The following is a 56,076-nucleotide window of genomic DNA, read 5'->3' as shown; positions in this document are numbered from 1 at the left end:
CGCCATCAAGGGCCTGGTCACCGGCCGCTACGGCTGGATCGTGTTCACCTCGGTCAACGCGGTGCGGGCCGTCCGGGAGAAGTTCGTCGAGCTGGGCCTCGACGCCCGCGCGTTCGCGGGCGTGAAGGTGGCCTGCGTCGGCGAGCAGACCGCCGAGGCCGTGCGGGACTTCGGCATCCAGCCGGAGCTGGTGCCCAGCGGCGAGCAGTCCAGCCAGGGCCTGCTGGCCGACTTCCCCGAGTACGACGATGTGCTCGACCCGATCGAGCGGGTCCTGCTGCCGCGCGCCGACATCGCCACCGAGACCCTCGCGGCCGGGCTGGTCGAGCGCGGCTGGGAGATCGACGACGTCACCGCCTACCGGACCGTGCGTGCTGCCCCGCCGCCGGCGGCGGTGCGCGAGGCGATCAAGGGCGGCGGCTTCGACGCCGTCTGCTTCACCTCGTCCAGCACGGTGCGCAACCTGGTCGGCATCGCCGGCAAGCCGCACGCCAAGACCGTCGTCGCGGTGATCGGCCCGGCGACGGCGGCCAGCGCCCAGGAGTTCGGCCTGCGGGTCGACGTGCAGCCGGAGACCGCCGCCGTGGCGCCGCTCGTCGACGCGCTGGCCGAGTACGCCCTGTCGCTGCGCGAGGCGGAGGACGGCGAGGGCAGGTGAACGGGGCCAACCCGGGCTTCGCGCGCGGGCGCCGGCTGCGGTCGACGCCCGCGCTGCGGCGGCTGACCGCGCAGACCAGGGTGGCCCCGGCCGACCTGGTGCTGCCGGTCTTCGTCAAGGAGGGCATCGACTCGCCGGTGCCCATCGGCTCGATGCCCGGCGTGGTCCAGCACACGCAGGACTCGCTGCGGAAGGCCGCCGCCGAGGCCGCCGACGCGGGCATCGGCGGGCTCATGCTCTTCGGCATCCCGTCGGAGAAGGACCCGGTCGGGTCCGGGGCCGACGCCGCCGACGGCGTGGTCAACGTGGCGCTGCAGCACCTGCGCGCCGACCTCGGTGACGAGCTGGTCCTCATGGCCGACCTCTGCCTGTGCGAGTACACCGACCACGGGCACTGCGGCGTCGTCACCCCCGCCGGGGTCGTCGACAACGACCCGACCCTGGACCGGTACGCCGCGGTGGCGATCGCGCAGGCGCAGGCCGGCGCCCACCTGGTGGCCCCCAGCGGGATGATGGACGGGCAGGTCGCCGCGATCCGCGCCGGGCTGGACAGCGCCGCGTTCTCCGAGGTGCCGATCCTCGCCTACGCCGCCAAGTACGCGTCGGGCTTCTACGGGCCGTTCCGCGAGGCCGCCGAGGGTGCCCCGCAGTTCGGGGACCGGTCGACCTACCAGATGGACCCGCCGAACGCCGACGAGGCGCTGCGCGAGGTCGCGCAGGACCTCGCCGAGGGTGCCGACGCGGTCATGGTGAAGCCGGCGCTGCCCTACCTGGACATCGTCGCCAAGGTCGCCGACGCCGTGCAGGTGCCGGTGAGCGCCTACCAGGTCAGCGGCGAGTACGCGATGGTCGAGGCGGCCGCCGCCAACGGCTGGGTGGAGCGCGAGCGCGCGATCCTCGAGACGCTGGTCGCGATCCGCCGCGCGGGCGCCGGGCAGGTGCTCACCTACTGGGCCGTCGAGGCGGCGCGGTTGCTGACCCGCTGACCCCGGTGGACCCCTACGTCGAGCCCGGGGGCTCCTGGTGGCCGTTCTGGCTGGTCGCCGGGGCCCTCGGGTTCTTCCTGCTCTGGGACCTGCTGCTGCCCGGCCCCGACGTCCCGCCGCTGGTCTGGGCGCTCACCCTGGTCGCGGTGCCCGGTGTGGTCGCGATCGGCTGCCTCTCCGCCCGCCGGGTGTGGACGGTCCGGGTGGACGCCGACGGCCTGGCGGTGGGCCGTGAGCAGGTACCCCTGCGCGACGTCGACGCCGCCGCGCTGCGGGAGGCCGGCGCCGGGGTGGATGCCGGTGCCCCCGTGCTCGGCGGGGGCTGGTCGCTGCCGCGGGGCCGCACGGGGCTGCCGCTGCGGCTCGCCGACGGCCGGACGGTGCTGGTCCCGACCCGCGACCCCGCGGCGCTGCGGGCCGCCCTGCTCGGGAGTGTGCGCGATGCCTCCGACCGGTCGCCGGGTGCAGAGGGGACACTGGGGACGTGACCTCGCTGGACAGCCCGCCCTACACCTACGAGGCCCCGGTCTCGGCCGGCCTCTTCGCCCGCGGTCAGGAGATCACTCCGGGCGGGGTGAACAGCCCGGTGCGCGCCTTCCGCGCCGTCGGCGGCACGCCGCGCTTCATGGCCGAGGGCTCCGGTCCCTGGATCACCGACGCGGACGGGCGGCGCTACGTCGACCTGGTCAGCTCGTGGGGGCCGATGATCCTGGGGCACGCGCACCCCGCCGTCGTCGAGGCGGTGACCGCGGCCGCCCGCCGCGGGCTGTCCTTCGGCGCCCCCACCGAGGGCGAGCTGGAGCTGGCCGAGGAGATCCGCAGCCGGGTCGCGCCGGTCGAGCGGGTGCGGCTGGTGAACTCCGGCACCGAGGCGGTGCTCTCGGCCGTGCGGCTGGCGCGCGGGGCGACGGGCCGCCCGCTCCTGGTGAAGTTCGCCGGCTGCTACCACGGCCACGTCGACGCGCTGCTGGCCTCGGCCGGCTCCGGGGTGGCCACGCTGGGGCTACCCGACACCCCCGGGGTGACCACCGGTGCCGCCGCGGACACCATCGTGCTGCCGTACAACGACGTCGCCGCCGTCGAAGCGGTCTTCGCCGAGCGCGGCCCGCAGATCGCGGCCGTGGTCAGCGAGGCCGCGCCCGGGAACATGGGCGTGGTGCCGCCGCTGGACGGCTTCAACGCCGAGCTGCGGCGGATCACGGCGGCCCACGGTGCGCTGCTCGTCCTCGACGAGGTCATGACCGGCTTCCGGGTGTCGGCGTCGGGCTGGTACGGCCTCGACCCGGTCGACGCCGACCTGTTCACCTTCGGCAAGGTCATGGGCGGTGGGCTCCCGGCGGCGGCGTTCGGCGGCCGCGCCGATCTCATGGAGCACCTCGCGCCCAGCGGGCCCGTCTACCAGGCCGGCACCCTCTCGGGGAACCCGGTGGCGGTCGCGGCGGGCCTGGCCACCCTGCGGAACTGCACCGACGAGGTCTACGCGCGCTGCGACGAGGTCTCCGCCGTGCTGCGCGGCGCAGCGAGCGCGGCGCTGTTCGCCGCCGGGGTGCCGCACCGGGTGCAGCAGGCGGGCAACATGTTCTCGATCTTCTTCGTGCCCGACGAACGGCCGGTGCGCGACTACGACGACGCCCGCACCCAGGACGTCTCCCGCTACACCGCCTTCTTCCACGCCCTGCTGGCCCGCGGGGTGTACCTCCCGCCGTCGGCGTTCGAGGCGTGGTTCGTCAACGCGCAGCTCGACGGCGAGGCCCTCGACCGCGTGCTCGAGGCGCTGCCCGCAGCGGCCCGCGCCGCCGCCGAGGCCGACGCCCACCGCACCGGCGCGATCGACAGCGAGCGCTCCTCGTGACCACCACCGTCGTCCACCTCCTGCGGCACGGCGAGGTGCACAACCCCGCCGGCGTCCTCTACGGCCGGCTGCCCGGCTACCGGCTGTCGGCCGCCGGCGAGGCCATGGCGGTCGCCGCCGCGGAGTGGTTCCGCGGCCACGACGTCGTCCACCTGGTGTCCAGCCCGCTGGAGCGGGCCCGCCAGACGATCCGCCCCCTGGCCGAGGCCACCGGGCTGGAGGTCGCCGTCGACGAGCGGATCATCGAGGCGGGCAACGCCTTCGAGGGCACGGTCGTCGGCCGCGGGGGCGGTGTCTTCCGGGCACCGCGCAACTGGTGGAAGCTGCGCAACCCCATGCAGCCCTCCTGGGGCGAGCCGTACGTCGAGATCGCCGCGCGCATGATCGCCGCGGTCGAGGCCGCCCGGGACGCCGCCCGCGGCCACGAGGCCGTGCTGGTCAGCCACCAACTGCCCATCTGGACCACCCGCCTGCACGTCGAGGGACGCCGGTTCGCCCACGACCCCCGCCGCCGCGAGTGCTCGCTGGCCAGCGTCACCTCGCTCACCTACGAGGACGACCGGTTCGTGGCCCTCTCCTACGCCGAGCCGGCCGGCGCCACCGATCCCGATGCGGTGCCGGGCGCATGAGGCGACTGCTGCCGGCCCTGCTGGCGGGCGCGCTCCTCACCGGGTGCAGCACCGGCTCCGACGCGGTCGACATCAACAACGGCGGCGAGTTCCGGTTCGTCGAGGGCACCCCGGCCGGCGAGCTGATCCCGGCCGACGAGCGGGCGACCGCGCCGGAGTTCGCCGGCACCCTGCTGGGGGGCGGGGAGTTCTCGTCGGCGGCGCTGGCCGGGGACGTGGCCGTGCTGAACTTCTGGGGGTCCTGGTGCGGCCCGTGCCGGATCGAGACGCCGGAGTTCCAGGAGGTCTACGCCGAGGTGCGGGACGAGGGCGTGCAGTTCGTCGGGCTGAACGTGAAGGAGACCGACGAGCAGTTCGCGCTGGCCTTCGTCGAGCGCTTCGGCATCGAGTTCCCCTCGGTCTACGACCCGCGTGGCGAGGTGGCGCTGGCCTTCCGCGACTACCCGGCCAACGCCGTCCCCTCCACCATCGTGCTGGACCGCCGGGGCCGGGTGGCCGCCGTGTACACCGGGGCGGTGGCGCAGGACGACCTGCGCGCGGTGCTGGACCTGGTGCAGGCGGAGGAGGTCTGACGTGGGGGAGACCTTCGCCGGCCTGGTCACCGACGGGCCGCTGCTGGTGGCGGCGGCCGTCGCGGCGCTCGTCGGCCTGATCAGCTTCGCGTCGCCGTGCGTCCTGCCGCTGGTGCCCGGCTACCTCTCCTACGTCACCGGGCTGGTGGGCAGCGCCACGGCCACGGATACGGCCACGGCCACGGCTTCGCCCGCCGGGGGCAGCACGGCGGCCACCGTCACGGCGGTGCTCCCGGTGGCCGACCAGCGCCCGCCGCGGGGGCGCACGGTGCTCGGTGCCCTGCTGTTCGTGCTCGGCTTCACCGCGGTGTTCGTGACGATCAGCACGGCATTCGGCGGGCTGGGCCGGCTGCTCCTGGTGCACAACGAGCTCATCACCCGGGTGATGGGCGGCATCACGGTCCTCATCGGGCTGGCGTTCCTCGGCCGGGTGCCGTTCCTCCAGCGCACCGCACGCCTGTCGAGCCGGCCGGCGGCCGGGCTGGCCGGGGCCCCGCTGCTCGGGGTCGTCTTCGGGCTCGGGTGGACCCCCTGCATGGGGCCCACGCTGGCCGCCGTCCAGAACCTGGCCTTCGCCGAGGCCACCGCGGGCCGCGGGGCGCTGCTGGGGCTGGCCTACTGCCTGGGGCTGGGGGTGCCGTTCGTGCTCGTCGCCCTGGGCGCCCGCTGGGCCGTGGGGGCGACGACGTTCCTGCGGCGGCACGCGCAGGCGGTGACCCGCTTCGGTGGGGCCGTGCTCGTGGTCGTCGGGCTGCTCCTGGTCACCGGTGCGTGGACCGAGATGATGGGCTGGCTGCGTTCCTGGCTGGCCGCCACCGGGTTCGGGGAGTCGGCGCTGTGAGCGTCGAGGCGCCCCCGCGCCCGGCCACCCCGACCCCGCCCGCCGGGCCCTCGGCCGGCCGGCGGCTGGGCGGTCTGCTGCTGCGCTGGTGGCGCCGGCTCACCGCGATGCGCACGGCGATCGTGCTGCTGTTCCTCCTGGCGCTGGCGGCCGTGCCGGGCTCGCTGCTGCCGCAGCGGTCGCTGTCGCAGAACAACGTCCGGCAGTACTTCGCCGACCACCCCGACCTGGCCCCGGTGCTGGACCGGCTGTACCTGTTCGACGTCTTCAGCTCGCCGTGGTTCGCCGCGGTCTACCTGCTGCTGTTCCTCTCGCTCATCGGCTGCGTCCTGCCGCGGGCCCGGGAGCACGCCCGCGCGCTGCGCACCCCGCCTCCGGCGGCCCCGCGGAACCTGCTCCGGCTCCCCGACTCCGACCGGTGGACCGCGGCGCAGGCCCCCAGCGCCGCGCTCGACGGCGTCGAGGAGGAGCTGCGGGTGCGGCGCTACCGGGTCGTGCGCCGCGAGACCGCGCGCGGGCCGGAGCTCTCGGCCGAGAAGGGCCACCTCAAGGAGACCGGGAACCTCGTCTTCCACCTCTCGCTGCTGGCCCTGCTGCTGGGCCTGGCGGGAGGGAAGCTGTGGGGCTACGAGGGCAGCATCCTGGTGACCGAGGGCCAGGGGTTCTGCAACTCCTTCCAGCAGTACGACACCTACTCCGCGGGCCCGCTGGTCGACAGCGGCGATCTCAGCGCGCTCTGCGTCGACCTCGAGCAGTTCCGGGCCGAGTACGAGGAGAACCTCACCGCCGCCTCGTTCACCGCCGACATCCGCTACGGGGAGCCCTCCGCCGAGGGGCGGCCGACCACCATCGGGGTCAACGACCCCCTCCGGGTCGACGGCGACCGGGTCTACGTGACCGGTCACGGCTTCAGCCCGACCTTCACGGTGACCGTGCCGGACGGGACGACCTTCACCGACCTGACCGTGCCCTTCCTGCCCAGCGACCAGCAGACGATGGCCAGCGAGGGTGCGCTGAAGCTGCCCGACATCCCCGGCCGGGAGGAGCAGCTGGCCCTCGAGGGGTTCTTCGCGCCGACGGGCCTGCTGCAGGGTGGAGTGCTGACCTCGGTGGACCCGCGTCCGCTGGCTCCGCAGGTGGCCCTGATCGCCTACTCCGGCTACCTGGGCCTGGACTCGGGGCTGCCGCAGTCGGTGTACTCCATCGACCGGAGCCAGATCGAGCGCGGCCGGCTCACCGAGGTGGCTTCGGCGAACCTCTCGGTGGGCGAGTCCATGGACCTGCCCGACGGGACCCGCGTCACCTTCAGCGGGGTCAAGGAGTTCGCCGCCCTGCAGTTCTCCCACGACCCGGGCCAGCTGTGGGTGCTCGGCTCGGCGATCACCCTGCTGGCCGGCCTGCTGGGCATGCTGCTGCTGCGCCGGGAGCGCGTCTTCGCCCGGGTGGAGCCCGCCCGGGACGGCGGCGGTACCGTGCTGACGCTCGCCTCGCTGACGCGGGGCGGCGGCGAGAGCGGCTCCCGGTTCGCCACCCTGTCCGACGGCCTGCGGGACGCGCTGGGCGCCCCGGCCGCCGCCCGCACTGCACCTGATCCGGAGGTCCCCCCGCGTGACTGACTCCTCGCTGGCCGAGCTGTCCGACAGCCTCTTCTCCGTGAGCGTCGCGCTCTACTCGGTCGCGCTGCTGGCCTTCTGCGCGCAGCTGGCCTTCGGCCGGCGGGCCGTCCGCAACCGCGAGCTCGTCGGTGCCGGTGGCGGTCCGATCGTCGCGGAGGCGCCCGTCGCCCCGGCCGGGCAGCAGGCGCCGGAGACGGCCCAGGGCACGCGCTGGGGGCTCCTCGGCATGGCGCTGACCGCGCTGGGCGCGCTGGCCCACGCCGGCGTCCTCGTCGCCCGCGGCATGGCCACCGACCGGCTGCCCTTCGGGAACATGTACGAGTTCGCCACGGCCGTCGTGCTCGTCGCCGTGGTCGCCTACTTCGTGCTGGCGCTGCGCCAGCCCACGCTGCGGCACATCGGCGTCTTCGTCCTCGGCCCGGTGATCCTCGCGATGGTGGGCATCGGCCTGTTCCTCTACGCCGAGGCGGGGCCGCTGGTCGCCGCCCTGCGGTCGAGCTGGCTGGGGATCCACGTGACGAGCGCGATCCTGGGCTCCGGCATCTTCCTGGTGAGCGGCATCGCCAGCGCCCTCTACCTCGTCCGCACCCGCCGCAGCGCCGCGGCGCCCGGCACGGGCGGGGGTCTGATCGACCGGCTGCCGTCCGCCGCGGGGCTGGACCGGGTGGCGCACCGCACGGCCGTCTTCGGCTTCCCGATCTACACCTTCGCGATGATCGCCGGCGCGATCTGGGCGGAGAGCGCCTGGGGCCGGTTCTGGGGCTGGGACCCCAAGGAGACCTGGATGTTCATCTCCTGGGTCGTCTACGCCGGCTACCTCCACGCCCGCACGACCTCCGGCTGGCGCGGCCGTCCCGCCGCCTGGACCAACGTGCTGGGCTTCGCCGTGGTGCTGTTCAACCTGCTGTACGTGAACATGGTGTCGACCGGCCTGCACAGCTACGGCGGGGTCTGAGCGCTCCCCCGTCCGGGGAGCGGCGCGGCGCGGGGTGCTGACCGATGTCGGACCTGCGTGCTTCCATGCCCTCATGGAGCTGATCAGCAGCGCACCGGCCCGCCGGGAGGTGCGGCGTGGCTAGGCACGCGGCGGCCGACGGCGAGGCGTCGCACCCGCTCGTCGCGGCCGCGCTCGCCGGCCGGGACGCCGAGGGCCCGGGGGCGCACCGCCGGAGCCCGCGGGGCGCGGCGGAGGAGGGCGACCTGGGCTGGCCGGGCGGCCCCACCCGCCAGGGCGGCGGAGGTCTCGGCTGGCCGGGGGACGTCGACGGCTCGGCCGCGCCGGCCGCGGGCACGCCCGAGGCGGGCCCGCGGCGCGGCTGGCGCCGCTTGTTCGGAGCGGCGCCCGCCGCCTGACGCGAGCCCCTCCCACGCTCGGGTCCGGCCCCGTGAGGGGCCCGGAGGCCGTTACGTGGGAGAGCCGTCGTCCCGGCGCGCCCGGCGCTCGAGCTCCCGGAGGAACTCCGGGTCGTCGTCGGGTGCCACGAACCGGACCGGCCCCCGGGGCCGCTGCGGGCGGCGCTCCGGTCGCGCGCTCCCCTCGGGGCCTGCGTTCGCCGCGGCGCGCACCACCAGTGCGACGACCACGACCGCCATCACGAGAACCACCAGGAACACCACGGGCCCACCCCCTCGTCGACCGCCAGCGTACGTCGGCGGCGATACTCGGTGCCGCGCAACGTAGATCCCATACCCGGGTAGGACGGAGAACCACCATCGACGCCGTGGACCAGCAGCTGATCGAGCTGCTGCGCGCCAACGGCCGGGCCAGCTACGCCGAGCTCGCGCGGCAGGTGGGGCTCTCCTCGCCCGCCGTGCACGAGCGGGTGGGCAAGCTGGAGGCGGCCGGGGTGATCACCGGGTACCGCGCCGTCGTCGACCCGGCGGCGGTGGGCATGCACGTCACCGCGCTGGTCAGCGTCATCGAGAGCGACGCGGTCGACGACACCGGCGTCGAGGCGGGGCTGCGGGAGATCCCCGCGGTGGAGGACTGCTGGCGGGTCGCCGGCAGCGAGGGTTACGTGCTGAAGGTGCGCGTGACCGACATCCCGGCACTCGAGGCGGCCATCGACGCGTTGAACCGGATCAGAGGGGTCGCACGCACGAGGACGACGGTCGTTCTCTCGACCAAGTGGGAGGGCCGTCATGGCTGAGAACAACCCGACCGCCGCGGGCGCACCGGTGAGCCCGGCCGGTGGCGCCGCCACACCGCCGAAGGTCCTGCCGTGGCTGCTGATCTACACGATCGGCCGCTTCGCGATCGCCGCGGCGCTCGTCCTGGTCCTCTGGTGGGCCGGGCTGGGCAGCTTCCCCGGCCTGCTGTTCGGGCTGCTGCTGTCGATGCCGGTCTCCTACGTGCTGCTGCGGCCCTCGCGGGACCGGCTCACCGAGGCGCTCGCGGCGCGCAGCGTCGCGCGGCGCACGGCCAAGGAGGACCTGCGCGCCCGGCTCAGCGGGGACGGGTCGCAGTAGCCGCGCTCAGGAGAGGGCGAGGCCCGCGCCGAGCAGCACGCCGGTGACCAGGGTCAGCAGCCCGGTGGAGGCGAGCGCCCCGATGAGGGCCGGCCCGCGGCCGCCCGCGAGCACGGTGCGCACCGGGCCGAGCGCGAGCGGCGCGGCGGCCAGGGCCAGCAGCGCCCACGGCCGCGCGACCCCCACCGCGGCGACGACGACGAACGGCACGACCAGCAGCGCGGCGTAGAGCACCCGGGTGCCCCGGTCGCCGAGCAGCACGGCGAGCGTGCGCTTGCCCACCCGGGCGTCGCCCTCGATGTCACGCAGGTTGTTCACCACGAGGATCGCCACGATCAGCAGGCCGACCGGCACGGAGACGGCGAACGCCAGGCCGGGCAGCGTGCGGGTCTGCACGTACGTGGTGCCGACGACCGCGACCGGGCCGAAGAAGACGAAGACGAACACCTCGCCCAGCGCGCGGTAGCCGTAGGGCAGCGGGCCGCCGGTGTAGGTCCAGGCGGCGGCGATGCAGACCGCCCCCACCGCCACCAGCCACCAGCTCGACAGCGCCGCCAGGGCCAGGCCGGCGACCCCGGCGACGGCGAAGGAGGCCAGCGCCGCGCCGAGGACCTGCCGGGGCGGAGCGGCGCCGGAACCGACCAGCCGCATCGGGCCGACCCGGTCGGCGTCGGTGCCGCGCCGGCCGTCGGAGTAGTCGTTGGCGTAGTTCACCCCGACCTGCAGTGCGAGCGCCACGACCAGCGCGAGCAGCGCGGGGCCTGGCCGGAAGCCGTCGAGCGCGACCGCGGCGCCGGTGCCGACCAGTACCGGCGAGACCGCCGCCGGCAGGGTGCGGGGGCGGGCGCCGGCCAGCCACTGGGCAGGGGTGGCCATCAGACCTCCGGAATGCGGGCCGCGACGGCGCGGCGATCGGGCTTGCCCGTGTGCAGGGTGGGGATCGAGTCGATGAGCCGCAGCTCCCGGGGCGCGGCGGGGGCGCCCAGCCGCTCGGCCACCCACGGGCGCAGGTCGGCCAGGGCCGGGGCGCCGCCGGCCGCCGGGACGACGGCGGCGACGACGCGCTGCCCCCACTCCGCATCGGGCCGGCCGAAGACGACGGCGTCGGCGACGGCGGGGTGCTCGCGCAGCGCGGCCTCGACCGCGGCGGGCGCCACGTTGACCCCGCCGGAGATGACGACCTCGTCCAGCCGGCCGTGCACGGTGAGCCGGCCGTCGGCGCCCAGCGACCCTGCGTCCCGGGTGCGGAACCAGCCGTCCGCGATCGCGGCCGCGGTCGCCTGCGGATCACCGCGGTAACCGTGCGCCAGCACCGGGCCGGCGAGCTCGATCCCGTCGGTCACCCGCACGGTCACGCCGTCCAGCGGCAGGCCGTCGTAGACGCAGCCCCCGGCGGTCTCGGTCATGCCGTAGGTGGTCACGACGGCGACCCCGGCGGCGCGGGCGCGGTGCAGCAGGCTCGCGTCGGTGGCCGCGCCGCCGACGAGGACGGCGTCGAAGGCGCGCAGCGCGTCGGGCTCCGCATCGAGGTACCGGCGCAGCTGGGTGGGGACGAGGGAGGTGTAGCGGCGGTCGCCGGCCGGCATGCGGGCGACGGCGCCGGCCAGCGGCTCCCCGGCGCCGAGGCGGATGGCGGTGCGCCCGTCGAGCAGACCGCGGCAGACGACCTGCAGCCCGGCGATCGCCGACGCCGGCAGCGCGAGCAGCCAGCTGCCCGGGCCGCCGAGCCGGTCGAGGGTCGCGGTCGCGGACGCCCGCAGCGCGCCCGCCGAGAGCAGCACCCCGCGACCGTTCCCGGTGGAGCCGGAGGTCGCGACGACGAGGTCGGTGCCCGGCTCGAGCGGCTCGTCGGGGCGCAGTGCGGCGCGGGCGGCGTCTACGACGGCCCGGGGACCGGCGGGCAGCACGGCCAGCGGGCGCTCGCCGTCGAGCGCGGCGCGGACGTCGTCGTCGGAGAGCTCGGCCGCGGGCACGAGGGTGAGGTGCCGAGCCACGAGGAACGAGCCTACGACCCCGCCGAATTAGGCTGATCACCATGACCGTCCTGCCCGCTGCCGCGCTGCCGGCGGGGATCACCGGGTCAGCGGTCTACGCGGTGCCGCTGCGCAGCCGCTTCCGGGGCATCGACGTGCGCGACGGCGTGCTGCTGCGCGGCCCGGCCGGCTGGGGCGAGTTCTCGCCCTTCTGGGACTACGACGCCGCCGAGAGCCGCCGCTGGTGGGCCGCCGCGGTGGAGGCCGCGGTCGAGGGCTTCCCCCCGCCCGTGCGCACGTCGGTGCCGGTGAACGTGACCGTGCCGGCGGTGGACGCGCAGCGGGCGCACGCGATGGTCCGTGCCTCCGGCTGCCGCACCGCCAAGGTGAAGGTCGCCGAGCCGGGGCAGGCCGGCGCCGACGACCGCGCCCGCGTCGAGGCCGTGCGCGACGCGCTCGGTCCCGGTGGCGCGATCCGGGTGGACGCGAACGCCGCCTGGGACGTCGACACCGCGGCGCGGCGGATCCGCGAGCTCGACGCCGCCGTCGGGCTGGAGTACGTCGAGCAGCCGTGCGCCACCCTCGCCGAGCTGGCCGCGCTGCGCCGGCGGATCGACGTCCGCGTCGCCGTGGACGAGGGCGTGCGCCGGGCGGCCGACCCGCTGGCGGTCGACCTGCGGGAGGCCGGCGACGTCGTCGTCCTGAAGGTGCAGCCGCTGGGCGGCGTGCGGGCGGCGCTGCGCGTCGCGGAGACCCACGGCCTGCCCTGCGTCGTCTCCTCGGCGCTGGAGTCCTCGGTCGGCATCGCGGCCGGCGTCGCGCTGGCCGCCGCCCTGCCCGAGCTGCCGTTCGCCTGCGGCCTGGCCACCGTCGCGCTCTTCACCGGCGACGTCTGCTCGTCCCCGCTGCTGCCGGTCGACGGCGCCCTGCCGGTGGCCCGGCCCGAGCCGGACCGGCGCGCCGACGTGGCGGCCGGCGAGGGCACCACCGCCCGCTGGCGGGCCCGGATCGACGAGGTGCTCGCCGCGTGAACCCCGCCACCGCCTTCGCCCGCGTGCTGGTCGACGAGCTGGTCCGCGGCGGCGTCACCGACGCCGTGCTGGCGCCCGGTTCGCGGTCGGCGCCGGTGGCCCTGGCCCTGGCGGCGGCCGAGCGGGACGGCCGGCTGCGGCTGCACGTGCGCCTCGACGAGCGGACGGCGGCCTTCCTGGCCCTCGGCCTGGCCAAGGGCTCCGGCCGCCCGGTGCCGGTGCTCACCACGTCCGGGACGGCGACCGCGCACCTGCACGCCGCGGTGCTGGAGGCCGACGCGAGCGGGGTACCGCTGCTGGCGCTGACCGCCGACCGCCCGCCGGAGCTGCGGGCCACCGGCGCCAACCAGACGATCGAGCAGGCCGGCCTGTACGGGGCGGCCGTGCGCTGGGCGGCCGACGTCGGCGTCCCCGAGCCCGGCCGGGAGGCCGAGCAGAACCGCTACTGGCGGTCCGTCGTGGCCAAGGCGCTCACCGTCGCCGCCGGCACGCTGTCGGCCGACCCCGGGCCGGTGCAGCTCAACCTCGCGCTGCGCGAGCCGCTGCTGCCCGACGAGGAGCCGCCGGCCGAGCTCGCGGCCCCGTGGGCCGGCCGCCCCGGCGGCACGCCGTGGACGGCGGCCGAGCCGTCGGCCGGCTGGGCGGCGCGGGCGCACCGGCTGCCGCCGCGCACGCTGGTGATCGCCGGTGACGGGCCCCTGCACGCCGCCCCGGGCCTCGCGGAGGGCTCCGCCTGGCCCGTCGTCGCCGAGCCGAGCAGCGGGTTCTGGGGGCGGCCGGGCAACGTGCGCGGTGGCGTGCTGGCGCTCGGTGCACCCGACTGGCTGGCCGCGCACCGGCCCGAGCGCGTGCTGGTCGTGGGGCGGCCGACGCTCTCCCGCCCGGTCGGTGCCCTGCTGGCCGACCCCGCCGTCACCGTCGAGACGGTGAGCGCCTCCCCGCGGTGGGCCGACGCCGGCCGGTCGAGCAGCCATGTGGCCCGGCTGTTCGCGGGTGCCGAGCCCGAGGAGCCGGTCGACGCCGACTGGGTGGCCGCCTGGCACGCGGCCGCGGACCGGGTGGGCGCCGCCGTCGACGCGGTGCTCGACAGCGCCCCGGCGCTGACCGCCGCCCGCCTGGCCCGCGACGTCGTCGCCGCCCTGCCCGCGGGCGCGCTGCTGGTGCTCGGGTCGTCCACCCCGGTGCGCGACGTCGACCGGCTGGCCGTGCCCCGGGATGACGTGACGGTGCTGGCCAACCGCGGGGTCGCGGGCATCGACGGCACGATCTCGACCGCCGTGGGTGCGGCGCTGGTGCACGGTGGCCCGGCGTTCGCGCTGATGGGCGACCTGACGTTCCTGCACGACCTGACCGGTCTGCTGCTGGGCGAGGGGGAGCGGCGGCCGGACCTGACCGTCGTCGTGCCGGACAACGACGGCGGCGGGATCTTCGCCCAGCTGGAGCCGGGGCAGGACCGGTTCGCCGCGGACTACCGGCGGGTCTTCGGCACCCCGCACGGGCGCGACCTGGTGGCGGTGGCGGAGTCGCTGGGCTGGGCGGCGACGCGGGTGTCGACGCCGGCGGAGCTCGCGGCGGTGCTCGGCCTGGGCGGTCCGCAGGTCGTCGTGGTCGGTACCGACCAGCGTGCCGAGGCCGCGCTGGCCCAGGACCTGCGCGCCGCGGCGGCGCGGGCGCTGGGGTCGCCCTGACGCGGGTCAGCCCTCGAGCGCGGCCTGGAACGCGGCGAACTTCGACTGCGTCTCGGCGAGCTCCGCGGCCGGGTCGGAGCCGGCGACGATGCCGCAGCCCGCGAACAGCCGCGCGCCGTCGTCACCGACCAGCTCCGCGCAGCGCAGCGCCAGGCCGAACTCGCCGTCGCCGGTCGCGTCCAGCCAGCCGACCGGTCCGGCGTACCGGCCGCGGTCCATGCCCTCGAGCTCGCCGATCAGCGCGGCGGCGTCCGGCGTCGGGGTTCCGCAGACGGCGGCGGTGGGGTGCACGGCGCCGACCAGCTCCAGCAGGCCGGCAGAGCCGCGCTGGGTGCCGACGACGTCGGTGGCCAGGTGCCGCACGTTGGCCAGCGTGAGCAGCTCCGGATCCGCGGGGGCGGTCAGCTCCCGGCAGTACGGCGCCAGCGCCCGCACCAGGGAGTCGACGGCGAGCGCGTGCTCGGCGCGGTCCTTCCCCGAGTCCATCAGGGCCGCGGCCAGCCGTTCGTCCTCGGCGCCGGCCCCCCGCGGCGCGGTCCCGGCCAGCACGCGCGAGGAGAGCCGCCGGCCGGTGCGGCGCAGCAGCAGCTCGGGAGTGGCGCCGAGCAGGCCGTCGACGGCGAAGGTCCAGCACCCGGGGAACCGGGCGGCCAGCCGGCGCAGCATCCGCCGGGGGTCGAGCGGGACGTCGGAGGAGACGAGCAGGTCGCGGGCGAGGACGACCTTCTGCAGCTCGCCGGCGTCGATGCGGGTGACCGCGGCGGCCACCGCGGCGCACCAGCTGGCGGGGTCGAGCGCGCCGTCGGCGTAGCGCAGCCGGGGAGCCGGGCCGTCGTCGGCGGTGGGCGGCTCCGGCAGCTCCGGTGCGGCCCCGACGGCGGTGATCCAGCCGACGCCGTCGCGTCGACCCACGACGACCTCGGGGACGACGAAGACCGACGTCCCCGCGACCGGGTCGAAGGCGATGCTCGCGAACAGCACCGGGCCCGAGCCGGGGACGCGGAGCTCGTCGGCGACGTCGAGGCCGGCGGTGAACCGGTCCCACCAGTCGGCGGCCTCGGCCAGCGCGCGCGGGCCCGACACCTCCAGCCGCGCCGCCTCGCCCCAGCCGACCAGGCCCTCGCCGTGGCGCACCCAGGACAGGCCGCCGCGGGCCGGGAGCAGGTCGAGCAGCTCGCCGGCCGCGTCGGACCGGACCGTGGTGACGGTGCGCGACGCCGCCGCCGGGGAGGTCAGGGCGGCGGCAGTCACGTGATCAGAGTAGGAGGCCTTGTAGCGTCGATGCCGTGGCAGACCGGCGAGAGAACCCGCACAGGCCCCCTTCCGGGTCCCGCCGCGAGCCTGCGAGAGGTGGGGAGAAGGGGGTCCTTCCACTGAGGGCCGGGCTGGACAAGCGACCGGCCGACGTCGCGGCCATGTTCGACCGGGTCGCGGAGCGCTACGACGTCACCAACACCGTCCTCTCCGGCGGGCTGGACGCCGGCTGGCGACGGGCCACCCGCGAGGCGTTGCGGGCCCGGCCGGGCCAGACGGTGCTGGACGTCGCGGCCGGGACGGCGGTCTCCACCGTCGAGCTGGCCGCCGGCGGCGTGACGGCCATCGCCTGCGACTTCTCCCAGGGCATGCTGCGCGCCGGTGCCGCGCGACCGGTGCCCAAGGTGGCCGGTGACGCGATGGCGCTGCCGCTGGCCGACGAGAGCGTCGACGGCGTGGTCATCTCCTTCGGCCTGCGCAACGTGGCCGACCCCGACGCCGCGCTGCGCGAGTTCTCCCGGGTGACGAGGCCCGGCGGGACGCTGGTGGTCTGCGAGTTCTCCAGCCCCACCTGGTCGCCGTTCCGCACCGTCTACACCGAGTACCTGATGAAGGCGCTGCCCCGCATCGCCCGGGCGGTGAGCAGCAACCCCGAGGCCTACGTCTACCTGGCCGAGTCGATCCGCGCCTGGCCCGACCAGGCGGCGCTCGCCGGCCGGCTGCAGGACGCCGGCTGGGCCGACGTCGCCTGGCAGAACCTCACCGGGGGGATCGTCGCGCTGCACCGTGCCCGCAAGCCCTGAGGGCGGGACAGCGGCCGTCCACCCCGGTCCGCGGACCTGGCGGCCGGAGAGGGCTCCCGACCGTTAGCGGCCCGGCGGGCCGGGTAGCCCGCCTTCCATGGTGGGAGACCGGAAACCTTTCGCAGATCGCCGGGCGGCCGGGCGGGCGCTCGCCGCACGGCTGGTGGACGACGACCTGGTTCCCCCCGGGCACGGCGAGGTGGTCGTGCTCGGCCTGCCGCGGGGCGGGGTCGTCGTCGGGGCGGAGGTGGCAGCGGCCCTCGACGCAGCGCTCGACATCGTCGTCGTCCGCAAGGTCGGCCTGCCCTGGCAGCCGGAGCTGGCCATGGGCGCGATCGCCGCCGTGGGGGAGGAGATCGAGACCGTCCGCCAGGAGAACGTCATCGACCGCGCCGGGGTGGACGCGGCCACCTTCGAGGACGTCCGCGCGCAGGAGGTGGCCGAGCTGCGCCGGCGCACCGGGGCCTACCGCGGCGACCGCCCGCCGCTGGTCCTGGCCGGCCGGCGCGTCGTCCTGGTCGACGACGGGTTGGCCACGGGCTCGACGATGCGCGCCGCGGTCGCGGCCGTCCGCCGCCAGGACCCCGCGCACCTGACCGTCGCCGTCCCCGTGGCCTCGCCGAACGCCTGCGGGCAGATCGCGCCGGACGTGGACGAACTGCTCTGCCTGTGGGCCCCCGCGGACTTCTCCGCCGTCGGCCAGGGCTACGCCGACTTCCGCGCGACGGAGGACGACGAGGTGCGAGCCGCCCTCGCGCAGGCCCGCCCCGGCGAGCCGGAGGAGGGTGACGGTGCCGGCTGACCCGGGCGCACCCGGCTTCCAGGAGGACGTCGTCGTCGACGTGCCCGGGGCGGCGTTGCGCGCCGACCTCGTCGGCCCCGCGGATCCGCACGGTGTGGTGGTCTTCGCCCACGGCAGCGGGAGCAGCCGGCGCAGCCCGCGCAACCAGCAGGTCGCCGAGGGGCTGCACGCCGCCGGGTACGCCACCCTGCTGCTGGACCTGCTGACCCTCGCCGAGGAGGAGGTCGACGCGCGCACGCGCGAGCTGCGCTTCGACATCCCGCTGCTGGCCGGGCGGCTGACCGGCGCCACGGACTGGCTGCTCGGCCGGCCCGGTCTCGCGGGCCTGCCGGTCGCCACCTTCGGCGCCAGCACCGGTGCCGCGGCCGCCTTGATCACCGCGGCGGAGCGACCCGAGAGGGTCCGGGCGGTGATCTCCCGCGGTGGCCGTCCCGACCTGGCCGGCAGCGCGCTCGAGCGGGTGCGCGCGCCGGTGCTGCTGATCGTCGGGGGTGCCGACCCGCAGGTCGTCGAACTCAACCGGCAGGCCGCCGCCCGGCTCACCGCCGACCACGAGGTCGCGATCGTCCCGGGCGCCACCCACCTCTTCCCCGAGCCCGGCGCGCTCGAGCAGGTCATCGACCGCTCCGCGGGCTGGCTGAGCACCTGGCTACCGGCGGCTTCCTGACCTCGGATCGGCCGCCCGTCCGCGCGTCGGCGCCGAGGTCGCCGGGGCCTCCGGCGAGGGGGGCGTTGTCAGCTAGCTCACACCCGGGCCTAGACTCAAACCGTCGCGTCTTGTGAACCTTTTCACAAGGTGTCGGAGTCGATGACGAGCCGGGGGTGACCATGACCGAGCGCGGAGCCGTGCAGCACGCGGACGTGGTCGTCGTCGGCGCCGGGCCGGCCGGGTCGAGCGCTGCCTGGCACCTGGCGAGCAGTGGCGTCGACGTCGCGGTGCTCGAGAAGTCGGAGTTCCCCCGGGAGAAGGTCTGCGGTGACGGGCTGACCCCGCGCGGCGTGCGGGCGCTGCACGACATGGGCGTCGACACGAGCGGGCCGGACTGGGTGCGCCGCCGGGGGCTCCGGGTGCACGGCGGTGGGCGGATCGCCGAGGTCGACTGGCCGCGGCTGGCCACCTGGCCCGACCACGGCCTGGTGCGGACCCGCCGGGAACTCGACGCGCACCTGGCCGACCACGCACGGCGGGCCGGTGCGCACCTGGTCACGGGGACGACCGTCACCGAGCCGGTGCTCGACGACGACGGCCGGGTGGTCGGCGTCCGGGGCGAGGCCGGCGCTGATCGCGAGCCGGTCACCTGGCGCGCGCCGCTGGTGGTCTCGGCGGAGGGGGTGTCCGGCCGGCTGGCCAAGTCCCTCGGGCTGCTGCGCCGCACCGACCGGCCGCTCGGGGTCGCCCTCCGTCGGTACGTGCGCAGCCGGCGCAGCGACGACGACTACCTGGACATCGCCTTCGACCTGACCGCCGGGGGTCCCTCCCGCGAGAGCATGCCGGGCTACGGCTGGATCTTCGGGATGGGCGACGGCACGGCCAACGTCGGGTACGGGCTCCTCGACACCCGGCGCGGCACCGGCGCGGACCGGCGGTCGGTCCTGCGCCGGTGGCTCGACCTGTTCCCCGCCGAGGAGGGGCTCGGCGAGGACGACGCCGTCGGTCCGCTGCGCGGCGCGGGGCTGCCCATGGCGCTGAGCCGGGGCCCGGCCTACACCCGGGGGCTGCTCCTCGCCGGGGACTCCGCCGGCACGGTGAACCCCTGCAACGGTGAGGGGATCAGCGCCGCCCTGGAGAGCGGCCGGATGGCCGCCGAGGTCGCGGTGGCCGCGCTGAGGGGCCCGGCCGGGGCGGCGCGGGAGGCGGTCCTGCGGCGGTACCCCGAACGGCTGCGTGCCGAGCTGGGCCGCCACCACCGGCTCGGCCTGGGATTCCTCGCGCTGCTGGCGCGGCCGGCGGTGGTCCGGCTCGCCATGGCCCGGGGGCTGCGCCGCCCCGCGCTCACCGACGCCGCGCTGCGGGTGATGGGCAACCTGACCGACGGCCGCGACGGCGACGCGGTCGACCGCGCGCTGGCCGTGCTCCTGCGACTCACCCCGGCGACGTGAGGTGGCTGCCATGACGACCGGCCGGCACGACACTCCGCATCCGGACCATGACCACTACGTGACCGACATCACCCTAGGGTGCAGCTGATGCTCTCGACCTACGCCCCGCTCGTCGGGCTGTTCGTGCTGGCCGCCGCGTTCGCGCTGTTCTCGGTCGTCGTCGCCCCGTTCGTCGGGCCGCGCCGCCACAACCGGGCCAAGCTGGCCGCCTACGAGTGCGGCATCGAGCCGGTCGACCAGCCGCTCACCGGCGGTCGCTTCCCGGTGAAGTACTACCTGACCGCGATGCTCTTCATCGTCTTCGACATCGAGATCGTCTTCCTCTACCCGTGGGCCGTCGCCAACGACGCCCTGGGGGTGTGGGGGCTGGCTGCGATGGCCGTGTTCCTCGGCACCGTCTTCCTCGCCTTCGCCTACGAGTGGCGGCGCGGCGGGCTCGAGTGGGACTGACAGGGGACTGACTGACATGGGACTCGAGGAGAAGCTGCCGAGCGGCGTCCTGCTGACCAGCGTGGAGAAGCTGGTCAACTGGACCCGCAAGTCGTCGCTGTGGCCCGCGACGTTCGGCCTGGCCTGCTGCGCCATCGAGATGATGGCCTCCGGTGCCGGCCGGTACGACCTCGCCCGGTTCGGCATGGAAGTCTTCCGGGCCTCGCCGCGGCAGGCCGACCTGATGATCGTGGCCGGCCGGGTGAGCCAGAAGATGGCGCCGGTCCTGCGGCAGATCTACGACCAGATGCCCGAGCCTCGCTGGGTCCTGGCGATGGGGGTCTGCGCCAGCTCCGGCGGCATGTTCAACAACTACGCGATCGTCCAGGGCGTCGACCACGTCGTCCCCGTGGACATGTACCTGCCCGGCTGCCCGCCGCGGCCGGAGATGCTGATGGACGCGATCCTCAAGCTGCACCACAAGATCCAGCACGAGCCGCTGGGTGAGAAGCGGGCCCGCCAGCAGCAGCAGGCCCGCGAGGACGGTACGGCGAAGGACCTGCTGGTCGAGATGCCCTCGACGGTGCGGGTGGACAAGGACGCCCGCCGCGCCTACGAGCAGGCCGCCGCCGAGGGGCGCACCGGCCAGTTCGCCATCGAGCAGCGCGGCGGCAACGCCGTGCTGCTCCCGGGGGAGCGGGGTGAGCGGCGATGAGCAACGACGGCGGCTCGAACGTCGTCCCCGGTCGTGAGGAGGCCGGGTACGACGACAGCACCGCACCCTCCGGCGGCTTCCGGAAGGGCGCCTTCGGGGTCAGCGGCAGCGGTGACACCTCGGGGTTCGGTGGCCTGGTGCGGGTGGAGCCCGGCGGCGCGGTCGCGCTGCACTCCACCGACCGCCCCTACGGCGGGTACTTCGACGAGGTCACCGACGCGCTGATCGACGCCGTGGGGGAGGCCACCTACGCCGCAGCCGTGCAGCGGGTGCTGGTCGACCGGGGCGAGATCACCTACTTCGTCGCCCGCGAGCACCTGCTGACGCTGGCGCAGGCGCTGCGGGACGACGAGGCCCTGCGCTTCGAGCTGTGCAGCAGCCTCTCCGGCGTCGACTACCTCGACAGCGGCGGCCCGGCGGTCGCCCCCGGCCGGCCCCGGCTGCACGTCGTCTACCACCTGACCTCGATGACCTACCGGCGCCGCATCCGGCTGGAGGTGGCGGTCACCGCGGAGGACCCGCACGTCCCGTCGGTGACCGGCGTCTACCCGACGGCGGACTGGCACGAGCGGGAGACCTTCGACATGTTCGGCATCGTCTTCGACGGCCACCCGGCGCTGACCCGGATCCTCATGCCCGACGACTGGGACGGCTACCCCCAGCGCAAGGACTACCCGCTCGGCGGGATCCCGGTGGAGTACCACGACGCGACGATCCCGCCGCCGGACACGCGCCGGGCCTACCGGTGAGAGGGGTGCGTCGATGAGCACCGTCTACAACCCGAGCGACCCCTACGCCGGCTCGCGGGAGACCACCGAGGGGCGGGTCTACACCGTCACCGGCGGGGACTGGGACGTCACCCTCGGAGCCGATCCGCACGGCGAGGAGCGCCTCGTCGTCAACATGGGCCCGCAGCATCCGTCCACCCACGGCGTGCTCCGCCTGGTCCTCGACCTGGAGGGCGAGACGGTCACCAAGGCGCGCGTGGTGATCGGCTACCTGCACACCGGCATCGAGAAGAACACCGAGTACCGCAACTGGGTGCAGGGCACGACGTTCGTGACCCGGATGGACTACCTGGCCCCGCTGTTCAACGAGGCCGGCTACTGCATGGCCGTCGAGAAGCTGCTCGGCGTCGAGATCCCGCAGCGCGCGGCCACGATCCGGGTGCTGGTCATGGAGCTGAACCGGATCGCCTCCCACCTGGTCGCGCTGGCGACGTTCGGCATGGAGATGGGCGCCCTCACCGGCATGACCAACGGCTTCCGCGAGCGGGAGATGGTCCTCGACCTGCTCGAGGAGATCACCGGGCTGCGGATGAACCACGCCTACATCCGCCCCGGCGGTCTGGCGCAGGACCTGCCGGAGGGGGCGGTCGAGCACATCCGGGAGTTCCTGGAGGTCTTCCCGAAGCGGGTCGCGGACTTCCACCGGCTGCTCACCGGCCAGCCGATCTGGCAGGCGCGGCTCAAGGACGCCGGGTACCTCGACCTCACCGGCTGCGTCGCCCTCGGGGTCACCGGACCGATCCTGCGCGCCACCGGGCTGGCCTGGGACCTGCGCAAGGTCGAGCCGTACCTCGGCTACGAGACCTACGACTTCGAGGTCCCCACCGCCGACACCTGCGACGCCTGGGGCCGGTACCTGGTGCGCATGGCCGAGGTCAACGAGTCGCTGAAGCTCATCAGCCAGGCGCTGGACCGGCTGGAGCCCGGGCCGGTCATGGTCGAGGACAAGAAGATCGCCTGGCCCGCCCAGCTCTCCCTGGGGCCCGACGGCATGGGCAACTCCCTGGACCACGTGCGGCACATCATGGGCCAGTCGATGGAGGCCCTGATCCACCACTTCAAGCTGGTCACCGAGGGCTTCCGGGTGCCGGCGGGGCAGGTCTACGTGCCCCTGGAGTCCCCCCGCGGCGAGCTCGGCTACCACGTGGTCAGCGACGGCAGCACCCGCCCGTGGCGCGTCCACGTGCGCGACCCCAGCTTCGTGAACCTGCAGGCCACGGCGGCGATGAGCGAGGGCGGCATGATCGCCGACGTCATCGCCGCGATCGCCTCGATCGACCCGGTGATGGGGGGCGTGGACAGATGAGTGCACTGCCAGGCAGTCCCGAGGGGACGGCGGTCACCGGGCTGGACTCCAGCCCGGTCGACGTCGCGTCCCTCGCCGAGACCCCGCCGCTGCCCGAGCAGGCCCGGCTCGAGGCGCGCGAGATCATCGCCCGCTACCCGGTGGCCCGCTCGGCGCTGCTGCCGATGCTGCACCTGGTGCAGAGCTACCAGGGCTACGTCACCCCCGAGGGCGTCGCGCTGTGCGCCGAGGAGCTGGGGCTGACCAAGGCCGAGGTCGGGGCGGTCGCGACCTTCTACACGATGTACAAGCGCCGCCCCACCGGCCGGCACCTGGTCAGCGTCTGCACCAACACGCTCTGCGCCGTGCTGGGCGGGCAGCGGATCATGGACGCGCTCTCCGCCGACCTCGGCGTGCACCACGACGAGACCGCCGCCGACGGCTCGATCACCCTCGAGCACGCCGAGTGCCTCGCCGCGTGCGACTACGCGCCCGTGGTCACCGTGGACTACGAGTTCTACGACCAGCAGGACGTCGACAGCGCCCGTGAGCTGGTCGCGGCGCTGCGCCGGGGGGAGAAGCCGCTGCCGACCCGCGGCGCGCCGCTCACCGACTTCCGCGGCATCTCCCGCCAGCTGGCGGGCTTCTCCCAGCACCCGGACGCGGCGGACGCGGCGGCCGCCGTCGACGCGCCGGGGAACTACGAGCCCACCCTGCGCGGGCTGCGGCTGGCCGCCGACCGCGGGGAGGCCGCCCCGCCGATGCGCGGCCCGGAGCCCGAGCCGGCCGACGTCGGTGAGCCGCGCGAGACCGTGCGCCCCTCCGGGGAGACCGGGGAGACCCCGGGCAAGGAGGCGGCGGACGCCCGCGTCGCCGCCGCCGACACCCCGGCGGAGAAGGCCGGCGCCGCCGGCTCGCACCCCGACGCCCCCGAGCCGGCTGGGCGGCGGCTGCCGGGCGGCCGCGAGGGCACCGACACCCCGGCCGGGCAGGAGCCCGGTACGAGTGGTCAGAGCCCCGCCACCCCACCCCCGGACGCCCAGGGGCCCGGCGGCCCGTCCCGGACCATCGAGGGCCGCGGCCCGAAGCGGAGGCGATGAACCGTGCCCCTCACCCCTGTCCTCACCAGCCGCTGGGGCGCCGAGCAGTCCTGGCGGCTCGCCACCTACGAGCGGCTCGACGGCTACTCCGCACTCCGCACCGCGCTGTCGATGCAGCCCGACGAGCTGGTCGCCCTGGTCAAGGACTCCGGCCTGCGCGGCCGCGGCGGCGCCGGCTTCCCCACCGGCATGAAATGGAGCTTCATCCCCCAGCCCAAGCCGGGGGAGGAGCCCAGCGGGCCCGCGGCGATGCCCAAGTACCTCGTGGTCAACGCCGACGAGGGCGAGCCGGGCACCTGCAAGGACCTGCCGCTCATGATGGCCGACCCGCACTCGCTGATCGAGGGCGTGATCATCTCGTCCTACGCCATCCGCTCGAAACTGGCCGTCATCTACGTCCGCGGCGAGGCGGTGCACGCCCACCGGCGGCTGCTCAACGCCGTGGGGGAGGCCTACGCCGCCGGTTACCTCGGCACCGACATCCTGGGCTCGGGCTACGACCTGGAGCTGATCGTGCACGCCGGCGCCGGTGCGTACATCTGCGGCGAGGAGACCGCGCTGCTGGACTCGCTCGAGGGCTACCGCGGCCAGCCCCGGCTCAAGCCGCCCTTCCCCGCGGTCGCCGGCCTGTACGGGGCCCCGACGGTCATCAACAACGTCGAGACGCTGGCCAGCGTGCCGTTCGTCGTCCGCGGCGGGGCCGAGTGGTTCAAGGCGTTCGGCCCGGAGAAGTCGCCCGGGCCGAAGATCTACTCGCTGTCGGGCCGCGTCGTCCGGCCGGGCCAGTACGAGGCCCCCATGGGCACGACGATGCGCGAGCTGCTCGAGATGGCCGGCGGCGTCCGCCCCGGTCACGAGCTGAAGTTCTGGACGCCGGGCGGCTCGTCGACGCCGTACTTCACCGCCGAGCACCTCGACGTCCCGCTCGACTTCGACTCCGTGGCCGCTGCGGGCTCGATGCTCGGCACGACCGCGCTCATGGTGTTCGACGAGACCGACTCGATCGTCGAGGCCACGCTCCGGTTCACCGAGTTCTACGCGCACGAGAGCTGCGGCAAGTGCACGCCCTGCCGCGAGGGCACCTACTGGCTGGTGCAGATCCTCGAGCGGATCGCGCACGGGCGGGGGACCGCCCAGGACCTCGACATCCTGCTCGACACCTGCGACAACATCCTGGGCCGCTCGTTCTGCGCCCTCGGTGACGGGGCGACCAGCTGCATCACCAGCTCGCTGAAGTACTTCAAGGACGACTACGTGGCCCTGCTCCCCCCCGAGGAGCAGGCCCGGCTGGGGCGCAGCCTCCGCCTCGAGCCCGTGGGAGCTGCGTCATGACCCTGACACCCGCCAACCCGCCGCCCGCCCCGGCCGTGCCGCCGGGCGCCCCCGGCCCGCACACCCCGCCGGACGCCGTCCACTGCACGATCGACGGGTTCGACGTCGCCGTGCCGAAGGGCACGCTGATCATCCGCGCCGCCGAGCAGGTCGGCGTCTTCATCCCGCGGTTCTGCGACCACCCGCTGCTCGAGCCGGTGGGCGCCTGCCGGCAGTGCCTGGTCGAGGTCGAGGGGCAGCGCAAGCCGGTCGCCTCCTGCACCATGCCGGTCACCGACGGCATGGAGATCCACACGCAGCTCACCAGCCCGGTCGCGGACAAGGCGCAGCAGGGCACCATGGAGCTGCTGCTGATCAACCACCCGCTCGACTGCCCGACCTGCGACAAGGGCGGCGAGTGCCCGCTGCAGAACCAGGCGATGAGCAACGGCCGCGCCGAGAGCCGGTACGTCGACGAGAAGCGGACCTACCCCAAGCCGCTGCCGATCAGCAGCCAGGTGCTGCTGGACCGGGAGCGCTGCGTCCTCTGCGCCCGCTGCACCCGCTTCTCCCAGCAGGTGGCCGGCGACCCGTTCATCGAGCTGTTCGAGCGTGGCGCGCTGGAGCAGGTGGCGATCTACGAGGACGAGCCGTTCGAGTCCTACTTCTCCGGCAACACCACCCAGATCTGCCCGGTCGGGGCGCTGACCAGCGCTCAGTACCGGTTCCGCGCCCGCCCCTTCGACCTGCGCAGCGAGGACAGCGTCTGCGAGCACTGCGCCTCGGGCTGCGCCATGCGCACCGACTACCGGCGCGGGAAGATCACCCGCCGGCAGGCCGGTGACGACCCCGCGGTCAACGAGGAGTGGACCTGCGACAAGGGCCGCTACGCGTTCCGCTACGCCAGCGCCAACGCCCGGCTGACCACCCCGCTGGTGCGGGGGGCGGACGGGGAGCTGCGGCCGGCGTCCTGGCCCGAGGCCTGGGCCGCGGCCGCCGCCGGCCTGCTCCGGGCCCGCGCCGAGGGCGGTGTCGGGGTGCTCCCCGGCGGCCGGCTCACGCTCGAGGACGCCTACGCCTGGGCCACCTTCGCCCGGGTGGCCCTGGGTACCAACGACGTCGACGCCCGCGCCCGCGCGCACTCGGCCGAGGAGCTGGCGTTCCTGGCCACCACGATCGCCGGTACCGGGCCGGCGACCGGTGCCGTCACCTACGACGACCTCGGCGAGGCGCCGGCGGTCCTCCTGGCCGGACTCGAACCGGAGGAGGAGTCACCGATCCTCTTCCTGCGGCTGCGCCGGGCGGTGCGCACCCGCCGGCTGCCGGTCTTCGACCTCGCGCCGTTCGCCACCCGGGCCGCGGCCAAGCTGGAGGCGACGGTGCTCACCACGGTCCCCGGGGCCGAGGCGCGGTCGCTGCTCGCGCTCGCCGAGGGCACCTGGGGCGGCCCCGCGGTGGAGGCGCTGCGGCAGCCGGGCGCCGTCGTCCTGGCCGGTGAGCGGCTGGCCGAGGTCCCCGGCGCGTTCTCCGCCCTGCTCGCCCTGTCCCGGGCGACCGGGGCCCGGCTCGCCTGGGTGCCCCGCCGCGCCGGCGAGCGCGGCGCCGTCGAGGCCGGGGCGCTGCCGAACCTGCTGCCCGGTGGCCGGACCGTCGAGGACGACGTCGCCCGCGCCGAGGTGGCCGCGGTCTGGGGCGTGGACCCCGGCGCCGTGCCCGCCGTCCCGGGGCGGGACGCCACCGGCATCCTCACCGCGGCGCGCAGCGGCCGGCTGCCCGGCCTGCTGGTCGGCGGCGTCGACCCGGCCGACCTGCCCGACCCCGCCCTGGCGCTGGCGGCCCTCGACGCGGCGGCCTTCGTGGTCAGCCTCGAGATGTTCCCCAGCGCGGTCACCGAGCGCGCCGACGTCGTCCTGCCGGTCGCGGCCGCGCCGGAGAAGGCGGGCAGCTACCTGGACTGGGAGGGCCGGCTGCGGTCCTTCGACGCGACGCTGCACGGCTCCGGGCAGCTGCCGGACGGCCGTGTCCTGCACGGCCTGGCCGACGCGATGGACGTCGACCTGCGGCTGCCCGCGCCCGAGGTGGCGCGGTCCGCGCTCTCCGCGCTGGGGGCCCGCCGGTCCGCCGCGGCCGCCTCCGGGCCCGACGTCGCCCCGCCGGCTGCCCCGCTGCTCCGGGACGACGAGGCGGTCCTGGCGTCCTGGCGGCAGCTGCTCGACGTGGGCACCCTGCAGCGGGACGAGCCCGAGCTGGCCGGCACCGCGCGCCGCCCGGTCGCCCGCATCGGCGCCGGCACGGCCGCCCGCCTCGGCCTGGCCGACGGCGACCGGCTCTCCGTCAGCGGGGCCACCGGTTCGATCAGCCTGCCGGTGGTGGTCACCGCCATGCCCGACCAGGTGGTGTGGCTGCCGATGCGCTCGCCCGGCAGCGAGATCCGGAGCGCGCTGGGTGCCGGGCCCGGCGCGGTCGTGCGGCTGGCCCGCACGTCGGCCGTCGCCGGGGAGGTCGTGCGATGAACCTGTGGGCCGCGGCCGACCAGCCGACGCTGGCGGACTTCGGGCAGGACGTCTGGTGGATCGTGCTCATCAAGATCGTCGGCGTCTTCGCCGTGCTGGTCGCGATGACGCTGTTCGCGATCGTCTTCGAGCGCAAGGTCGTCGCACGGATGCAGCAGCGGATCGGGCCGAACACGGTCGGCCCGCGCGGCTACCTGCAGAGCCTCGCCGACGGGCTCAAGCTGGCGTTCAAGGAAGACATCATGCCGGCGATGGCCGACAAGCCGGTGTACTTCCTGGCCCCGGTGATCGCCACCGTCCCGGCGTTCGTCGCCTTCTCGGTGATCCCGATGGGCCCGGTCGTGAGCATCTTCGGCGAGCAGACGCCGCTGCAGCTCACCGACGCCCCGATCGGGGTGCTGATCGTCCTGGCGATGTCCGCCATGGGCATCTACGGGATCGTGCTGGGCGGCTGGGCCTCCGGCTCCACCTACCCGCTGCTGGGGAGCATGCGCAGCGCGGCGCAGATGATCAGCTACGAGATCGCGATGGGGCTGTCCATCGTGGCGGTCTTCCTCTACGCCGGCACGATGTCCACCTCGGAGATCGTCGCTGCCCAGGCCGACGGCAACCAGCTGTCCTTCTTCGGCTGGGAGTTCACCGGCCCCAGCTGGTACGTCGTCCTGCTGCCGGTGTCCTTCGTGCTCTACGCGATCGCCGTCGTGGGGGAGACCAACCGGGCGCCCTTCGACCTCCCCGAGGCCGAGAGCGAGCTCGTCGGTGGGTTCCACACCGAGTACTCGTCGCTGAAGTTCGCCCTGTTCTTCCTCGCCGAGTACATCAACATGGTCACCGTCTCGGCGCTGGCCGCGACGCTGTTCCTGGGTGGCTGGCGCGCGCCGTGGCCGATCTCGATATGGGACGGCGCGAACACGGGCTGGTGGCCGCTGCTGTGGTTCTTCCTCAAGGTCGTCGCCGCCCTGTTCGTCTTCATCTGGCTGCGCGGCACGCTGCCCCGGCTGCGCTACGACCAGTTCATGCGCTTCGGGTGGAAGGTGCTCGTCCCGGTCGCCCTGGTCTGGATCCTGATCGTGGCGACGATGCGCACCGTCTCCCGGGAGACCGCCCTCTCCACCGGCGAGGTGGCGCTCTACGTCGGGGTCCCGGCGGCGCTGCTGGTGCTCGTCGCGCTCTGGCTCGGCGGCCGCTCCGCGCACAAGGACACCCGGCTCGCCGCTGCCGAGGCCGCGGCCGGCTCCAACCACCCGACCCGGGCCGAACCCGAGGTCCTGCCGCCGGCCGGGGCACGCCGCCGGCCCGCCGGTGGCCCCAGCCGCGCGGAGGGCGGGTTCCCCGTCCCGCCGATGGACCTGCAGGTGCCGCCGTCGCCCCGGCTGCGGCGGCAGCCCAGCACCACCACCACCGCCGACGCGGCGCCGGTCGTCAGCACCGGGCGGCGCGGCACCGCCACCGTCGAGGAGGAGCGCGATGCCTGACCGCGACGAGCGGGAGACCCCCGCGCGCGGCTTGCCCGGCGAGCAGGACATGGTCCGGCGGTCCCGCGGGGAGGTGGAGCACTCGTCGGCGGGTGGTCGCAACCGGCCCGCCGTCCGGGACAGCCTCCTGCCCGCCGCGGTCCAGGGGTTCGGGGTCACCTTCGCCCAGATATTCCGGACCGTGACCACCGAGCAGTACCCGTACGAGCCGAAGGTGACCAAGCCGCGCTACCACGGCCGCCACGTGCTCAACCGGCACCCCGACGGGCTCGAGAAGTGCGTCGGCTGCGAGCTCTGCGCCTGGGCGTGCCCGGCCGACGCCATCTACGTGGAGGGCGGGGACAACACCGAGGACGAGCGCTACTCGCCCGGTGAGCGGTACGGCGCGGTCTACCAGATCAACTACCTGCGCTGCATCTTCTGCGGGCTGTGCATCGAGGCCTGCCCCACCCGCTCGCTGACGATGAGCAACGACTTCGAGCTCGCCGACGACAACCGGGCGGACCTGATCTACACCAAGGAACAGCTGATGGCCCCCCTGCTGCCCGGCATGGAGGCCACCCCGCACCCGATGCGGCTCGGGGACGACGAGAAGGACTACTACGTGCGCGAACCGGAGCCCCGCCCGTGAGCCCGGACACCGCCGGCGTCGTCATCGGCACCGGCGAGGCCGTCGTCTTCTGGATCCTCGGCCCGGTCGCGCTGGCCGGGGCGCTGGGCATGGTGTTCAGCCGGAACGCGGTGCACTCCGCGCTGTGGCTGGTCCTGACGATGCTGTCGCTGGGGGTCTTCTACGTCGTCCAGGAGGCGCCGTTCCTCGGGGCGGCGCAGATCATCGTCTACACCGGCGCGATCATGATCCTCTTCCTCTTCGTGCTCATGCTCGTGGGGCGCGACTCCTCCGACTCGGTCGTGGAGACCCTGCGCGGTCAGCGGGTGGCGGCCACGCTGCTCGGCGTCGGCTTCGCCGCGATCGTGGGGGCCGGCATCGCGCGGGCGACCCGCGACCTGCCGGTCGCCGGGCTCGAGGCGGTGCAGGGCGGGGCGGGCGGTGCCTCGGCGGGCAACGTCGAGGCGATCGCCGGCCTGCTGTACTCGCGGTACCTGGTGGCGTTCGAGGTCACCGGTGGGCTGCTCATCGTCGCGGCCGTCGGCGCGCTGGTCTTCACCCAGATGGAGCGGACCCCGGGCAGCCGCAAGGGTCAGATCGAGCTCTCCCGGGCCCGTTTCCTCACCGACCGGCCGCAGACGCTGCCGGGCCCGGGGGTCTACGCCCGCGCCCACTCGGTGGCCGCGCCGGGGCTGCTGCCCGACGGCCGCTTCGCCGAGGACACCCTCGCCACCGGCATCGAGGCGCCGGAGGTCGACCAGCTGCCCCGTCCCACCGGCCGGGAGCAGCTCGGCTCACCCGATGCCGCCCTCGGGTCGATGGACCCCACCGTCAGCGACGTGCCCGGAGGGCGGGAACGGTGAGCCTGAGCCACTACCTCGTGCTCGCCGCGATCCTGTTCACCATCGGGGCGGTCGGCGTGCTCGTGCGGCGCAACGCGATCGTCGTGTTCATGTGCGTGGAGCTGATGCTCAACGCCGTCAACCTCACGCTGATCACCTTCGCCCGGTCCACCGGGACCGTCGACGGCCAGATCATCGCGCTGTTCGTCATGGTCGTGGCGGCCGCCGAGGTGGTCGTCGGGCTCGCGATCATCATGTCGATCTACCGGACCCGGCGGTCCGCCTCGATCGACGACGCCAACCTCCTCAAGTACTGACGCGCGGGACGGGGACTTCTGTGTCTGAGACGCTGCCCGCGGACGGGCTGCTCGGCTGGTCCTGGCTGCTGATCGCGCTGCCCCTGCTGGGGGCCGCGGTGCTGCTGCTGGGTGGCCGCCGCACCGACCGCTGGGGCCACCTGCTGGGGACGGCGACGGTGGGCGCCGCCTTCCTGCTCGCGGTCCTCTGCACGGTGCAGCTGGCCGGTCAGGACGGGGCGCCGGCCGACGTCGAGCTGTTCACCTTCATCGCCACCGGCGAGCTCGACGTCACCGCCGGGCTGCTCTACGACCCGCTGTCGGCGGTCTTCGTCCTGCTGATCACCGGCGTCGGCTCGCTGATCCACGTCTACTCGATCGGCTACATGGCGCACGACCCCGGGCGCCGCCGGTTCTTCGCCTACCTGAACCTCTTCGTCGCGGCGATGCTGCTGCTGGTCCTGGGCAACAGCTTCGTGGCGCTCTACGTCGGCTGGGAGGGCGTCGGCCTGGCGTCCTACCTGCTGATCGCCTTCTGGTACACCCGCCCGGCCGCGGCCACGGCGGCGAAGAAGGCCTTCATCATGAACCGGGTCGGCGACGTCGGCCTGGCCCTGGCCATCTTCGTGATGTTCGCCCAGCTCGGGACGACGTCGTACGCCGGCGTCTTCGGGTCGGTGGGCGCCCTGGCGGGCGGGACGATCACCGCGATCGGGCTGCTCCTGCTGCTGGGTGCCTGCGGCAAGTCCGGCCAGTTCCCGCTGCAGGCGTGGCTGCCCGACGCCATGGAGGGCCCCACCCCGGTCTCGGCGCTGATCCACGCGGCGACGATGGTCACCGCGGGCGTGTACCTCATCGCCCGGTCGGCCCCCATCTACGACGAGACGCCGACCGCGCGGGCGGTGGTGCTGGCGATCGGCGCGCTCACCCTGCTGATCGGGGCGATCGCCGGCTGCGCCTACGACGACATCAAGAAGGTGCTGGCCTGGTCGACGGTCAGCCAGATCGGCTACATGTTCCTGGCCGTCGGGCTCGGGCCGGCCGGCTACGTCGCCGGCCTGGCGCACCTGCTCGCGCACGGGTTCTTCAAGGCCGGGCTGTTCCTCGGCGCCGGCTCGGTCATGCACGCGATGCGCGACTCGGTGGACATGCGGCGCTTCGGCGGCCTGTGGAACAAGCTGCCGGTCACCTTCGTCACCTTCGGTCTGGGCTACCTCGCCCTGATCGGGTTCCCGTTCCTCTCCGGCTACTTCACCAAGGACGCGATCATCGAGGCCGCTCTGGACCGGGACGACGTCTGGGGCTGGGTCCTCGGCGGGGTCGCCGTGCTGGGCGCGGGGCTGACCGCCTTCTACATGACCCGGCTGATGCTCATGACCTTCTTCGGCCGGCCGCGCTGGGAGGACGGCGTCCACCCGCACGAGGCGCCCGCAGTGATGACCGCGCCGATGGTGGTGCTCGCCGTCGGCTCGATCGCCGCCGGCGGCCTGCTGGTGTCGGTGTTCCCGCTGTCGGGCTGGCTGGAGCCGGTCTTCGGCGAGCCGGCGGAGGCGGCGCACGTCGTCGCCCCCGCGGTGATCGGCCTGGTCGTCACCGTCGTGATGCTGCTCGGCGTGCTGGTCGCCTGGCTGTTCGTCGGCCGCCGCGAGGTGCCGGTCACCGCCCCGGTCCGGGTCTCCCCGGTCACCCGGGCGGCCCGCAACGGCCTCTACGCCGACGCGGTGAACGAGTCGCTGTTCATGCGGCCGGGCCAGTGGCTCACCCGCGCCCTGGTCTGGCTGGACAACCGCGGCGTCGACGGTGCGGTCAACGGCCTGGCCGCCGGCCTGGGTGGCTCGTCGTCCCGGCTGGGCCGGGTGCAGACCGGCTTCGTGCGCAGCTACGCCCTCGGCATGCTCGGCGGCGCCGTCGTGGTCGCGGGCGCGCTGCTGGCGGTGACGTCCGGATGAGCGGGGCCGCCCGCGGGAGCGAACACATGGTCTCGAGCGCCGACCGGTGCCCTGGAAAGGACGTGCTGCGGTGAGCGACTTCCCCTGGCTGCTGGCGATGATCGCCGTGCCGGCCGTCGGCGCCGCGGCGGTGGCCGCCCTGCCGCGCGGGCGCGATCTGCTGGCCAAGCAGGTGGCGCTGGCCGTCAGCCTCGTGGTGCTGCTGCTGGCCGTGCTGACGACGCTCGCCTTCGACGTCGGCGGGGCGCGGTTCCAGCTGACGACGTCGGTGTCCTGGATCCCCGACTTCGGGTCGGAGTTCGCGCTGGGGGTCGACGGCATAGCCCTGGTGATGGTGCTGCTCGTCGGCGTCCTGGTGCCGCTGGTGGTCGCCGCCTCCTGGCACGAGGCCGACGACGGACGCCGCCCGGCACGGGTCTTCTTCGCCTGGTTACTGCTGCTCGAGGCGATGATGGTCGGGGTCTTCGTCGCCATCGACGTGCTGCTGTTCTACGTGTTCTTCGAGGCGATGCTCGTCCCGATGTACTTCCTGATCGGCAGCTTCGGCGGGCCGCGCCGGCAGTACGCGGCGGTCAAGTTCTTCGTCTACAGCCTGGTCGGCGGGCTGGTGATGCTCGCCTCGGTGATCGGTCTCTACGTGGTCAGCGCCGGCGCACTCGGCGAGGGCACCTTCGCCTTCGACACGCTGCGGCAGCTCGACATCGACCCCGACGTCCAGCGGCTGCTGTTCCTCGGCTTCTTCGTCGCCTTCGCGATCAAGGCGCCGCTGGTGCCGTTCCACACCTGGCTGCCCGACTCCGGTGCCGAGGCCCCGATCGGCGGGTCGGTGCTGCTGGTCGGCGTCCTGGACAAGGTCGGCACGTTCGGCTTCCTGCGCTACTGCCTGCCGCTGTTCCCCGACGCCTCGCGGTACTTCGCGCCCTTCGTGCTGGTCCTGGCGGTGGTCGGCATCCTCTACGCCGCGCTGCTGGCGATGGGCCAGAGCGACATGAAGCGGCTGGTCTCCTACACCTCGATCTCGCACTTCGGCTTCATCGCGCTGGGCATCTTCGCCTTCACCACCGAGGCGGGCACCGGCGCGGTGCTGTACATGGTCAACCACGGCCTGGCGACCGGGCTGCTGTTCCTCGTCGTCGGCATGCTCATCGCCCGCGGGGGCTCCCGCCGGATCGCCGACTACGGCGGCGTGGCGGCGAAGGCCCCGCTGCTGGCCGGCGCCTTCCTGGTGGCGGGCCTCGCCTCCCTGGCGCTGCCGGGCACCAACAGCTTCGTCAGCGAGTTCCTCGTGCTGATCGGCTCGTTCCCCGAGCGGCCGGTGTTCACGGTGCTGGCGACGGTCGGCATCGTCCTGGCCGCGCTCTACGTGCTGCTGATGTACCAGCGCACCATGCACGGCCCGCCCCGCGGCGTGCTGCTGCAGGAGGACCCGGCCGAACCCGCGCCGGCCGGTGGTGGGGGAGCCACCGCCACGCTGACCGCCCCGCGCCGCTCCCTGCGGGTGCTCGACCTCGACCGGCGCGAGCTGGCCGTCGTCGTGCCGCTGGTGGCGCTGATCATCGGCCTGGGTGTGTACCCGCAGCCGCTGATCGACCTGATCGAACCGGCCGTCGTCGCCACCCTCGGTGACCTGGGCGCCTCCGGAGGGACCGACCGATGATCGAGGCACCCGACCTCTCCTGGGCCGCGCTGGCCCCGCTGCTGGTCGTGTTCGGCGCGGCGTGCGCCGGGATCCTGGTGGAGGCGTTCGTACCGCGGGACCGGCGCCACCCGGCCCAGGTGGCGCTCGCGCTCGTCGGCACCGTCGGCGCCCTCCTCGCCACTCTGCTCGTCGCCTGGACCCGAGAGCCCGAGGTCACCGCCGGTGGCGCGCTGGCGGTCGACGACCCGGCGCTCTTCCTGCAGGCCACCATCGCCGGCCTGGGCGCGCTGTCGGTCCTGCTGTTCGCCGAGCGCGCGCTCGACCCGGCGCGGTCGGCGTTCGTCGTCAGCGCCGCCGTGCCCGCGGGCAGCCCGCGCGACCGGGAGCTGGCCACGGTGCCCCGGGTGCAGACCGAGGTCTACCCGCTGGCCACGTTCGCGCTCGGCGGCATGATGCTGTTCGTCGCGGCGAACGACCTGCTGGTCATGTTCGTGGCGCTCGAGGTGCTCAGCCTGCCGCTGTACCTGATCAGCGGGATGGCCCGGCGGCGTCGGCTGCTCTCCCAGGAGGCGGCGGTCAAGTACTTCCTGCTGGGCGCCTTCGCCTCGGCCTTCTTCCTCTACGGCCTGGCCCTGGTCTACGGCGCGGTCGGCAGCGTCCGGCTCAGCGACATCCGGGACGCCGCCACCGTCGACGGCGGGGGCGTCCTGCTGGTCCTGGGCCTGTCGCTGCTGGTCGTCGGCCTGCTGTTCAAGGCCAGCGTGGCGCCGTTCCACGCCTGGACGCCCGACGTCTACCAGGGCGCTCCGACGCCGGTCACCGCGTTCATGGCGGCATGCACGAAGGTCGCGGCCTTCGGCGCGCTCCTCCGGCTGCTCTACGTCGCGTTCGGCCCGGTCGAGTGGACGTGGCGGCCGCTGGTCTACGCCGCGGCCATCGTCTCCATGGTCGTGGGCGCGATCCTCGGGCTGACCCAGACCGACCTCAAGCGCATGCTCGCCTACTCCTCGGTCGCGCACGCCGGCTTCCTGCTCACCGGCGTCATCGGCCTCGGTGCCGACGGCGGGGGCTCCGGCCTGTCCGCCACGATGTTCTACCTGCTGGCCTACGGGATCACCACGCTGGGCGCCTTCGCCGTCCTGACCCTCGTGCGGGACGGCGACGGCGAGGCGAGCCACCTGTCGCAGTGGGCGGGGCTGGGCGCGCGCTCCCCGGTCACGGCCGCGGTGATGACCCTGTTCCTGCTGGCGCTGGCCGGCATCCCGCTCACCGCCGGGTTCACCGGCAAGTTCGCGGTCTTCCGGGCCGCGATCGAGCAGGGCGCCTGGCCGCTGGCGCTGGTGGCGCTGCTGGCCAGCGCGGTGGCGGCCTTCTTCTACCTCCGGGTCATCGTGCTGATGTACTTCTCCGAGCCGGTCGCCGACGGCCCGACGGTGGGGGTGCCCGGGCTGCCGACGACCATCGTGCTCGCGGTGACCGCGACCGCGACCCTCGCGCTCGGCGTCCTGCCCGGGGCGGTGCTCGACCTCGCGCAGCAGGCGGCTATCTTCGTCGGTTGATATGACCGGAGCCCGTGCCGCAGCCGACGGCACTCCCCACGAGGCTGTGTCCGAGGTGCGGCACCGGATCTCCACCCCGGCGTCGACCATCGGCCCCTGGCTCCCCGAGGGTGCCCTCGGGGAGGCGCTGGCCGACGGGCTGGCCCGGGTGGAGTCCGAGCTGGCCGTCGCCGTGGGCAGCGAGCACCCGTTCGTGCGGGAGGCCGCCGGCCATCTCATGGCCGCCGGCGGCAAGCGGTTCCGGCCGATGCTGGCGCTCCTGGCCGCGCAGCTGGGCGATCCGTCCGCCGCGCAGGTCACGCAGGGCGCCGTCGTCTGCGAGCTCACCCACCTGGCGACGCTGTACCACGACGACGTGATGGACGAGGCCGCCGTGCGCCGGGGCGCGCCCAGCGCCAACAGCCGGTGGAGCAACAGCATCGCCATCCTGACCGGCGACCTGCTCTTCGCCCGGGCGTCGGACATCCTCGCCGACCTGGGCCCCGAGGCCGTGCGGATCCAGGCGCGGACCTTCGAGCGACTGGTCACCGGGCAGATCAAGGAGACCGTCGGCGCCCAGCCCGGCGACGACGCGATCGCCCACTACCTGCAGGTGCTCGCCGACAAGACCGGGTCGCTCGTGGCGACGTCGGCCCGTTTCGGGGCCTCCTTCGCCGGCGTCGACGAGGACCTCGTGGCGGCGCTGACCGAGTTCGGCGAGGAGGTCGGTGTCGCCTTCCAGATCTCCGACGACCTGATCGACATCGTCAGCACCGACGACGTCTCCGGGAAGTCGCCGGGCACCGACCTCCGCGAGGGGATCGCCACCCTCCCGGTGCTGTTCGCGCTGGCCGGCGACGACCCCGCGGAGGCCCGGCTCCGGGACCTGGTGGCCGGCCCGGTCACCGACGACGCCGAGCACGCCGAGGCGCTCGCGCTGCTCCGCTCCTCCCGGTCGCTGGCCCGCGCCACCGACGTGCTGCGTGAGTACGCCGACCGGGCGCGCGCCCGGCTGGACGTCGTCCCGGCGGGCGAGGTGCGGGACGCGTTGTCGGCGTTGTGCGACTACGTGGTCACGCGTACCAGCTAGGCGCGCTGGGCACCGGGAGGCCATGCGGTCCTCCCTCGCCTGCCTGATCGCGCTGGCCCTCCCGCTCGCGGCGTGCGGGGGCGGGTCGGAGGAGGACGCCGGCTCAGTCTCGACCCCCCCGACGACCTCGGCGCCCGCCGGCGCTCCGTCGCTGGAGGTCGAGGTGGTCGCGGACGGGCTGGACCACCCCTGGGACGTCGCCCAGACCGAGGACGGCACCCTGCTGCTCGACGAGCGCGCGGGCGGCTTCACCGCCGTGCTCCCGGACGGCACGGTCCGGGAGGTCCAGGCCGACCTCGGCGACCTGTTCGCCGTCGGGGAGACCGGGCTCATGGGCCTGGCGCTGGACCCGGCGTTCGCCGAGAACCGGCGGTTCTACACGTGCCAGGGCGACCGGGAGGGGTTCATCGGCGTCGTCGCGTGGACGGTGGCGGAGGACTGGTCCGCGGCCACCCGGGTGGACGACCCGCTGATCGGCGGCATCCCGCTCAACGAGCGCAGCGGCCGGCACGGCGGCTGCCGGCTCGAGTTCGGTCCGGACGGCGCCCTGCTGGTCGGCACCGGGGACAACGCGGTCGGCACCCACCCGCAGGACCTCGGCTCCCTGGCCGGCAAGGTGCTCCGCGCCGACCCCGCCACCGGGGAGGCGCCGCCGGACAACCCCTTCGCCGCTCCGGACGACGGTGCGGCGGACCTGATCTGGACCTACGGGCACCGCAACGTCCAGGGCCTGGCCCTCCGGCCGGGCACGGAGCAGGTCTACTCGGTCGAGCACGGCCCCGACCGGAACGACGAGGTGAACCTGCTGCGACCCGGCGCCAACTACGGCTGGGACCCCGTGGGCGGCGGGGGCTACGACGAGAGCGTGCCGATGACCGACCCGGAGATCGAGGGGGCGGTCCCGGCGGTCTGGGACTCGGGCGCCCCGCCCATCGCCCCGAGCGACGGCACCTTCCTCGACGGGGACCAGTGGGGCGACTACGACGGGGTGCTCCTGCTCGGCGCGCTGCGCGGGCAGCACGTGCTGGCGCTGCGCCTGGACGAGGACGGCGCCCTCGTCGAGCAGTTCCGGCTGCCCGAGCTGGACGGCACCTACGGGCGCATCCGCACCGTCGAGCAGGGCACCGACGGCGCGCTGTACGTGACCACCGACAACGGGGGCGGCCGGGACCAGCTGCTCCGCGTCACCCCGCAGGGCTGAGGCCCCGGCCGGTCACCCGCGGGGGGACGGCGGTCCCGGCCGGCAGCAGGGGGCAGGGTTGCGGCTCGCCCAGCACCGTCCGGACCGGGAGGACGCCGGCCCACACCGGGTCCGGCGTCCCCGCGCCCTCGATGTCGCGCTCGTCGTCCCCCGGCGGGCCGGTGCGGATCTTCACGCTGGCCTCGGCCAGGTCCAGGGCGAGCACCGCGGTGGCGGCGAGCTCCTTGCGGTCGGGGAGCCGGGTGGCCGACCACGAGCCGGGCGCGAGGTGCTCGGTCAGCACCTCCAGGCCGAGCAACCGCTCCGCCGGGTCGTCGAGCAGCCGGGCCGTGCCGTGCACGACGGCGCACCGGTAGTTGACCGAGTGGTGGAAGGCCGAGCGGGCGTAGACGATCCCGTCCAGGTGGGTGACGGTGAAGCACACCGGCACCCCCTCCGCGGCGGCTCGCAGCGTCGCCGCCCCCGTCGAACCGTGCAGGTAGAGGGTCTCGCCGCGCCGGCCGTAGCCGGTGGGCAGCACGACCGGGGCGTCGCCGAGCTGCATGCCGAGGTGGCCGATCAGGCCGGCGTCGAGCACGGCGTAGAGGTCGGCCCGGTCGGTGCGGGCGCGCTTGCTGCCCCGGCGGACGGTGCTGCGGTCGGTGGGGGAGAGCGGCGCGTCGATGTCCACGACGTCGATCCTGGACGGCGGGGTGGACCTCCGGAACAGCCAATCCGCTAGGTTCTCGGCAGTCCACTTCGTCGGCGGCAGGAGCACCGTGGTCGACCTCCCCCCGGTGCTGCTCGACCGGAGCTCGGGCACGCCGCTGTCGGTCCAGCTGGCCGAGGAGCTGCGCACCGCCGCCGCCGACGGCACGCTGCGGCCCGGTGACCGGCTGCCGTCGACGCGGGCGCTCGCCGCGGCGCTGCGGGTGAGCCGCACGGTGACCGTCGCCGCCTACGACCAGTTGCTGGCCGAGGGGTGGCTCGGCGGACGCCGGGGCGCGGGCACGTACGTCCTCGGCACGGTGGCGGCGGCGCCCCCGGCGGCCCGCGCTCCTGCTGTCCGGTCATCGGCCGCACGGGCGCTGGTCGACCTGCGGGCCGGGTCGCCGTGCCTGCAGGTCCTGGACCGGGCGGCCTGGCGGCGGGCCTGGCGGGCCGCCGGCGACGAGGCCCCCGACGCCCACCCGGAGGCCGCCGGTGACCCCGCCTTCCGGTCAGCGGTGGGTGAGCACCTGCTGCGGCACCGGGGGCTGGCCGCCGGGCCGGAGGAGGTGCTGGCCACGGCCGGTACCTCGGCGGCGGTCGGCGAGGTGGCGCGCACGCTGCCGCCGGGCAGCCGGGTCGCGGTCGAGGACCCCGGCTACCAGCGCGTCGTCGGTGCGCTGCGCGACGCCGGGGTCGAGGTCGTCCCGGCCCCGGTCGACGACGACGGCCTGGTCGTCGACGCGCTCCCGTCCGGGGTGGCCGCCGTCTACTGCACGCCGGCGCACCAGTACCCGCTCGGCCGCCGGATGTCGGCCGCGCGCCGGCTCGGGCTGGTCGCCCGGGCCCGCGCCGAGGGGTGGTGGGTGCTGGAGGACGACTACGACGGGGAGCTGCGCTACGACGTCGCCCCGCTGCCGCTGCTGGGCGCGCTGGGGCCCGACGTCGTGGTCCACCTGGGCACGACGAGCAAGATCCTGAGCCCGACCCTCGGCGTCGGCTGGATGGTGGCGCCCGAGCCGCTGCGGGCGGAGCTGCTGCTCCGCCGCACCGCCACCGGCACCCGGCCCGCCCGGGCCGGTCAGCGGGTCTTCGCGGGGTTCGCGGCCTCCGGGGACCTCGCCCGGCACCTGCGCCGCCTGCGGCGCGAGCTCGTCGCCCGGGCCGGCGAGGTGCGCGCCGCGGTCGGGGCCGCCGGCCACCGGGCCGAGGGCGACGCCGCCGGGGCGCACGTCCTCGTGCCTCTGCCGGACCCCGCTGCGGAGGAGGCGGTCCGGAGCGCCGCCGCGGCGCGGGGCGTGGCGCTCGACGGCCTGGCCCGCCACACCGTCGGCGAGGGCCACCGGCGCTCCGGCCTGGTCGTCGGTTTCGCCGCCCCTACCCGGGAGGAGCTGCGCGGCGCGCTGGCCGTGCTGGGCGAGGTCCTGCGCGAGCACCCCGCGAACGAGCTCGGGCCCGCCCTCCGGGAGGAGGACGGGCCCGAGGTCATGGCCTAGAACGTCAGGCCTTCACTTCCCAGGTGTCGCCGCCGGCGAGGAGGGCGTCGAGGTCGCCGGGGCCCTGCAGCCGGGCCTCGTGCAGCTGCTCGGACATCATCGCCTCGTAGCTGGGCTTCGCCACCTTCCGGAACACGCCCATCGGGGTGTACCGGAGGTCCTGCGTGGACAGCCGGGACAGCGCGAACGCGTAGGACGGGTCCTCGCGGGTCGCGTCGTGGACCACGATCTCGCTCGCGTCGACCTGGTTGGTCTCGGCGATCCGCAGCCCGCCGAAGTCGTCGCGGACCACGCACGAGGCGCCGTCCGGGCCGAACACCAGCGGCTCGCCGTGGACGAGCGGGATCGTCCACATCGGGCCCGTCGCCGGGTCCTTCAGCAGCTCGAACGCGCCGTCGTTGAAGATGTTGCAGTTCTGGTAGATCTCCACCAGCGAGGTGCCCTGGTGCTCGGCGGCCTGCCGCAGCACCTCGGTGAGGCCCTTGCGGTCGGAGTCCATCGCCCGGCCGACGAAGGTGGCGTCCGCGCCGATCGCCAGCGACACCGGGTTGAACGGGTGGTCCAGCGAGCCCATCGGCGTGGACTTGGTGACCTTCCCGACCTCGGAGGTGGGCGAGTACTGGCCCTTGGTGAGGCCGTAGATCCGGTTGTTGAACAGCAGGATCGTCATGTTGACGTTCCGCCGCAGCGCGTGGATCAGGTGGTTGCCGCCGATGGAGAGCGCGTCCCCGTCGCCGGTGACGACCCACACCGAGAGGTCGGGGCGCGAGGCGGCGAGGCCGGTCGCGATCGCCGGGGCGCGCCCGTGGATCGAGTGCATCCCGTAGGTGTTCATGTAGTACGGGAAGCGCGACGAGCACCCGATGCCGGAGACGATGACCATGTCCTCGCGGGCGATGCCCAGGCTCGGCAGGAAGCTCTGGACGGCGTTGAGGATGACGTAGTCACCGCACCCGGGGCACCAGCGCACCTCCTGGTCGGTCTTGAAGTCCTTGCCCTTGAGCTCGGTCTGCTTGGGACCGTGCTGCTCGAGCGAGCGGGCGATGGCGGCGTCGATCGGGGTCGGCGCGTCTGGCATGCCGAGTTCGACGGTGGTCACTGGAGCGCTCCGTTCACGGGGGCAGCGGTGGTGGAGTCGATGGCGTCCTGGATGACCGCGGCGAGCTCGGCGGCCCGGAAGGGCAGCCCGCGCACCTGGGTGTGGCTCTGCACGTCCACCAGGTACTTCGCGCGCAGCAGCAGGGCCAGCTGCCCGAGGTTCATCTCCGGGCAGATGACCCGGTCGTACCGGGCCAGGACCTCGCCGAGATCGGCGGGGAACGGGTTGATGTGCCGCAGGTGGAGCTGGGCGACCTTCCGGCCGGAGCTCCGGATCCGCCGGCAGGCGGCGCCGATCGGGCCGTAGGTGGAGCCCCACCCGATGACGGCGACGCGCGCGTCGCCGTCGGGGTCCTCGACGTCGGTGGCCGGGATCGAGGCGGCGATGCCGTCGATCTTCGCCTGCCGGGTGCGGGTCATGAAGTCGTGGTTGGCCGGGTCGTAGGAGATGTTGCCGGTCTTGTCGGCCTTCTCCAGCCCGCCGATCCGGTGCTGCATGCCCGCGGTGCCCGGGATGGCCCAGGCGCGCGCCAGGGTCTCGGGGTCGCGCAGGTACGGGAGGAACTCGCCGTCCTCGCCGTTGGGCTCGGTGGCGAAGGCCACCGACTCCGTGAGGTCCGGCAGCGAGTCGGCGTCCGGGATCGCCCACGGCTCGGCGCCGTTGGCGAGGTAGCCGTCCGACAGCAGCATGACCGGCGTCCGGTAGGCGAGCGCGATCCGCGCGGCCTCCACGGCGGCGTCGAAGCAGTCACCGGGGGAGCGCGGGGCGATGACCGGGATCGGGGCCTCGCCGTTGCGGCCGAACATCGCCTGCAGCAGGTCCGACTGCTCGGTCTTCGTCGGCAGCCCGGTGGAGGGGCCACCGCGCTGGACGTCGACGATGACCAGCGGCAGCTCGGTCATGACCGCCAGGCCGATGGTCTCGGCCTTGAGCGCCACACCGGGGCCCGACGTCGTCGTGATGCCCAGCGCGCCGCCGAAGGAGGCGCCGAGGGCGGCACCGATGCCGGCGATCTCGTCCTCGGCCTGGAAGGTGCGGACGCCGAAGGCCTTGTGCCGGGACAGCTCGTGGAGGATGTCCGACGCCGGGGTGATCGGGTACGCGCCGAGGAACACCGGCAGCCCGGAGCGCTGTCCGGCGGCCACGAGCCCGAGGGCGAGCGCCTGGTTCCCCGAGATGTTGCGGTAGCGCCCGGGCTTCATCGGGGCCGGCTTGATCTCGTAGCTGACCGCGAACGCCTCGGTGGTGTCGCCGTAGTTGTAGCCGGCGCGGAACGCGGCGATGTTCGCGGCGGCGATCTCCGGCTTGCGGCGGAACTGCCGCTCGAGGAAGCGGACCGTGCCCTCGGTGGGCCGGTGGTACATCCAGCTCAGCAGGCCGAGCGTGAACATGTTCTTGCTGCGCTCGGCCTCCTTCTTGCCGAGGCCCGAGTCGGCGAGCGCGTCGAGGGTCATCGACGTCAGCGGGACGCTGACGGTCTGCCACCCCTCGAGCGAGCCGTCCTCCAGCGGGTTGGTGGCGTAGCCGACCTTCGCCAGGTTGCGCGGGGTGAACTCGTCGGAGTCGACGATCAGCAGACCACCGCCCGGGAGCTCGCCGAGGTTGGCCTTGAGCGCGGCCGGGTTCATCGCCACGAGCACGTCCGGGGCGTCGCCCGGCGTCATGACGTCGTGGTCGGCGAACTGCAGCTGGAAGGAGCTGACCCCCGGCAGGGTCCCCGTCGGCGCGCGGATCTCGGCCGGGAAGTTCGGCAGCGTCTTCAGGTCGTTGCCGAAGGACGCCGTCTCGCTCGTGAACCGGTTGCCGGTCAGCTGCATGCCGTCGCCGGAGTCACCGGCCAGCCGGATGACGACGCGGTCGAGCTCCACGACGCTCTTGACGAGCCCCCCGGGAGCGGAACCGGACACCGGGGTGGCCGGGGCGCCGTTCGCGCCCGACGGCGCGACGGTCGGGTTGGTGCCAGTCATGAGCGGTCTACCTCCACCGGGCGAGGTTACGTGCGCGTGTACGCGGTCGGGATGTGCAACCGGACACGCCGCAGCGGCGAGGATGTCACCGCGTCCGCGAGGAGGAACCCCGCCGGCGCCCCGGTCATTCCGCCGGGTGACGGTCGGCCCGCCGCCGGGAACGGGGGCTCCCCGGACGGCGTTGGACCGGTCGTGCAACGCATGACCAACGGACTGAAGACTGCCCTGCTGCTGGGCCTGATGGGCGGGCTGATCCTCATGGCCGGGGCGCTGATCGGCGGGCGCGGTGGTCTGTTCATCGCGCTGGTCATCGCCCTCGGCGTCAACGGGTACGCCTACTTCAACTCCGACAAGCTGGCGCTGCGCGCCATGCGGGCCTTCCCGGTGACCGAGACGCAGGCGCCGCAGCTGTACGCGATCGTCCGCGAGCTCGCGACCGAGGCGCGCCAGCCCATGCCCCGGCTCTACGTGAGCCCGACGAACCAGCCCAACGCGTTCGCCACCGGCCGCAACCCGCGCAACGCGGCCGTCTGCGTCACCCAGGGCATCCTCGAGCTGCTCGACCGCCGCCAGCTGCGCGGGGTGCTCGCGCACGAGCTCTCGCACGTCTACAACCGCGACATCCTGATCAGCTCGGTGGCCGGCGCCATGGCCACGGTGATCACCTACCTGGCCCACATGGCGATGTTCGCCTCGCTGTTCGGCGGCCGGTCCGACGACCGCGGCGGCGGCAACGCCCTGGGCGGCCTGCTGCTGATGCTGCTCGGCCCGCTCGCCGCCGGGGTGGTGCAGATGGCGATCAGCCGCAGCCGGGAGTACCAGGCCGACGCCTCCGGCGCCCAGCTGTCGCAGGACCCGCTCGCGCTCGCCGACGCGCTGCGGGTGATCGAGCGGGGGACGGCGGCCCGGCCGCTGCCCCAGGACGACCGGCTGGTCACCCAGAGCCACCTGATGATCGCCAACCCCTTCCGCGGGGCGGGCATGGCGTCGCTGTTCGCCAGCCACCCGCCGATGCCCGAGCGGATCGCCCGGCTGGAGCAGATGGCCCGGGAGCTCGGCCGCGGCTGACGCGTCCGGGGGTCAGGTGGCCCGGACCGCGTCGATCGCGTCCAGCGCCTGCTCCCGGAGGCCGTCGGAGATCGGCGCCGACCCGGCGACCTCGGCGGCGGCCCGCTGCCCCTCGGGGCTGACGACGTAGGTCATGAAGGCCCGGAGCCGCTCGGCGACCTCCGGGTCGTCGTACTCCATGCAGCCGATGTGGTAGCTGACGAGCACGATCGGGTACTCGCCGGACCCGGTGGTGTCCCGGTTCAGCTCGATGACGACGTCGTGCTCACCGCGCCCCTCGAGGCGCGGGGAGTTCTCGACGACGGCGGCTGCGGCCTCGGCCGTCGGGGCGACGAACTCGTCGCCCACGCCGATGTTCGCGACGCCGAGGTCGCCGGCCTGGCTGAGGTCGGCGTAGCCGATGGTGCCCTGCCCGCCCCCCACGGCGGCCACGACGCCGGAGTTCCCCTGGGCTGCCTCACCGCCGGGCACCGGCCAGGTGCCGTCGGGCTCGTGCGGCCACCCAGCGCCTGCCGTGGCGGCCAGGTACTCGGTGAAGTTCTCGGTGGTGCCGGAATCGTCGGCGCGGTTGACCGGCGTGATCGCCAGGTCCGGCAGCGTGGTGTCGGGGTTGTCGGCGGCGATCGCCGGATCGTTCCAGTTCGTGATCCGCTGGCCGAAGATGCCGGCGAGGGTCCCGGGGGAGAGGTTGAGCTGCTCGACGCCCTCGAGGCTGTACACGACGGCGATGGGGGAGATGTAGTTCGGCAGCTCGAAGACGCCGGAGGGGCCGCAGCGCTCCTCGGCCTGGGCGAGTTCCTCCTCGTCCAGCGCCGCGTCGGAGCCGGCGAAGTCGATGCCGCCGGCGAGGAACTGCTCGCGGCCGCCACCGGAGCCGATCGGGTCGTAGCTGACGTTCACCCGGGGCTGGACGGCCGTGAAGCCGGCGGTCCAGCCCTGCATGGCCGCCTGCTGGGCGCTGGAGCCGGCGCCGACGAGGGAGCCGCTGAGCAGCTCGACCCCCTCGTCGACGCTCCGGCGCTCGTTGGGCGGGACGTAGCTCGCCGCGAAGACGGCGAAGCCGCCGACGACCACCGCACCGGTCAGGGCGGCGATGCTTCTGCGGGCAGTCACGGGGGCCTTTCAGGGGTCGGGCGGCGCCCGGGACGGACGCCGGTCCCCGACAGTACGACCCGGTGCGCCCGAGGCACGGACGCCGTCCCGGGCCTCCGCCGCCGCCGGGCCGCCCCTGCCGGGGCGGCGGCTCAGCGGTAGTTGTCGAACTGCAGGGCGACGTCGAGGTCGGCCCCGCGGAGCAGCTGCTGCACCGCCTGCAGGTCGTCCCGCTTCTTGCCGCTGACCCGCAGCTGGTCGCCCTGGATCTGCGCCTGCACACCCTTGGGACCCTCGTCGCGGATCAGCTTCGCGATCTTCTTCGCGACGTCGGACTCGATGCCCTGCTTGATCGTCGCGCCGATCTTGTAGCTCTTGCCGGACGCCTGCGGCTCGCCCGCGTCGAGCACCTTGAGCGAGATGCCGCGCTTGATCAGCTTCTCCTTGAACACCTCCAGGGCCGCCGAGACGCGCTCCTCGGTGTCCGCCTGCAGCGTGACCCCGTCCTCGCCGGCCCAGGCGATGGTGGCGTTGGTGCCGCGGAAGTCGAACCGCTGCGAGAGCTCCTTCCCCGCCTGGTTGAGGGCGTTGTCGACCTCCTGGCGGTCGACCTTGCTCACGACGTCGAACGATGCGTCGGCCATGTCTGTCCTCTCCGTCCCGGACGGACCCGGCGCGCGGTCGCGTCGCCGGGGACCCGTCACCCGTGGGTCCGTCGTCTTGTTACTCTCTCCCGGTACCAAACACGGCGGGTTGCCCGAGTGGCCAATGGGAGCGGACTGTAAATCCGTCGGCTTAGCCTACGAAGGTTCGAATCCTTCACCCGCCACGCCCGGTACGACGGCCCCCGACCACCAGGTCGGGGGCCGTTCGCGTGCCGGGGGTCAGGGGGCCGTGGGGGCCCGTGCGCTGGAGACGGCGGTGCGCTCGAGCTGCTGACCGCCGAGGAAGAGCCAGCCGAACGCGATGTCGACGTGGCGGGTGCACCGCACCGTCACCTCGGCCCCGTCGGTCTCGGCGGTCCAGCTGTCCAGGGTGAGCCCCCCGTCGGCGAGCTGGTCGGCGACCGCTGCCTGCGCGGCGGCGCGGCCGAGGGGGAGCTCGGTGCCCACTCCGTGCGCGTAGACCACCGCCTCGTCGGCCTGGTTCGCGGCGGCCAGGGCGGCGCCGTCGCAGACCGACTGCACCGCCTGCTGCTCCAGGAAGGCGTCGGACGCGGCGATCGCCCCGAAGGCCATGAGGGCCGCGACGAGCCAGCACACCAGCACGAAGGGCAGCGTCGAGCCGCGCTCGCGGTCGTCCGGGCCGGGGTGCACGCGCGGCAGCGTAAGCACGCGTCAGCGGCAGCCACGGGTCGTCGACACGATCCGTGGACGACGGTTCACCCGTCCGGCGCCGAGTCGGCACCGCGTGCGCGGGTCGGCGGGTTACGCGGGTGGACCTGCCGATCGGCGCACACAGTCAGCCGGACGGCAGGACGGGACGTGGGTCAGACCACTCCTCGTGTGATAAGCGTGGCGTTTGGTGACGACACGACGTGCCGCGCGGCGTGTCGCGATCGAGATGCTTGTGGCGACCGGTGACGGGAAGGAGTGTCTCCCGCGCGGTCCGTATTCGACGACGCTGTGCCCCCGCGCGTGGATGGCTGCCGCAACAGCCAACAGTCGTGCCACGAGGGAGGCGCCATGAACAGCAGCATGCAGCGTGAGATCGGTACCCGCGGTGTTCGTTGGGGCCGCGGTGTGCGTTGGGGTCGCGGCGTCCGGTGGGGTCGCCAGGCCTGATCGGACCCGTACCCCTGGTCCTGCGGGGCAGCCGTTCTCCGGAGCGGCTGCCCCGTCTCATGTTCGGGGTGCCACGTGCCGATGATCCCAGTGGCGGGTCACTCTCCCGCATGCGGAGAGGGTGGCGGTGATCGACACCGCTGCTAGCCTTCGCCCGCCCACCGACCCGGGAGAGTGGCGTGCACGTGACTGAGCAGGAGGTTCGTGAGCGTACACGCCCGCGTACTGTCCGCAGTCCCTGGGCGGTCACAGTACTGGCGCTGGCGGTCGCCGTCCCCCTGGGGGTGGCCCTGCTGTCCCGCGGGCTGGACCCGGTCCATGGCGTGCTCCTGGTCGCCGTCTTCCTGACCGCGGTCGTCGCGGAGTGGGTCTACGTGCACATCGAGTTCCGGCACCAGAGCTTCGTGAACTCGGCCAGTGAATTGGCTTTCGTCATCGCGCTGCTCGAGCTCGGTGGCGTCTGGACGGCGGTGATCCGCGCCGCCGCCGTGGGGATCGTGCTGGCGGTTCAGCGCTTCTCGCCCGCCAAGATCCTCTTCAACGTCGCCGTGGCCGTGATCGACAGCGCGGTGGCGGTGTTCGTGCTCGACCTGCTGTCGGCGGGCGACGTCACCCAGCCATCGACCTGGCTCTCCTGCCTGGTCGCGGTGTTCGCGGCGAACGCCGTGGCCGCTCTCATGGTGGCGGGGGCGATCACGCTCACCCAGGGGTATCCCGGGCGCTCGGTCTGGACGAGCCTGCTGGTGCCGGTCGTCGTGGTGTCGCCGGTGGCGGTGCTGGTCGGGCTGGCGATCCTCCTGCTGCTGCACGCGACCCTGTGGTCGCTGCTGCTCCTCGCGCCGCTCACCGTGGCGCTCGTGCTCCTCTACCGCCGATTCGCCGAGGTGACCCGGGAAAGCCAGTCACTGGAGCGGGTCTACGCCTTCGCCCGCCGTGTAGAGCAGGTGCAGCCCGACGAGTCGGGCACCCGGCTGATCGTGCAGGCGGTGCAGGAGCTCCTCAACGCCGAGCGGGTCGCCCTGTGGCTGCCGCCCTACCTCGACGAGGGGCCGCGGCTGGTCGTCGCCACCGAGGGCGGCGCCGACTGGTACGACGGCCCGGGCGACCCTGACGACGTGCTGCGCCGTCGCGCGGTCGCCTCGTCCGGAGCGATCCACGTCGCGGCCGGCCGCGCCGACGAGGCCGAGGCGGCGGCCCTCGCCCGGCGGGGGGTCGCCGAGCTGCTCGCGGCGCCGGTGACCACGGCCGCCGGTGAGCCGGGCTACCTGGAGGTGTGCGACCGGCGCAGCGACGCCGTCTCCTTCGGCAGCAGCGAGCGCGGCGCCCTGGAATCGATGCTCACCCACATCAACGCCGCGATCCGGCAGCAGCAGCTGCTCACCCGCATCCGCTTCGACGCCGACCACGACCGGCTCACCGGCCTGCCGAACCGCCAGCGGCTCGCCGCGGAGATCGAGGCCCTGGTGGCCGCGGGCCCCGACGGCGGCCAGGCCGGACTCATCCTCGCCTCGCTCGGCACCTATGCCGACGTCACCGACACCCTGGGGCACGCCGCCAGCGACGAGCTGCTGCTGGTCACCGCCGGGCTGCTCCGCGAACACGCCCCGCCGCGCGCGCTCCTGGCCCGGATGGAACGAGAGCAGTTCGCGGTCCTGCTGCCCGGCCTCTCCCTGGCGGCCACCGAGCAGGCGGCCCGCCGGCTGCGCGAGGCCGCGGCCACGCGGGTCCGGGTGGCCGGCCTCGACCTGGAGGTCTCGCTGACCATCGGCGTCGCCGCCGCGCCGGTGCACGGCACCGACGCCGGCGCGCTCATGCAGCGCGCCGACGTCGCCCTGCTGGCGGCCGGCGAGGCCGGCGGCGTGGCCAGCTACCACCCGGTGCTCGACCAGCAGAGCCTGCGCCGCCTGCAGCTGGGCACCGAGCTCGAGCAGGCGATGGCCGACGGGCACATCGACGTCGTCTTCCAGCCGGTCATCGACGCGCAGACCTCCGACATCGTGTCGGTGGAGACGCTCGTCCGCTGGACCCACCCGCGCTACGGCAGCATCCCGCCCGAGGACGTGATCGGGCTGGCCGAGCAGATCGGCCGGATCGGGGCGGTCACCGACCACGTCCTGGAGCTCGCGCTCGCGCGGTGCCGGCGCTGGCTGGACCAGGGCATCTCGCTGTCCGTCGCGGTCAACGTCTCCGCGTGCTCGCTGAGCGAGCCCGACCTCGTCGAGCGGATCCGTGGTGCGCTGGAGCGGCACGACGTCCCCGGCGAGCTGTTGATCCTGGAACTGACCGAGAGCAGCGTCGTGGACGACTCGGTGCGGGAGAGCTCGGTGCTGGAGGACCTGCACGACCTGGGCCTCCGGCTGTCCATGGACGACTTCGGCACGGGCTACTCGTCGCTCTCCCAGCTCCGGCAGCTGCCCATCGACGAGCTGAAGATCGACAAGTCCTTCGTGCTCACCATGGCCACCAGTCAGGGGGAGTCCTTCATCGCGCGCTCGATCATCGAGCTGGCCCACAACCTGGGGTTGTGCGTGGTCGCGGAGGGGGTCGAGGACGAGATGACGCGGAACCAGCTGATCACCATGGGCTGCGACAAGCTGCAGGGCTTCCTGATCAGCCGGCCGCTGCCCGAGGACCGGCTGGAGAAGTGGCTGCTCGCCCGCACCGGTGTGCGCTCCGCCGCGCCGGGAGCCACCCACCGCCGGCTGTACGTCCGGACCTGAGAGGGGGCCTCCCTGCCCCACCGCCCGCGAGCTCGTGGCAGGCCCCTGCAGGGAGGCCGGAGGCATCAGGTAGAGTCTTCGATGGCTCCTCGGAGCACGCCCCTTTAGCTCAGTCGGCAGAGCGTCTCCATGGTAAGGAGAAGGTCTACGGTTCGATTCCGTAAAGGGGCTCTGGCAGTAACTCGACCTACCGGTCCTGTCGCGAGACCGGCCCGGGTGGTCACCCCGGCGGTGTAGCTCAGCCTGGTAGAGCAAGCGGCTCATAATCGCTGTGTCACCGGTTCAAGTCCGGTCACCGCTACTCCCGACGGACCCCGCACCCCGGGGTCCGTCGCCGTGTCGGCCACCCAGCCGGTGCGGCAGCAGGGCCCGGTCCCGGGTCCTGTCCCACAAGGCTAGGAGCGCTCCCGTGGCAGCCACCGACGTCCGTCCGAAGATCACCCTGGCCTGCCAGGAGTGCAAGAACCGCAACTACATCACCCGCAAGAACCGGCGGAACGACCCCGACCGGCTCGAGCTGAAGAAGTACTGCCCGCGCGAGCGCAAGCACACGCTGCACCGCGAGACCCGCTGACGGTCCGCGGCAGCTGAGCGAGAGGGCGGGAGCATGGCGCTGGACCGGGAACTGGTCGGGCGCAGCTACCCGCCCTCTGCCGTCTACGAGGTCGGGCGGGCCAAGATCGCCGAGTTCGCCACCGCGGTCGTTGCCGACGACCCGGTGCACCGCGACGTCGAGGCCGCTCGCGCAGCCGGGCACGCCGACGTCATCGCGCCGCCCACCTTCGCCATCGTGGTGAGCCTCGAGGCGGCATTCGTGGTGCTCGGCGACCCCGACGTGGGGCTGGACTACAGCCGGGTGGTGCACGGCGAGCAGCGGTTCACCCACCACCGCCCGATCCGGGCCGGTGACCGGCTGGTCGCGACCACCACGATCGACGCCGCCCGCACCGTCGCCGGCAACGACCTGCTGACGGCGAGGGTGGAGCTGGCGACCGAGGACGGCGAGGCGGTCTGCACGGCCACCTCGATGCTCGTCGCGCGGGGTGCGGCATGACCGTCGAGGTCGGGACCGAGCTCCCGGAGCTGGTCGTCCGGGTCACCCGGGCGGACCTGGTCCGCTACGCCGGCGCCTCCGGCGACTTCAACCCCATCCACTGGAACGAGCGGGTGGCCCGCGAGGTCGGCCTGCCCGGCGTCATCGCCCACGGCATGTTCACCATGGCGCTGGCCGCGCGCGCGGTCACCGGCTGGACCGGGGACCCGGCGGCGCTCGTCGAGTACCAGGTCCGGTTCGGGCGACCGGTGGTCGTGCCCGATGACGACGCAGGCGCGGAGCTGACCGTGCGGGGCACTGTCGCCGCCCTGCTGGACGACGGCCGGGCGCGGGTCGACCTCGCGGTCACCAGCGACGGCGAGAAGGTGCTGTCCCTGGCCCGCGCGGTCGTCCGGCTGCCGTGACCGGGCGCCGGTCCCTCCCGGCGCTCCTCGGCGTCCCCTCCTCCTGACCTGCTGCGCGTCCTTCGCCGACCACCTACGCGGAGACGCTGACCACCGGCAGGCCGCCCGGCGCCGTGGGGGGCCGCCCTGGGCGACCTCCCGCGGCGCTCGACGTCCTCACCCGGGCCGGCGCCCCCTGGACGAGGCAGGCATGCCCCGCTGACGGCGCCGACCCGGGGTCCGCCTCAGTCCGCCTGACCGAGCAGCCGCTGCATGCGGCTGACGCCCTCGACCAGGTCGTCGTCGCCCAGGGCGTAGGACATCCGGACGTAGCCGGGCGTCCCGAACGCCTCCCCGGGCACGACCGCCACCTCGGCCAGCTCCAGGATCAGCTCGGCCAGCTCCGCGCTGCTGCCGGCGGTGCGGCCACCGATCGGGCGGCCGAGCAGCCCCTTCACCGACGGGTAGACGTAGAAGGCGCCCTGCGGCTCGGGGCAGGCGACGCCGGGGATCTCGCGCAGCATCGAGACGATCGTCTTCCGGCGGCGGTCGAAGGCCTCCCGCATGGTGGCCACCGCGGAGAGGTCCCCGTTCAGCGCCGCGACGGCCGCCGCCTGCGAGACGTTCGCGACGTTGGAGGTCGCGTGGGACTGGAGGTTGGTCGCGGCCTTGACCACGTCGGGCGGACCGATGACCCAGCCCACCCGCCAGCCGGTCATGGCGTACGTCTTGGCGACCCCGTTCACCACGACGCACCGGTCGGCGAGCTCGGGGACCAGGACCGGCATCGAGGGCGCCGTGGCCCCGCCGTAGGTGAGGTGCTCGTAGATCTCGTCGGTGAGCACCCACAGGCCCGCCTCGAGCGCCCAGCGGCCGATCTCCTCCACCTGCTCCGCGGGGTACACCGCGCCGGTGGGGTTGGAGGGTGAGCAGAAGAGCAGGGCCTTGGTGCGCGGGGTGCGGGCGGCCTCGAGCTGGGCGGCCGACACCAGGTAGCCGCTCTGCTCGTCGGCCACCACCGGCACCGGGACCCCGCCGGCCAGGCGGATGGCCTCGGGGTAGGTGGTCCAGTAGGGCGCGGGCACGAGGACCTCGTCGCCGGGGTCGAGCATCGTCGCGAACGCCTCGTAGACCGCCTGCTTGCCGCCGTTGGTGACCAGCACCTGGGCGGGGGTGATCCGCAGGCCGGAGTCGCGCGCGGTCTTGGCGACGATGGCCTCCTTGAGGGCCGGCAGCCCGCCGGCGGGGGTGTACCGGTGCATGGCCGGCGTCCGGGCGGCCGTGATCGCGGCGTCGACGACGTAGTCCGGCGTCGGGAAGTCCGGTTCACCGGCGCCGAACCCGATCACCGGCTTCCCGGCGGCCTTGAGGGCCTTGGCCTTCGCGTCCACGGCGAGCGTCGCGGACTCGGCGATGGCACCGATGCGTCGGGAGATGCGGCGCGCGGCGGGCGGCAGCTCGGTCGAGCGGGCGGCGGGCTCCGGGGCGGAGGCGTCGGTCATGGGGTCATGGTGTCAAAGGCCACGGCCTCCGGGCCGCCCGCCCGGTCCCGCACGGCCGCCGGGCCGGCGGTGGGGCCCCGTCAGGGGTGGGGCCGGTGGGACGTTCGCTCCTCCCGGGCCCGGTCCCGTACACTGGCTTCACCGGGGCCTGTTGACCCCGCCACCGGCGTGCCCCGGATCCCCGCCCGGGGGTCGAGGTCACCGTGGCGGCGAGACGCTCCGGGGCCCGGCAGGGCATAGGGGTGTAGCTCAATTGGCAGAGCAGCGGTCTCCAAAACCGCAGGCTGCAGGTTCAAGTCCTGTCACCCCTGCCAGCAGGACACGGCACCACCGACCGACGGCCCTCGCGGGAGAGGCCACCACGACGAGGCGAGCGAGGCGCAGTGAGCGACGAGAAGCCGGGCCGCGAGGACGACGCGCGCGCCGCCTCCGACGCCGAGCTCACCGACGAGCAGCTCGACCAGGAGGCCCCCGGCGTCGACGACGCCGCCGCGCTGGAGGCCGCCGAGGACCAGGTGACCGGTGAGGCCGAGGCCGACGAGGACAAGGTCGTCGCGGCCCGTCCGGGTGACCGGGTCGCTCGCCGACGGGGCCGGGTCACCGCCGACGGCGACGAGGACGACGAGCCGGCGGCGCGGTCCCGCCGGGCCGCGCGGTCGGCCACCGAGCCCGCCCGCGAGGGCGCGCCGACCCGGTCGCGGGCTGCGGCGGAGCGGGCTCGCGCCGACGAGCGGCAGCCCCGCCGCTCGCTCGCGCGCTTCCTGCGGGAAGTCGTCGCCGAGCTGCGCAAGGTCATCTGGCCGGGCCGGCGGGAGCTGATCACCTACACGACCGTGGTGATCGTGTTCGTCGCGTTCATCGTCGCGCTGGTGGCCGGCCTCGACCTGCTCTTCGCCCAGGGCGTGCTCGCCGTCTTCGGTTGACCCGCCCCGCGCCTGAACGCCCCCTGACAAGGAAGAGACCCCTGTGATCGAGCTTGCGAGATCACCAATGAGCGCAGCACCGTCGGTCACGACGCCGACGAGCGCCAGCGAGGAGAAGTAGTGACCGACCCGCGCGAGCCCTTCGAGACCGACAACGCGGTCGAGGGCACCGATCTGGACGACGCCCGCTTCGACGAGCGCGGCACCGCCGACGTCGAGACCGGCGCCGGTGAGGCCGGTGCCGCCGAGGGGTCCAGCGACACCGCCGACCTCGCCGCGGGTGACGCCATCGCCGACGGCGAGGTCGCCGACGCGACGCCGGAGATCGAGAGCGGTGACCCCGACACGCTCGCGACCGACCCGGAGGCCGCGCCCGCCCCGGACTCCGACGTCGCGGTGGAGGAGGACGAGGACCCGGTCGAGGCGCTCCGCAAGGCGCTGCGCATCGCCCCCGGCGACTGGTACGTCGTCCACTCCTACGCGGGCTACGAGAACAAGGTGAAGACCAACCTCGAGGCGCGCATCCAGTCCCTGGACGTGGAGGACTACATCTACCAGATCGAGGTGCCCACCGAGGAGGTCACCGAGATCAAGAACGGCAAGCGCTCGCAGGTCAACCGCAAGGTCCTGCCGGGTTACCTGCTGGTCCGCATGGAGCTCAACGACGAGTCGTGGGGGGCGGTCCGCAACACCCCCGGGGTCACCGGCTTCGTCGGTGCGACCTCCAAGCCCTCGCCGCTGACCATCGACGAGGTCGTGAAGATCCTCGCCCCGGCCATCACGCCGCAGGCGCCGCGCGTCACCGAGGCCGCCGCGAGCCCGGGCGCCGCTGCCGCCCCGACCGCCGTCGTCGACTTCGAGGTGGGCGAGTCGGTCACGGTCATGGACGGCCCGTTCGCGACGCTGCCCGCCACCATCAACGAGATCAACGCCGAGCAGCAGAAGCTGCAGGTGCTGGTCTCCATCTTCGGCCGCGAGACGCCCGTCGAGCTGTCGTTCAGCCAGGTTCAGAAGATCTGACCCGGTAACCCGTACGAGCTGTTCAGTCACAGAAGAAGGAAGTCATGCCCCCCAGGAAGCGGTTGACCGCGGTCATCAAGCTCCAGATCAACGCCGGTGCGGCGACCCCCGCGCCGCCCGTGGGTCCGGCGCTGGGCCAGCACGGCGTCAACATCATGGAGTTCTGCAAGGCGTACAACGCCGCGACCGAGTCGCAGCGCGGGAACGTCGTCCCCGTGGAGATCTCGGTCTTCGAGGACCGGTCCTTCACCTTCGTCACCAAGACCCCGCCGGCCGCGCGCATGCTGCTGAAGGCCGCCGGTGTCGAGAAGGGCTCGGGCGAGCCGCACAAGACCAAGGTCGCCACGGTCACCCGTGACCAGGTCCGCGAGATCGCCCAGACCAAGATGGCCGACCTCAACGCCAACGACCTCGACCAGGCCGAGAAGATCATCGCCGGCACCGCCCGGTCGATGGGCATCACCGTCACCGGCTGAGCACCCGCACCACCCAGCACACGTGGGAGGGCCACGCCAGGCCCGTGCACCACGCGACCGGGGCCACGAGCCCCCGGAGAGGACACACCATGGCGAAGCACGGCAAGAAGTACCGCGCGGTGGCCGAGAAGGTCGACCGCGACAACCTGTACAGCCCGCTCCAGGCCGCCACGCTGGCCAAGGAGACGTCGACGACCGCCTACGACGCCACCGTCGAGGTCGCCATGCGCCTGGGCGTCGACCCGCGCAAGGCCGACCAGATGGTCCGCGGCACGGTCAACCTGCCCCACGGCACCGGCAAGACCGCCCGCGTCATCGTCTTCGCGACCGGCGACAAGGCCGCCGAGGCCGAGGCCGCCGGCGCCGACGTCGTGGGCTCCGACGACCTGATCGAGCGCATCCAGGGCGGTTTCCTGGACTTCGACGCGGCGATCGCGACGCCGGACCAGATGGCCAAGGTCGGCCGGATCGCCCGCATCCTCGGCCCCCGTGGCCTGATGCCGAACCCGAAGACCGGCACGGTGACCCCCGACGTCACCAAGGCCGTCAACGACATCAAGGGCGGGAAGATCAACTTCCGCGTCGACAAGCAGGCGAACCTGCACCTGGTGATCGGGAAGACGTCGTTCGACGAGGCCAAGCTCGTCGAGAACTACGCCGCGGCCCTCGACGAGGTCCTCCGTGCCAAGCCGTCCTCGGCCAAGGGCCGGTACCTCAAGAAGGTCACCATCTCCACCACCATGGGCCCCG

The 56,076-nt window shown here is 74.2% G+C and carries 55 protein-coding genes and 4 tRNA genes (2 of these 59 cut by a window edge); 48 read left to right on the top strand and 11 right to left on the bottom strand.

Annotated elements, in window-relative coordinates; translation table 11 throughout:
- The 10 genes from ACI79S_RS09765 to ACI79S_RS09720 all read left to right on the top strand — a co-directional run.
- A protein-coding gene (locus ACI79S_RS09765) for a uroporphyrinogen-III synthase (RefSeq protein ID WP_456593231.1) crosses the window boundary here: on the top strand, positions 1-658 show its 3' portion. Its footprint begins 887 nt before the window's first position; 658 of the gene's 1,545 nt are visible here — the last part of the coding sequence; its start codon lies beyond the left edge, outside the window; its stop codon occupies positions 656-658.
- On the top strand, positions 655-1,644 hold the full coding sequence (hemB, locus tag ACI79S_RS09760) for a porphobilinogen synthase (RefSeq protein ID WP_456593230.1): 990 nt from the start codon (positions 655-657) through the stop codon (positions 1,642-1,644). The genes ACI79S_RS09765 and hemB overlap by 4 nt, the downstream gene beginning before the upstream one ends.
- A 5-nt stretch (positions 1,645-1,649) precedes the next feature.
- On the top strand, positions 1,650-2,132 hold the full coding sequence (locus ACI79S_RS09755) for a hypothetical protein (RefSeq protein ID WP_456593229.1): 483 nt from the start codon (positions 1,650-1,652) through the stop codon (positions 2,130-2,132).
- Positions 2,129-3,496 (top strand): glutamate-1-semialdehyde 2,1-aminomutase, encoded by a 1,368-nt coding sequence (hemL, locus tag ACI79S_RS09750; RefSeq protein ID WP_456593228.1) that lies wholly within the window; start codon positions 2,129-2,131, stop codon positions 3,494-3,496. Before ACI79S_RS09755 ends, hemL begins: the two co-directional genes overlap by 4 nt.
- On the top strand, positions 3,493-4,125 hold the full coding sequence (locus ACI79S_RS09745) for a histidine phosphatase family protein (RefSeq protein ID WP_456593227.1): 633 nt from the start codon (positions 3,493-3,495) through the stop codon (positions 4,123-4,125). Before hemL ends, ACI79S_RS09745 begins: the two co-directional genes overlap by 4 nt.
- Positions 4,122-4,697: a TlpA family protein disulfide reductase gene (locus ACI79S_RS09740; protein ID WP_456593226.1), complete on the top strand. Its 576-nt coding sequence runs from the start codon at positions 4,122-4,124 to the stop codon at positions 4,695-4,697. Before ACI79S_RS09745 ends, ACI79S_RS09740 begins: the two co-directional genes overlap by 4 nt.
- 1 nt (position 4,698) lies before the next feature.
- Positions 4,699-5,538 carry a cytochrome c biogenesis CcdA family protein gene (locus ACI79S_RS09735; RefSeq protein WP_456593225.1) on the top strand — a complete coding sequence of 280 codons (840 nt, stop codon included), beginning with the start codon at positions 4,699-4,701 and terminating at the stop codon, positions 5,536-5,538.
- A complete protein-coding gene (gene resB, locus ACI79S_RS09730) occupies positions 5,535-7,154 on the top strand; it encodes a cytochrome c biogenesis protein ResB (protein WP_456593224.1) in 1,620 nt (539 codons plus the stop codon). Before ACI79S_RS09735 ends, resB begins: the two co-directional genes overlap by 4 nt.
- On the top strand, positions 7,147-8,109 hold the full coding sequence (gene ccsB, locus ACI79S_RS09725; RefSeq protein WP_456593223.1) for a c-type cytochrome biogenesis protein CcsB: 963 nt from the start codon (positions 7,147-7,149) through the stop codon (positions 8,107-8,109). Before resB ends, ccsB begins: the two co-directional genes overlap by 8 nt.
- A 116-nt stretch (positions 8,110-8,225) precedes the next feature.
- On the top strand, positions 8,226-8,507 hold the full coding sequence (locus tag ACI79S_RS09720) for a hypothetical protein (RefSeq protein ID WP_456593222.1): 282 nt from the start codon (positions 8,226-8,228) through the stop codon (positions 8,505-8,507).
- 51 nt (positions 8,508-8,558) lie between these two features.
- Here ACI79S_RS09720 and ACI79S_RS09715 read toward each other — a convergent pair whose 3' ends face one another.
- Positions 8,559-8,771 (bottom strand): hypothetical protein, encoded by a 213-nt coding sequence (locus tag ACI79S_RS09715; RefSeq protein ID WP_456589120.1) that lies wholly within the window; start codon positions 8,769-8,771, stop codon positions 8,559-8,561.
- A gap of 104 nt (positions 8,772-8,875) precedes the next feature.
- On the opposite strand from ACI79S_RS09715, the gene ACI79S_RS09710 reads away from it, so the two are divergent.
- On the top strand, positions 8,876-9,304 hold the full coding sequence (locus tag ACI79S_RS09710) for an Lrp/AsnC family transcriptional regulator (protein WP_456593221.1): 429 nt from the start codon (positions 8,876-8,878) through the stop codon (positions 9,302-9,304).
- Positions 9,297-9,623, top strand: a complete 327-nt coding sequence (locus ACI79S_RS09705; RefSeq protein WP_456593220.1) for a DUF4229 domain-containing protein — start codon at positions 9,297-9,299, stop codon at positions 9,621-9,623. The genes ACI79S_RS09710 and ACI79S_RS09705 overlap by 8 nt, the downstream gene beginning before the upstream one ends.
- Before the next feature lie 6 nt (positions 9,624-9,629).
- Here ACI79S_RS09705 and ACI79S_RS09700 read toward each other — a convergent pair whose 3' ends face one another.
- Complete coding sequence (locus tag ACI79S_RS09700; RefSeq protein ID WP_456593219.1) at positions 9,630-10,499, bottom strand: 1,4-dihydroxy-2-naphthoate polyprenyltransferase; 870 nt, start codon at positions 10,497-10,499, stop codon at positions 9,630-9,632.
- Positions 10,499-11,617, bottom strand: a complete 1,119-nt coding sequence (gene menE, locus ACI79S_RS09695; protein ID WP_456593218.1) for an o-succinylbenzoate--CoA ligase — start codon at positions 11,615-11,617, stop codon at positions 10,499-10,501. The genes ACI79S_RS09700 and menE overlap by 1 nt, the downstream gene beginning before the upstream one ends.
- A 41-nt stretch (positions 11,618-11,658) precedes the next feature.
- On the opposite strand from menE, the gene ACI79S_RS09690 reads away from it, so the two are divergent.
- Positions 11,659-12,627, top strand: a complete 969-nt coding sequence (locus ACI79S_RS09690) for an o-succinylbenzoate synthase (RefSeq protein ID WP_456593217.1) — start codon at positions 11,659-11,661, stop codon at positions 12,625-12,627.
- Positions 12,624-14,315 carry a 2-succinyl-5-enolpyruvyl-6-hydroxy-3-cyclohexene-1-carboxylic-acid synthase gene (gene menD / locus ACI79S_RS09685; RefSeq protein WP_456593216.1) on the top strand — a complete coding sequence of 564 codons (1,692 nt, stop codon included), beginning with the start codon at positions 12,624-12,626 and terminating at the stop codon, positions 14,313-14,315. The genes ACI79S_RS09690 and menD overlap by 4 nt, the downstream gene beginning before the upstream one ends.
- 6 nt (positions 14,316-14,321) lie before the next feature.
- Here the strand turns inward: menD and ACI79S_RS09680 are convergent, their stop codons facing one another.
- Positions 14,322-15,566 (bottom strand): isochorismate synthase, encoded by a 1,245-nt coding sequence (locus ACI79S_RS09680; protein WP_456593215.1) that lies wholly within the window; start codon positions 15,564-15,566, stop codon positions 14,322-14,324.
- 35 nt (positions 15,567-15,601) lie between these two features.
- On the opposite strand from ACI79S_RS09680, the gene ACI79S_RS09675 reads away from it, so the two are divergent.
- From ACI79S_RS09675 to ACI79S_RS09580, 20 genes are all read left to right on the top strand, one after another.
- Complete coding sequence (locus tag ACI79S_RS09675; RefSeq protein WP_456593214.1) at positions 15,602-16,372, top strand: demethylmenaquinone methyltransferase; 771 nt, start codon at positions 15,602-15,604, stop codon at positions 16,370-16,372.
- Between the two features lie 97 nt (positions 16,373-16,469).
- On the top strand, positions 16,470-17,174 hold the full coding sequence (locus ACI79S_RS09670) for a phosphoribosyltransferase (protein WP_456593213.1): 705 nt from the start codon (positions 16,470-16,472) through the stop codon (positions 17,172-17,174).
- Positions 17,164-17,841, top strand: a complete 678-nt coding sequence (locus tag ACI79S_RS09665; RefSeq protein WP_456593212.1) for a dienelactone hydrolase family protein — start codon at positions 17,164-17,166, stop codon at positions 17,839-17,841. Before ACI79S_RS09670 ends, ACI79S_RS09665 begins: the two co-directional genes overlap by 11 nt.
- Positions 17,842-18,002: 161 nt before the next feature.
- Positions 18,003-19,274, top strand: a complete 1,272-nt coding sequence (locus ACI79S_RS09660) for a geranylgeranyl reductase family protein (RefSeq protein ID WP_456593211.1) — start codon at positions 18,003-18,005, stop codon at positions 19,272-19,274.
- Positions 19,275-19,361: 87 nt separating this feature from the next.
- The gene (locus ACI79S_RS09655) at positions 19,362-19,724 is read left to right on the top strand and encodes an NADH-quinone oxidoreductase subunit A (RefSeq protein WP_456589109.1); all 363 of its coding nucleotides are present in this window, start codon (positions 19,362-19,364) and stop codon (positions 19,722-19,724) included.
- Between the two features lie 16 nt (positions 19,725-19,740).
- Entirely contained in the window at positions 19,741-20,418 is a 678-nt protein-coding gene (locus ACI79S_RS09650) for a NuoB/complex I 20 kDa subunit family protein (protein WP_456593210.1), read from the top strand.
- Positions 20,415-21,167: an NADH-quinone oxidoreductase subunit C gene (locus tag ACI79S_RS09645; protein ID WP_456593209.1), complete on the top strand. Its 753-nt coding sequence runs from the start codon at positions 20,415-20,417 to the stop codon at positions 21,165-21,167. Before ACI79S_RS09650 ends, ACI79S_RS09645 begins: the two co-directional genes overlap by 4 nt.
- Positions 21,168-21,180: 13 nt before the next feature.
- Positions 21,181-22,512: an NADH-quinone oxidoreductase subunit D gene (locus ACI79S_RS09640; RefSeq protein WP_456593208.1), complete on the top strand. Its 1,332-nt coding sequence runs from the start codon at positions 21,181-21,183 to the stop codon at positions 22,510-22,512.
- Positions 22,509-23,591, top strand: a complete 1,083-nt coding sequence (gene nuoE, locus ACI79S_RS09635) for an NADH-quinone oxidoreductase subunit NuoE (RefSeq protein ID WP_456593207.1) — start codon at positions 22,509-22,511, stop codon at positions 23,589-23,591. The genes ACI79S_RS09640 and nuoE overlap by 4 nt, the downstream gene beginning before the upstream one ends.
- A gap of 3 nt (positions 23,592-23,594) precedes the next feature.
- Positions 23,595-24,923, top strand: a complete 1,329-nt coding sequence (gene nuoF / locus ACI79S_RS09630; protein ID WP_456593206.1) for an NADH-quinone oxidoreductase subunit NuoF — start codon at positions 23,595-23,597, stop codon at positions 24,921-24,923.
- Positions 24,920-27,415: an NADH-quinone oxidoreductase subunit G gene (locus ACI79S_RS09625; RefSeq protein ID WP_456593205.1), complete on the top strand. Its 2,496-nt coding sequence runs from the start codon at positions 24,920-24,922 to the stop codon at positions 27,413-27,415. The genes nuoF and ACI79S_RS09625 overlap by 4 nt, the downstream gene beginning before the upstream one ends.
- Positions 27,412-28,890 (top strand): NADH-quinone oxidoreductase subunit NuoH, encoded by a 1,479-nt coding sequence (gene nuoH / locus ACI79S_RS09620; protein ID WP_456593204.1) that lies wholly within the window; start codon positions 27,412-27,414, stop codon positions 28,888-28,890. Before ACI79S_RS09625 ends, nuoH begins: the two co-directional genes overlap by 4 nt.
- Positions 28,883-29,521, top strand: a complete 639-nt coding sequence (gene nuoI / locus ACI79S_RS09615; protein WP_456593203.1) for an NADH-quinone oxidoreductase subunit NuoI — start codon at positions 28,883-28,885, stop codon at positions 29,519-29,521. The genes nuoH and nuoI overlap by 8 nt, the downstream gene beginning before the upstream one ends.
- A complete protein-coding gene (locus ACI79S_RS09610; RefSeq protein WP_456593202.1) occupies positions 29,518-30,363 on the top strand; it encodes an NADH-quinone oxidoreductase subunit J in 846 nt (281 codons plus the stop codon). The genes nuoI and ACI79S_RS09610 overlap by 4 nt, the downstream gene beginning before the upstream one ends.
- Positions 30,360-30,659, top strand: coding sequence for an NADH-quinone oxidoreductase subunit NuoK (gene nuoK / locus ACI79S_RS09605; protein ID WP_091931090.1), 300 nt, complete (start codon positions 30,360-30,362; stop codon positions 30,657-30,659). Before ACI79S_RS09610 ends, nuoK begins: the two co-directional genes overlap by 4 nt.
- A 20-nt stretch (positions 30,660-30,679) precedes the next feature.
- Positions 30,680-32,587 (top strand): NADH-quinone oxidoreductase subunit L, encoded by a 1,908-nt coding sequence (gene nuoL, locus ACI79S_RS09600; RefSeq protein ID WP_456593201.1) that lies wholly within the window; start codon positions 30,680-30,682, stop codon positions 32,585-32,587.
- A gap of 70 nt (positions 32,588-32,657) precedes the next feature.
- Positions 32,658-34,244, top strand: a complete 1,587-nt coding sequence (locus ACI79S_RS09595) for an NADH-quinone oxidoreductase subunit M (RefSeq protein WP_456593200.1) — start codon at positions 32,658-32,660, stop codon at positions 34,242-34,244.
- Positions 34,241-35,785, top strand: coding sequence for an NADH-quinone oxidoreductase subunit NuoN (gene nuoN / locus ACI79S_RS09590; protein ID WP_456593199.1), 1,545 nt, complete (start codon positions 34,241-34,243; stop codon positions 35,783-35,785). Before ACI79S_RS09595 ends, nuoN begins: the two co-directional genes overlap by 4 nt.
- 1 nt (position 35,786) lies before the next feature.
- Positions 35,787-36,854, top strand: a complete 1,068-nt coding sequence (locus ACI79S_RS09585) for a polyprenyl synthetase family protein (RefSeq protein ID WP_456593198.1) — start codon at positions 35,787-35,789, stop codon at positions 36,852-36,854.
- A gap of 22 nt (positions 36,855-36,876) precedes the next feature.
- Positions 36,877-38,055: a PQQ-dependent sugar dehydrogenase gene (locus tag ACI79S_RS09580; RefSeq protein WP_456593197.1), complete on the top strand. Its 1,179-nt coding sequence runs from the start codon at positions 36,877-36,879 to the stop codon at positions 38,053-38,055.
- On the opposite strand, the gene ACI79S_RS09575 is transcribed toward ACI79S_RS09580, so the two are convergent.
- Positions 38,039-38,725, bottom strand: a complete 687-nt coding sequence (locus tag ACI79S_RS09575) for a pyridoxamine 5'-phosphate oxidase family protein (RefSeq protein WP_456593196.1) — start codon at positions 38,723-38,725, stop codon at positions 38,039-38,041. The two genes, ACI79S_RS09580 and ACI79S_RS09575, sit on opposite strands and share 17 nt — an antisense overlap.
- Positions 38,726-38,813: 88 nt before the next feature.
- Here ACI79S_RS09575 and pdxR point away from each other — a divergent pair, with 88 nt between their 5' ends.
- The gene (gene pdxR, locus ACI79S_RS09570; RefSeq protein WP_456593195.1) at positions 38,814-40,238 is read left to right on the top strand and encodes a MocR-like pyridoxine biosynthesis transcription factor PdxR; all 1,425 of its coding nucleotides are present in this window, start codon (positions 38,814-38,816) and stop codon (positions 40,236-40,238) included.
- A 4-nt stretch (positions 40,239-40,242) separates the two neighbouring features.
- Here the strand turns inward: pdxR and ACI79S_RS09565 are convergent, their stop codons facing one another.
- Positions 40,243-41,337, bottom strand: a complete 1,095-nt coding sequence (locus tag ACI79S_RS09565) for a 2-oxoacid:ferredoxin oxidoreductase subunit beta (RefSeq protein WP_456589092.1) — start codon at positions 41,335-41,337, stop codon at positions 40,243-40,245.
- On the bottom strand, positions 41,334-43,304 hold the full coding sequence (locus ACI79S_RS09560; RefSeq protein WP_456593194.1) for a 2-oxoacid:acceptor oxidoreductase subunit alpha: 1,971 nt from the start codon (positions 43,302-43,304) through the stop codon (positions 41,334-41,336). Before ACI79S_RS09560 ends, ACI79S_RS09565 begins: the two co-directional genes overlap by 4 nt.
- A gap of 201 nt (positions 43,305-43,505) precedes the next feature.
- Here ACI79S_RS09560 and htpX point away from each other — a divergent pair, with 201 nt between their 5' ends.
- Complete coding sequence (gene htpX / locus ACI79S_RS09555; RefSeq protein WP_456593193.1) at positions 43,506-44,372, top strand: zinc metalloprotease HtpX; 867 nt, start codon at positions 43,506-43,508, stop codon at positions 44,370-44,372.
- Between the two features lie 12 nt (positions 44,373-44,384).
- On the opposite strand, the gene pstS is transcribed toward htpX, so the two are convergent.
- Together pstS and ACI79S_RS09545 are read right to left on the bottom strand one after the other, a co-directional pair.
- A complete protein-coding gene (pstS, locus tag ACI79S_RS09550; RefSeq protein WP_456593192.1) occupies positions 44,385-45,485 on the bottom strand; it encodes a phosphate ABC transporter substrate-binding protein PstS in 1,101 nt (366 codons plus the stop codon).
- Between the two features lie 131 nt (positions 45,486-45,616).
- Positions 45,617-46,108: a YajQ family cyclic di-GMP-binding protein gene (locus ACI79S_RS09545; RefSeq protein ID WP_135145734.1), complete on the bottom strand. Its 492-nt coding sequence runs from the start codon at positions 46,106-46,108 to the stop codon at positions 45,617-45,619.
- 103 nt (positions 46,109-46,211) lie between these two features.
- Here ACI79S_RS09545 and ACI79S_RS09540 point away from each other — a divergent pair.
- A tRNA-Tyr gene (locus ACI79S_RS09540) sits at positions 46,212-46,293 on the top strand.
- Between the two features lie 55 nt (positions 46,294-46,348).
- Here the strand turns inward: ACI79S_RS09540 and ACI79S_RS09535 are convergent.
- Positions 46,349-46,780: a pilus assembly protein TadG-related protein gene (locus tag ACI79S_RS09535; RefSeq protein ID WP_456593191.1), complete on the bottom strand. Its 432-nt coding sequence runs from the start codon at positions 46,778-46,780 to the stop codon at positions 46,349-46,351.
- Positions 46,781-47,532: 752 nt separating this feature from the next.
- Between ACI79S_RS09535 and ACI79S_RS09530 the strand changes: the two genes are divergently transcribed.
- From ACI79S_RS09530 to ACI79S_RS09505, 6 genes are all read left to right on the top strand, one after another.
- On the top strand, positions 47,533-49,968 hold the full coding sequence (locus tag ACI79S_RS09530) for a putative bifunctional diguanylate cyclase/phosphodiesterase (RefSeq protein ID WP_456593190.1): 2,436 nt from the start codon (positions 47,533-47,535) through the stop codon (positions 49,966-49,968).
- Positions 49,969-50,066: 98 nt separating this feature from the next.
- A tRNA-Thr gene (locus ACI79S_RS09525) sits at positions 50,067-50,139 on the top strand.
- Between the two features lie 56 nt (positions 50,140-50,195).
- Positions 50,196-50,269, top strand: a tRNA-Met gene (locus tag ACI79S_RS09520).
- Positions 50,270-50,377: 108 nt separating this feature from the next.
- Positions 50,378-50,542 carry a 50S ribosomal protein L33 gene (rpmG, locus tag ACI79S_RS09515; protein WP_014378026.1) on the top strand — a complete coding sequence of 55 codons (165 nt, stop codon included), beginning with the start codon at positions 50,378-50,380 and terminating at the stop codon, positions 50,540-50,542.
- Between the two features lie 33 nt (positions 50,543-50,575).
- Positions 50,576-51,022, top strand: a complete 447-nt coding sequence (locus ACI79S_RS09510) for an FAS1-like dehydratase domain-containing protein (protein ID WP_456593189.1) — start codon at positions 50,576-50,578, stop codon at positions 51,020-51,022.
- Positions 51,019-51,426 carry a MaoC family dehydratase gene (locus ACI79S_RS09505; protein WP_456593188.1) on the top strand — a complete coding sequence of 136 codons (408 nt, stop codon included), beginning with the start codon at positions 51,019-51,021 and terminating at the stop codon, positions 51,424-51,426. Before ACI79S_RS09510 ends, ACI79S_RS09505 begins: the two co-directional genes overlap by 4 nt.
- Positions 51,427-51,650: 224 nt before the next feature.
- Here the strand turns inward: ACI79S_RS09505 and ACI79S_RS09500 are convergent, their stop codons facing one another.
- Positions 51,651-52,907 (bottom strand): pyridoxal phosphate-dependent aminotransferase, encoded by a 1,257-nt coding sequence (locus ACI79S_RS09500; RefSeq protein WP_456593187.1) that lies wholly within the window; start codon positions 52,905-52,907, stop codon positions 51,651-51,653.
- A 238-nt stretch (positions 52,908-53,145) separates the two neighbouring features.
- Here ACI79S_RS09500 and ACI79S_RS09495 point away from each other — a divergent pair.
- From ACI79S_RS09495 to rplA, 5 genes are all read left to right on the top strand, one after another.
- Positions 53,146-53,221: transfer RNA gene (locus ACI79S_RS09495), tRNA-Trp, on the top strand.
- A gap of 69 nt (positions 53,222-53,290) precedes the next feature.
- Complete coding sequence (gene secE, locus ACI79S_RS09490) at positions 53,291-53,830, top strand: preprotein translocase subunit SecE (protein ID WP_456593186.1); 540 nt, start codon at positions 53,291-53,293, stop codon at positions 53,828-53,830.
- A 120-nt stretch (positions 53,831-53,950) separates the two neighbouring features.
- The gene (nusG, locus tag ACI79S_RS09485; protein WP_456593185.1) at positions 53,951-54,850 is read left to right on the top strand and encodes a transcription termination/antitermination protein NusG; all 900 of its coding nucleotides are present in this window, start codon (positions 53,951-53,953) and stop codon (positions 54,848-54,850) included.
- Between the two features lie 44 nt (positions 54,851-54,894).
- Positions 54,895-55,326: a 50S ribosomal protein L11 gene (rplK, locus tag ACI79S_RS09480; protein WP_456593184.1), complete on the top strand. Its 432-nt coding sequence runs from the start codon at positions 54,895-54,897 to the stop codon at positions 55,324-55,326.
- A gap of 89 nt (positions 55,327-55,415) precedes the next feature.
- Positions 55,416-56,076 carry the 5' portion of a 50S ribosomal protein L1 gene (gene rplA / locus ACI79S_RS09475; RefSeq protein WP_456593183.1) on the top strand. 59 nt of this gene lie beyond the right edge of the window, so the window shows 661 of its 720 coding nt (coding positions 1-661); its start codon is at positions 55,416-55,418; its stop codon lies off the right edge, out of view.

This window comes from Blastococcus sp. SYSU DS1024, from assembly GCF_054050795.1.
This window is presented reverse-complemented; position numbering and strand designations above follow the sequence as displayed.

Excerpts from the sequence above, each read along its gene's own strand:
- ACI79S_RS09740 (WP_456593226.1), top strand. The coding sequence starts at position 4,122 with ATGAGGCGACTGCTGCCGGCCCTGCTGGCGGGCGCGCTCCTCACCGGG.
- ACI79S_RS09705 (WP_456593220.1), top strand. The coding sequence starts at position 9,297 with ATGGCTGAGAACAACCCGACCGCCGCGGGCGCACCGGTGAGCCCGGCC.
- ACI79S_RS09700 (WP_456593219.1), bottom strand. The coding sequence starts at position 10,499 with ATGGCCACCCCTGCCCAGTGGCTGGCCGGCGCCCGCCCCCGCACCCTG.
- ACI79S_RS09690 (WP_456593217.1), top strand. The coding sequence starts at position 11,659 with ATGACCGTCCTGCCCGCTGCCGCGCTGCCGGCGGGGATCACCGGGTCA.
- ACI79S_RS09670 (WP_456593213.1), top strand. The coding sequence starts at position 16,470 with ATGGTGGGAGACCGGAAACCTTTCGCAGATCGCCGGGCGGCCGGGCGG.
- ACI79S_RS09660 (WP_456593211.1), top strand. The coding sequence starts at position 18,003 with ATGACCGAGCGCGGAGCCGTGCAGCACGCGGACGTGGTCGTCGTCGGC.
- ACI79S_RS09655 (WP_456589109.1), top strand. The coding sequence starts at position 19,362 with ATGCTCTCGACCTACGCCCCGCTCGTCGGGCTGTTCGTGCTGGCCGCC.
- ACI79S_RS09650 (WP_456593210.1), top strand. The coding sequence starts at position 19,741 with ATGGGACTCGAGGAGAAGCTGCCGAGCGGCGTCCTGCTGACCAGCGTG.
- ACI79S_RS09645 (WP_456593209.1), top strand. The coding sequence starts at position 20,415 with ATGAGCAACGACGGCGGCTCGAACGTCGTCCCCGGTCGTGAGGAGGCC.
- ACI79S_RS09640 (WP_456593208.1), top strand. The coding sequence starts at position 21,181 with ATGAGCACCGTCTACAACCCGAGCGACCCCTACGCCGGCTCGCGGGAG.
- nuoE (WP_456593207.1), top strand. The coding sequence starts at position 22,509 with ATGAGTGCACTGCCAGGCAGTCCCGAGGGGACGGCGGTCACCGGGCTG.
- ACI79S_RS09625 (WP_456593205.1), top strand. The coding sequence starts at position 24,920 with ATGACCCTGACACCCGCCAACCCGCCGCCCGCCCCGGCCGTGCCGCCG.
- nuoH (WP_456593204.1), top strand. The coding sequence starts at position 27,412 with ATGAACCTGTGGGCCGCGGCCGACCAGCCGACGCTGGCGGACTTCGGG.
- nuoI (WP_456593203.1), top strand. The coding sequence starts at position 28,883 with ATGCCTGACCGCGACGAGCGGGAGACCCCCGCGCGCGGCTTGCCCGGC.
- nuoN (WP_456593199.1), top strand. The coding sequence starts at position 34,241 with ATGATCGAGGCACCCGACCTCTCCTGGGCCGCGCTGGCCCCGCTGCTG.
- ACI79S_RS09585 (WP_456593198.1), top strand. The coding sequence starts at position 35,787 with ATGACCGGAGCCCGTGCCGCAGCCGACGGCACTCCCCACGAGGCTGTG.
- ACI79S_RS09580 (WP_456593197.1), top strand. The coding sequence starts at position 36,877 with ATGCGGTCCTCCCTCGCCTGCCTGATCGCGCTGGCCCTCCCGCTCGCG.
- ACI79S_RS09560 (WP_456593194.1), bottom strand. The coding sequence starts at position 43,304 with ATGACTGGCACCAACCCGACCGTCGCGCCGTCGGGCGCGAACGGCGCC.
- htpX (WP_456593193.1), top strand. The coding sequence starts at position 43,506 with ATGACCAACGGACTGAAGACTGCCCTGCTGCTGGGCCTGATGGGCGGG.
- ACI79S_RS09545 (WP_135145734.1), bottom strand. The coding sequence starts at position 46,108 with ATGGCCGACGCATCGTTCGACGTCGTGAGCAAGGTCGACCGCCAGGAG.
- ACI79S_RS09510 (WP_456593189.1), top strand. The coding sequence starts at position 50,576 with ATGGCGCTGGACCGGGAACTGGTCGGGCGCAGCTACCCGCCCTCTGCC.
- ACI79S_RS09505 (WP_456593188.1), top strand. The coding sequence starts at position 51,019 with ATGACCGTCGAGGTCGGGACCGAGCTCCCGGAGCTGGTCGTCCGGGTC.
- ACI79S_RS09500 (WP_456593187.1), bottom strand. The coding sequence starts at position 52,907 with ATGACCGACGCCTCCGCCCCGGAGCCCGCCGCCCGCTCGACCGAGCTG.
- rplK (WP_456593184.1), top strand. The coding sequence starts at position 54,895 with ATGCCCCCCAGGAAGCGGTTGACCGCGGTCATCAAGCTCCAGATCAAC.